This window comes from Sphingopyxis indica (assembly GCF_900188185.1).
Classification (GTDB): Bacteria; Pseudomonadota; Alphaproteobacteria; order Sphingomonadales; family Sphingomonadaceae; genus Sphingopyxis; species Sphingopyxis indica.
The window spans coordinates 567,668-624,633 of record NZ_FZPA01000001.1 but is presented as its reverse complement, the minus strand read 5'-3'; the positions used below and the strand labels follow the sequence as shown (position 1 = coordinate 624,633).

At 65.2% G+C, this 56,966-nt stretch carries 51 protein-coding genes, 1 tRNA gene and 3 pseudogenes (2 of these 55 running past the window's edge); 21 read left to right on the top strand and 34 right to left on the bottom strand.

All coding sequences use genetic code 11. The annotated features are described in order from the left end of the window. Window positions 1-231 carry the 3' portion of a hypothetical protein gene (locus CHB69_RS02865; RefSeq protein WP_089214428.1) on the top strand. It extends 309 nt beyond the left edge of the window, so only the last 231 of its 540 coding nucleotides appear in the window; its start codon lies beyond the left edge, outside the window; its stop codon occupies window positions 229-231. A gap of 54 nt (window positions 232-285) precedes the next feature. Here the strand turns inward: CHB69_RS02865 and CHB69_RS02860 are convergent, their stop codons facing one another. Then, window positions 286-891, bottom strand: coding sequence for a hypothetical protein (locus tag CHB69_RS02860; protein ID WP_089214427.1), 606 nt, complete (start codon window positions 889-891; stop codon window positions 286-288). Between the two features lie 32 nt (window positions 892-923). On the opposite strand from CHB69_RS02860, the gene CHB69_RS02855 reads away from it, so the two are divergent. Together CHB69_RS02855 and CHB69_RS02850 are read left to right on the top strand one after the other, a co-directional pair. After that, a complete protein-coding gene (locus tag CHB69_RS02855) occupies window positions 924-1,199 on the top strand; it encodes a hypothetical protein (RefSeq protein ID WP_089214426.1) in 276 nt (91 codons plus the stop codon). 100 nt (window positions 1,200-1,299) lie between these two features. After that, a complete protein-coding gene (locus CHB69_RS02850; protein ID WP_245836471.1) occupies window positions 1,300-1,578 on the top strand; it encodes an excalibur calcium-binding domain-containing protein in 279 nt (92 codons plus the stop codon). A gap of 272 nt (window positions 1,579-1,850) precedes the next feature. Here CHB69_RS02850 and CHB69_RS02845 read toward each other — a convergent pair whose 3' ends face one another. After that, complete coding sequence (locus CHB69_RS02845; protein WP_089214424.1) at window positions 1,851-3,590, bottom strand: tyrosine-type recombinase/integrase; 1,740 nt, start codon at window positions 3,588-3,590, stop codon at window positions 1,851-1,853. Between the two features lie 135 nt (window positions 3,591-3,725). Between CHB69_RS02845 and CHB69_RS02840 the strand changes: the two genes are divergently transcribed. Next, window positions 3,726-4,667: a Rossmann-like and DUF2520 domain-containing protein gene (locus CHB69_RS02840; protein ID WP_342746763.1), complete on the top strand. Its 942-nt coding sequence runs from the start codon at window positions 3,726-3,728 to the stop codon at window positions 4,665-4,667. 34 nt (window positions 4,668-4,701) lie between these two features. Here CHB69_RS02840 and CHB69_RS02835 read toward each other — a convergent pair whose 3' ends face one another. The 3 genes from CHB69_RS02835 to CHB69_RS02825 all read right to left on the bottom strand — a co-directional run bounded on the left by CHB69_RS02835 (window position 4,702) and on the right by CHB69_RS02825 (window position 7,345). Then, complete coding sequence (locus CHB69_RS02835; RefSeq protein ID WP_089214422.1) at window positions 4,702-4,941, bottom strand: hypothetical protein; 240 nt, start codon at window positions 4,939-4,941, stop codon at window positions 4,702-4,704. Window positions 4,942-5,058: 117 nt separating this feature from the next. Then, window positions 5,059-6,282 (bottom strand): alpha/beta fold hydrolase, encoded by a 1,224-nt coding sequence (locus tag CHB69_RS02830; protein WP_089214421.1) that lies wholly within the window; start codon window positions 6,280-6,282, stop codon window positions 5,059-5,061. Window positions 6,283-6,364: 82 nt separating this feature from the next. Then, window positions 6,365-7,345 (bottom strand): NAD(P)H-dependent flavin oxidoreductase, encoded by a 981-nt coding sequence (locus CHB69_RS02825; protein ID WP_089214420.1) that lies wholly within the window; start codon window positions 7,343-7,345, stop codon window positions 6,365-6,367. A 122-nt stretch (window positions 7,346-7,467) separates the two neighbouring features. Here CHB69_RS02825 and CHB69_RS02820 point away from each other — a divergent pair, with 122 nt between their 5' ends. The 8 genes from CHB69_RS02820 (at window position 7,468) to CHB69_RS02785 (ending at window position 15,859) form a co-directional block, all read left to right on the top strand. After that, window positions 7,468-8,637, top strand: coding sequence for an acyl-CoA dehydrogenase family protein (locus CHB69_RS02820; RefSeq protein ID WP_089214419.1), 1,170 nt, complete (start codon window positions 7,468-7,470; stop codon window positions 8,635-8,637). Between the two features lie 97 nt (window positions 8,638-8,734). After that, window positions 8,735-9,829: an acyl-CoA dehydrogenase family protein gene (locus CHB69_RS02815; RefSeq protein ID WP_089214418.1), complete on the top strand. Its 1,095-nt coding sequence runs from the start codon at window positions 8,735-8,737 to the stop codon at window positions 9,827-9,829. Further along, window positions 9,826-11,031 carry an acyl-CoA dehydrogenase family protein gene (locus CHB69_RS02810; RefSeq protein WP_089214417.1) on the top strand — a complete coding sequence of 402 codons (1,206 nt, stop codon included), beginning with the start codon at window positions 9,826-9,828 and terminating at the stop codon, window positions 11,029-11,031. The genes CHB69_RS02815 and CHB69_RS02810 overlap by 4 nt, the downstream gene beginning before the upstream one ends. 12 nt (window positions 11,032-11,043) lie before the next feature. Further along, the gene (locus CHB69_RS02805) at window positions 11,044-11,826 is read left to right on the top strand and encodes an SDR family NAD(P)-dependent oxidoreductase (RefSeq protein WP_089214416.1); all 783 of its coding nucleotides are present in this window, start codon (window positions 11,044-11,046) and stop codon (window positions 11,824-11,826) included. A gap of 24 nt (window positions 11,827-11,850) precedes the next feature. After that, window positions 11,851-13,101, top strand: coding sequence for an acetyl-CoA C-acetyltransferase (locus CHB69_RS02800; protein ID WP_089214415.1), 1,251 nt, complete (start codon window positions 11,851-11,853; stop codon window positions 13,099-13,101). Window positions 13,102-13,117: 16 nt separating this feature from the next. After that, entirely contained in the window at window positions 13,118-14,248 is a 1,131-nt protein-coding gene (locus CHB69_RS02795; RefSeq protein ID WP_089214414.1) for a CaiB/BaiF CoA transferase family protein, read from the top strand. 25 nt (window positions 14,249-14,273) lie between these two features. Then, entirely contained in the window at window positions 14,274-15,077 is an 804-nt protein-coding gene (locus tag CHB69_RS02790) for a crotonase/enoyl-CoA hydratase family protein (protein WP_089214413.1), read from the top strand. A gap of 2 nt (window positions 15,078-15,079) precedes the next feature. Further along, window positions 15,080-15,859 (top strand): tyrosine-protein phosphatase, encoded by a 780-nt coding sequence (locus tag CHB69_RS02785; RefSeq protein ID WP_170935407.1) that lies wholly within the window; start codon window positions 15,080-15,082, stop codon window positions 15,857-15,859. A 70-nt stretch (window positions 15,860-15,929) separates the two neighbouring features. Here CHB69_RS02785 and CHB69_RS02780 read toward each other — a convergent pair whose 3' ends face one another. The 6 genes from CHB69_RS02780 to CHB69_RS02755 form a co-directional block, all read right to left on the bottom strand. After that, window positions 15,930-17,261, bottom strand: coding sequence for a Xaa-Pro dipeptidase (locus CHB69_RS02780; protein ID WP_089214411.1), 1,332 nt, complete (start codon window positions 17,259-17,261; stop codon window positions 15,930-15,932). 95 nt (window positions 17,262-17,356) lie between these two features. After that, window positions 17,357-17,947, bottom strand: coding sequence for a phosphatase PAP2 family protein (locus CHB69_RS02775; RefSeq protein WP_170935406.1), 591 nt, complete (start codon window positions 17,945-17,947; stop codon window positions 17,357-17,359). A gap of 89 nt (window positions 17,948-18,036) precedes the next feature. Next, on the bottom strand, window positions 18,037-18,699 hold the full coding sequence (locus CHB69_RS02770; protein WP_170935405.1) for a hypothetical protein: 663 nt from the start codon (window positions 18,697-18,699) through the stop codon (window positions 18,037-18,039). A gap of 53 nt (window positions 18,700-18,752) precedes the next feature. After that, the gene (lpdA, locus tag CHB69_RS02765) at window positions 18,753-20,165 is read right to left on the bottom strand and encodes a dihydrolipoyl dehydrogenase (RefSeq protein ID WP_089214408.1); all 1,413 of its coding nucleotides are present in this window, start codon (window positions 20,163-20,165) and stop codon (window positions 18,753-18,755) included. Further along, the gene (locus CHB69_RS02760) at window positions 20,162-20,590 is read right to left on the bottom strand and encodes a hypothetical protein (RefSeq protein WP_089214407.1); all 429 of its coding nucleotides are present in this window, start codon (window positions 20,588-20,590) and stop codon (window positions 20,162-20,164) included. The genes lpdA and CHB69_RS02760 overlap by 4 nt, the downstream gene beginning before the upstream one ends. Before the next feature lie 5 nt (window positions 20,591-20,595). Beyond that, window positions 20,596-21,885, bottom strand: coding sequence for a pyruvate dehydrogenase complex dihydrolipoamide acetyltransferase (locus tag CHB69_RS02755; protein ID WP_089214406.1), 1,290 nt, complete (start codon window positions 21,883-21,885; stop codon window positions 20,596-20,598). A gap of 158 nt (window positions 21,886-22,043) precedes the next feature. Here CHB69_RS02755 and CHB69_RS02750 point away from each other — a divergent pair, with 158 nt between their 5' ends. After that, window positions 22,044-22,499 (top strand): universal stress protein, encoded by a 456-nt coding sequence (locus CHB69_RS02750; protein WP_089214405.1) that lies wholly within the window; start codon window positions 22,044-22,046, stop codon window positions 22,497-22,499. A 70-nt stretch (window positions 22,500-22,569) separates the two neighbouring features. Here CHB69_RS02750 and CHB69_RS02745 read toward each other — a convergent pair whose 3' ends face one another. Then, window positions 22,570-24,519: a CocE/NonD family hydrolase gene (locus CHB69_RS02745; protein ID WP_089214404.1), complete on the bottom strand. Its 1,950-nt coding sequence runs from the start codon at window positions 24,517-24,519 to the stop codon at window positions 22,570-22,572. A 146-nt stretch (window positions 24,520-24,665) separates the two neighbouring features. Continuing rightward, window positions 24,666-25,061: a hypothetical protein gene (locus CHB69_RS02740; protein WP_089214403.1), complete on the bottom strand. Its 396-nt coding sequence runs from the start codon at window positions 25,059-25,061 to the stop codon at window positions 24,666-24,668. A gap of 119 nt (window positions 25,062-25,180) precedes the next feature. Here CHB69_RS02740 and CHB69_RS02735 point away from each other — a divergent pair, with 119 nt between their 5' ends. Further along, the gene (locus CHB69_RS02735; RefSeq protein WP_089214402.1) at window positions 25,181-25,969 is read left to right on the top strand and encodes a helix-turn-helix domain-containing protein; all 789 of its coding nucleotides are present in this window, start codon (window positions 25,181-25,183) and stop codon (window positions 25,967-25,969) included. 302 nt (window positions 25,970-26,271) lie between these two features. On the opposite strand, the gene CHB69_RS02730 is transcribed toward CHB69_RS02735, so the two are convergent. The 7 genes from CHB69_RS02730 to CHB69_RS02700 form a co-directional block, all read right to left on the bottom strand. Further along, a complete protein-coding gene (locus CHB69_RS02730) occupies window positions 26,272-28,698 on the bottom strand; it encodes a ribonuclease R family protein (RefSeq protein WP_089214401.1) in 2,427 nt (808 codons plus the stop codon). Between the two features lie 61 nt (window positions 28,699-28,759). Next, on the bottom strand, window positions 28,760-29,245 hold the full coding sequence (locus CHB69_RS02725; RefSeq protein WP_089214400.1) for a DUF6644 family protein: 486 nt from the start codon (window positions 29,243-29,245) through the stop codon (window positions 28,760-28,762). Between the two features lie 9 nt (window positions 29,246-29,254). Further along, on the bottom strand, window positions 29,255-29,605 hold the full coding sequence (locus CHB69_RS02720) for a DUF6152 family protein (RefSeq protein ID WP_089214399.1): 351 nt from the start codon (window positions 29,603-29,605) through the stop codon (window positions 29,255-29,257). 71 nt (window positions 29,606-29,676) lie between these two features. After that, window positions 29,677-31,203 (bottom strand): proline--tRNA ligase, encoded by a 1,527-nt coding sequence (proS, locus tag CHB69_RS02715; RefSeq protein WP_089214398.1) that lies wholly within the window; start codon window positions 31,201-31,203, stop codon window positions 29,677-29,679. A 41-nt stretch (window positions 31,204-31,244) separates the two neighbouring features. Beyond that, complete coding sequence (gene phaR, locus CHB69_RS02710) at window positions 31,245-31,787, bottom strand: polyhydroxyalkanoate synthesis repressor PhaR (protein WP_089214397.1); 543 nt, start codon at window positions 31,785-31,787, stop codon at window positions 31,245-31,247. 150 nt (window positions 31,788-31,937) lie between these two features. Further along, on the bottom strand, window positions 31,938-32,981 hold the full coding sequence (alr, locus tag CHB69_RS02705; protein ID WP_089214396.1) for an alanine racemase: 1,044 nt from the start codon (window positions 32,979-32,981) through the stop codon (window positions 31,938-31,940). Between the two features lie 45 nt (window positions 32,982-33,026). Then, window positions 33,027-34,655 carry an MFS transporter gene (locus CHB69_RS02700; protein ID WP_089214395.1) on the bottom strand — a complete coding sequence of 543 codons (1,629 nt, stop codon included), beginning with the start codon at window positions 34,653-34,655 and terminating at the stop codon, window positions 33,027-33,029. Between the two features lie 97 nt (window positions 34,656-34,752). Between CHB69_RS02700 and CHB69_RS02695 the strand changes: the two genes are divergently transcribed. Continuing rightward, entirely contained in the window at window positions 34,753-35,520 is a 768-nt protein-coding gene (locus tag CHB69_RS02695; RefSeq protein ID WP_089214394.1) for a cyclase family protein, read from the top strand. A gap of 146 nt (window positions 35,521-35,666) precedes the next feature. Here the strand turns inward: CHB69_RS02695 and CHB69_RS02690 are convergent. Further along, a pseudogene (locus tag CHB69_RS02690) lies at window positions 35,667-37,118 on the bottom strand (ATP-binding protein); the annotation flags it as partial. 58 nt (window positions 37,119-37,176) lie between these two features. Here CHB69_RS02690 and CHB69_RS02685 point away from each other — a divergent pair. Further along, on the top strand, window positions 37,177-37,941 hold the full coding sequence (locus CHB69_RS02685) for an IS6-like element IS6100 family transposase (protein ID WP_013054031.1): 765 nt from the start codon (window positions 37,177-37,179) through the stop codon (window positions 37,939-37,941). A gap of 53 nt (window positions 37,942-37,994) precedes the next feature. Here CHB69_RS02685 and CHB69_RS20005 read toward each other — a convergent pair. The 7 genes and pseudogenes from CHB69_RS20005 to CHB69_RS02650 all read right to left on the bottom strand — a co-directional run. Then, window positions 37,995-38,576, bottom strand: a pseudogene (locus CHB69_RS20005) (biotin carboxylase N-terminal domain-containing protein); the annotation flags it as partial. Between the two features lie 102 nt (window positions 38,577-38,678). After that, window positions 38,679-38,939 (bottom strand): annotated as a pseudogene (locus tag CHB69_RS20000) (winged helix-turn-helix domain-containing protein); the annotation flags it as partial. After that, complete coding sequence (bioB, locus tag CHB69_RS02665) at window positions 38,939-39,958, bottom strand: biotin synthase BioB (RefSeq protein ID WP_089214773.1); 1,020 nt, start codon at window positions 39,956-39,958, stop codon at window positions 38,939-38,941. The pseudogene CHB69_RS20000 and the gene bioB, both read right to left, overlap by 1 nt. Before the next feature lie 95 nt (window positions 39,959-40,053). Next, window positions 40,054-42,201: a methylmalonyl-CoA mutase gene (scpA, locus tag CHB69_RS02660; RefSeq protein WP_089214393.1), complete on the bottom strand. Its 2,148-nt coding sequence runs from the start codon at window positions 42,199-42,201 to the stop codon at window positions 40,054-40,056. A 108-nt stretch (window positions 42,202-42,309) separates the two neighbouring features. Next, the gene (gene mce, locus CHB69_RS02655) at window positions 42,310-42,747 is read right to left on the bottom strand and encodes a methylmalonyl-CoA epimerase (protein WP_089214392.1); all 438 of its coding nucleotides are present in this window, start codon (window positions 42,745-42,747) and stop codon (window positions 42,310-42,312) included. Then, window positions 42,744-43,157: a hypothetical protein gene (locus CHB69_RS19585; RefSeq protein WP_141133899.1), complete on the bottom strand. Its 414-nt coding sequence runs from the start codon at window positions 43,155-43,157 to the stop codon at window positions 42,744-42,746. The genes mce and CHB69_RS19585 overlap by 4 nt, the downstream gene beginning before the upstream one ends. 12 nt (window positions 43,158-43,169) lie before the next feature. Further along, window positions 43,170-44,702: an acyl-CoA carboxylase subunit beta gene (locus CHB69_RS02650; protein WP_089214391.1), complete on the bottom strand. Its 1,533-nt coding sequence runs from the start codon at window positions 44,700-44,702 to the stop codon at window positions 43,170-43,172. A gap of 125 nt (window positions 44,703-44,827) precedes the next feature. On the opposite strand from CHB69_RS02650, the gene CHB69_RS02645 reads away from it, so the two are divergent. After that, window positions 44,828-46,234 (top strand): helix-turn-helix domain-containing protein, encoded by a 1,407-nt coding sequence (locus CHB69_RS02645; RefSeq protein WP_089214390.1) that lies wholly within the window; start codon window positions 44,828-44,830, stop codon window positions 46,232-46,234. 109 nt (window positions 46,235-46,343) lie between these two features. On the opposite strand, the gene gor is transcribed toward CHB69_RS02645, so the two are convergent. Together gor and pgi are read right to left on the bottom strand one after the other, a co-directional pair. Beyond that, window positions 46,344-47,690, bottom strand: a complete 1,347-nt coding sequence (gene gor, locus CHB69_RS02640; protein WP_089214389.1) for a glutathione-disulfide reductase — start codon at window positions 47,688-47,690, stop codon at window positions 46,344-46,346. A gap of 207 nt (window positions 47,691-47,897) precedes the next feature. Beyond that, window positions 47,898-49,403 (bottom strand): glucose-6-phosphate isomerase, encoded by a 1,506-nt coding sequence (gene pgi / locus CHB69_RS02635; RefSeq protein WP_089214388.1) that lies wholly within the window; start codon window positions 49,401-49,403, stop codon window positions 47,898-47,900. 124 nt (window positions 49,404-49,527) lie between these two features. Here pgi and lepB point away from each other — a divergent pair, with 124 nt between their 5' ends. From lepB to CHB69_RS19995, 4 genes are read left to right on the top strand one after another with little or no spacing between them, the layout of a single operon-like run. Further along, entirely contained in the window at window positions 49,528-50,394 is an 867-nt protein-coding gene (gene lepB / locus CHB69_RS02630) for a signal peptidase I (protein WP_089214387.1), read from the top strand. After that, window positions 50,391-51,074 (top strand): ribonuclease III, encoded by a 684-nt coding sequence (rnc, locus tag CHB69_RS02625; RefSeq protein ID WP_089214386.1) that lies wholly within the window; start codon window positions 50,391-50,393, stop codon window positions 51,072-51,074. Before lepB ends, rnc begins: the two co-directional genes overlap by 4 nt. After that, window positions 51,071-51,964: a GTPase Era gene (gene era, locus CHB69_RS02620; RefSeq protein WP_089214385.1), complete on the top strand. Its 894-nt coding sequence runs from the start codon at window positions 51,071-51,073 to the stop codon at window positions 51,962-51,964. Before rnc ends, era begins: the two co-directional genes overlap by 4 nt. 13 nt (window positions 51,965-51,977) lie before the next feature. Beyond that, complete coding sequence (locus CHB69_RS19995; protein WP_170935404.1) at window positions 51,978-52,124, top strand: hypothetical protein; 147 nt, start codon at window positions 51,978-51,980, stop codon at window positions 52,122-52,124. On the opposite strand, the gene CHB69_RS02615 is transcribed toward CHB69_RS19995, so the two are convergent. From CHB69_RS02615 to CHB69_RS02600, 4 genes are all read right to left on the bottom strand, one after another. Then, entirely contained in the window at window positions 52,121-53,245 is a 1,125-nt protein-coding gene (locus tag CHB69_RS02615) for an alpha/beta fold hydrolase (protein ID WP_089214384.1), read from the bottom strand. The two genes, CHB69_RS19995 and CHB69_RS02615, sit on opposite strands and share 4 nt — an antisense overlap. Before the next feature lie 572 nt (window positions 53,246-53,817). Beyond that, the gene (gene topA / locus CHB69_RS02610; protein WP_089214383.1) at window positions 53,818-56,358 is read right to left on the bottom strand and encodes a type I DNA topoisomerase; all 2,541 of its coding nucleotides are present in this window, start codon (window positions 56,356-56,358) and stop codon (window positions 53,818-53,820) included. 243 nt (window positions 56,359-56,601) lie between these two features. Next, window positions 56,602-56,686, bottom strand: a tRNA-Leu gene (locus tag CHB69_RS02605). Window positions 56,687-56,732: 46 nt separating this feature from the next. Further along, window positions 56,733-56,966 carry the 3' end of a coniferyl aldehyde dehydrogenase gene (locus tag CHB69_RS02600; RefSeq protein ID WP_089214382.1) on the bottom strand. Its footprint extends 1,209 nt past the window's final position, so only the last 234 of its 1,443 coding nucleotides appear in the window; the start codon falls outside the window, past its right edge — the gene reads right to left on this strand; the stop codon is at window positions 56,733-56,735.

Sequence of the window (56,966 nt, the reverse complement as noted above, 5' to 3'; positions counted from 1 at the left end):
CTCTTCGGGGTTGTGATTTTCGGCGTCGGAGTCGTGTTGACGTGCGCACTGGCCGCGATTTTCTCGGGAACGTGGGTTGTTCTAGGGAATCTAGTTTTCCTCGTTGCCCTGTTCGTGGGTGCACGTCTCTTGAGTGCATGGTTGGCGCATCTGGCCGAGCAGCGCCTCTTGCGCCGGGAAATGCGAGATTATCCGTCGAAGGCCATTATTACTCAAGATTCGAGCGACTGAGGCGGGGGCAAGAGCTCGGGGTATGTAAGCAACATAGGAGCGATGCTCGTGGGGCTAAGGGCGATACGCCCAAAAATACCATGCCGCCCCAATGGCGACGATTGCAACGATTACGCCAAGTCCAGTGAACAAAGTGCTGGCCCTGGTCCACCCGTCTGAATCATGAGGACGACCCGCAATCGAGGATTGATGCACGTCCCCGCCAACCCAGATGAAATCGCCGCCCGCGGTTACCTGAGATGGGGCTGAAGGTGTTTTGGGCGCTATGGGATCGTTCTTTTCATACGTCATCAACAGCCACCCGTCGGGAATTGCCGCAAGTAGTTCGTTCGCCAACTCCGCGTCGGCATCTGTTCCAATTCGCTGCCCCTGCCAGTTGACATCGAATGTTTTGGCATCGAGCGAATTGAGGATGTGGTTGAGGGCTGTCGCGTGAGCGTCTGTCCGCAGCCGCACGAAATATGTCGCGCGGTCTGGATATGCCTTTACCAATCCAGACCGTCTGAATTCCGTTACCAAGCTATTGAATAACGGCGTGTCCAGGCGCGTAAAATATTCGGACTCAATCTGCTCGCGGGAGAGCGAGCGCTTGTCAGGGCGATGGCTGTCCACGAAAAGAGCTATGAGCAATTTGGCTCGCGCAATCTCAACTTGGTTCATCTTGATCCTTTCGATTGCACGAATCTACTAGCGTGGCGCTCGTCCAGCAATCGGCTCGCAGCGAGGTGGATGGTATGGAATATTGGCTCAACGTAGCGGGGTTATCATCAGGGTTTATCGGTTCGGTCCTCATTTTCTTTTTTGGCGTCCCGCGACAGGTAGACAACGAAGGGGCGACCTTCATCATCACCGACGCGGTCAACCTCAATGAAAGACACAGAATTTCCCGATATCGCCTGCTTGGGAATCTGGGTTTGGGGATGCTCGCGTTTGCGTTCGCGCTCCAATTGATCGCTACGACGCTATGATCCCTCAAACCGATCGTTTACCGTTCTCGCGTAACACGATTGAATGGCGCGAAGAAGGAAACCCCGTAGGTATCGCCGGTCAAAAGCATCGGCACTCAATGTGCTGGTAGGTGCCGGCGTTGTCGGCGCTGCCGTCGGCGCCGGGTCGATCGCCACGACCTCGGAAGGGCGCGCCGCGCTCATCGTTACCGCGAAGCACGTCGCCGACGCAGCCGTCGGCAAGCGCAAACGCGAACCACGGGAAGGCGACTATTGGAGCCGGTGCGATGATGCGCGCGCAGCGGGCACGGCGCCGATCTATCGAGGGGAGCCGGGCTATCGTCGCGGATTGGATCGGGACAACGACGGCATTGCCTGCGAGCCGTATCGACGACGGTAGACGTCCGGGGAATCTTTGAGACTTGAATGTTCTCTATCGGTTCTCATGACACAATGCAATCGCCTCGCGCCGGCCTCGTCTATCTCACTCTATCGATTCTCGCTGATACTGCCGACAGCGCCAGCGCCGAGCCAATCAGGCCGAGCCTCGCGGTGCGGCTCGGTCTCGCTCACCTGTATTCGATCGCCGGCGCCTCTAGCGCACCGATTATCCCAAGCTGGCCCGAACCGTCGTCATTCAGCAGAATCTAGCACCGTTCCAGGGCGCAACTTTCAAGCGACCGTGGGTAGGCGCGGAAGCGTAAGGCCAGAGTAGGCACAAGCCTTCATGGCTGGATACGTTTCGTCAATCGGGATCACCCCTACATACCGTTCGTCTAGTGCGCTCTTTGCATGCCCGATGACCTCGTTAATGAAGTTCGACGGCAAGGCGTGCCGCTGAAGCCCCAGCATCGACTTGAACGCTCCACGAAAGCTATGAAACGTCACGTCGAGACGAGCTCGTCCGTCAGCGGCCTTCTGGAGTGTGGTGGGCACCACGTTACGGTTAAACGCTCGAATGACCGCTCCGTTCGACCAGGAAGCCTCGCCAGTCGTCGACGCTGCCTTTCTTGGCGGCAACCAATCGTCGAACAGCCTTGCACGGCCAGACCTCCGTGCGTTCTCAACCCAGTCACAAAACCCGATTTCTGCCAACGCATCCAGAATCGGAACTCGCCGCGACTTTCCGGTCTTGGTTGGGCGAAACTCGTTTGATTGCACAACGATGTGGGGATACTGGTCGTCAAAGGCGACCTCATCAACTCTTAGCCCGCCGAGCTCTCCTGCTCGCATGCCAGTCAGAGCTGCTACGACTGGAACCCAGTAGTGCATCCCATCGAGCCGGTGGGAGCCCGGCGCGTATATGTCGCGGACGCTCGCGCACCCTGTGAACCAAGGGTGGGCAAAAATCTTTTGCAGCTCGCCCAAGCTAAACGGCCGCTTGTCAGGCATCGCCGCGGTCGACGCTGTTTGTGCGAAGACAGTGACGTCGATACCGCTGGCAGGATTGGCAATCTGCAATTCGTCTCTCTCAATGGAGTAGGCGAATGCGGCACGAATAAGCGCCAGCTTCTTCTGCAAGGTCGCTCGCGACAGTGGACGCACTACGCTCTGCGGGTCTTTCCCACCGACTTGCCGGGCCGCCTGTCCTTTAAGAAAATTTCGTATGTGGCTCGACTTGACATCTGCCACGGACACATTGCCAACCAGCGCCACTAACGCGCTTCCGACTTCGCGAATCTCGGCGATCGTGCGTGGCCGATCCTTACTGGCCATGTAGACATCGATCACCTCCTGCAATTTGGGGAAGCTAGCCTGCTCTTCGGACTGCACCAATGACCCGGCACCGTTTCGTAACAGTTCATCGACCCTGCGTTCGCCCGCCAACATGCCCTTGCGAACGGCTGAACGCAGCGCCGCCATTGCGCCGGCACTATTGACGTCCAGATTATTCTCTATCGCGATACGGGCAGCGGCGTCAGCAATGTCTGGGAGCCTAGGGTCGCGCGACACCTCACCGTCGATGAGGATTGCGCGAATGCTCTCGGCCTCCTGCTCCCGAAGATCCATCTCACGCTGAAACTCCTCTCGCTCGCGCTCGCCGAGTTCGGCGACCGCATGGAGGCGCCGCCACCGCCGGAACGAGGACTCTGCCAAGTCCGCTTCGACTTGATTGAGGATGCCGGCGGTCAACTGTCTAGGCACGCCTCTTGGTCCCACCTCGCTCGAAATCACTGGTTCGCTGACGCGACTACCGATCACAAGGGCAACCTTGGCGCAAAATTTTGCGTCTTCCTGCTGGAATCGTTGAAGCGCCAGAGAGCGGTCCTTGGTCCTCAACGAAACGCGATACATCGCCTTCCCGTCGAAAATCGCGTCGTGCATTGTGGGCCGATCGAGCACCTCACTAGGAACCCGACGAGCATAATAATATACTCCCTGCCGGATCGACAGATGCTGCACTTGCGCCATGAAAGAATCTCACCTTGTATCTCAGCAATGTATCACACTATGAAGACAAAGATCACTGAATCTACAAGATTAAATGAATTCTGAGCCGGAAGATTCTGCTGGCATCGAACCCAGCAGGGCTCACCATCTCCCTATATGGTATCCGGCATGTTTCGGCTATCGCCCGTGCGATCGCGCTCCTATGCGGCTGGTATGACGTATCGACAGATCGGCATCGTCGGATCGGGACGCGTGGCACGCGCGCTCGGCCTTGCCCTCGCACGCTTTTCGGACAAGCCCTTGCTGCTCTGGGGTCGATCGGACGACCGCGCACGGGAAGCGATCGCGACCATCGGGCGGGCGACTGCCGCAAGCGACGTCGCAGAGGTTCCGGAACGATGCGATCTGATCGCGATCGCCGTTTCGGACGACGCCCTCGGAAGTCTTGTGACGAGCATGGCGCCAAGCATCGGCGCCGCATCCCCGTTCATTTTTCACGTCAGCGGGCGCAGCGGCGCCGCTATCCTCGATCCGCTCCGGGAGGCCGGTGCCACTACCGCGGCGATCCATCCGGCGATGACCTTTACCGGCGACGCTGCGCGCGAGGTCGAAAGAATGGCCGGCGCCTGGTTTGCGATTACCGGTTCGAGCGACGAGGCCGTGAAGCGGGCGGGTGAGGTCGTGGATATGCTTGGGGGGCGAACGACGCAAATAGCGGAACGACACCGCGCGCTCTATCATGCGGCCCTATGCCATGCTGCCAACCACCTCGTCACCCTGCTCGATGGGGCTTTCGATATGCTGGACATGGCGGGCGCGGACAACCCGCGTGAATTGGTCGCGCCGCTCGTGCGCGCAGCGCTCGAAAACAGCCTTGTCGAAGGATTTTCGGCGCTTTCCGGGCCGCTGCTGCGGGGCGACGCCAGGACCGTTCAAGAGCATTTGCGCGCGCTCGAACGCGAATGCCCCCGGCAGCTGGAGCCCTATCAGGATATGGCGCGCGCGACGATCGCCACCCTGCGCCGTACCGGTGTCGAACCCGACACGCGCTTGCGCGCGCTATTGGGCGCCGACGCCCACGCCAAGGGCCGCCCATAGGCGGCCCCTTCTGTTCGAAACCTCAAAAAACCCTTCAGGGGCTGACGGGTTCGTCCTCGTCATCATCGCCGAAGATGATGATCATCGCGGTGATGCCCGCCGCCAGACCCAGCGCGCCCACGATCCAGCCCGAATTTCCGTCCAGCTGGTTCGCTTCGCCCGAAACCGAGGTGGCTCGCGCTTTGGCGACAGACTGCGCGGCTGTCGCAGCCACAGGGGCAAGCACGATCGCGCCGCCGGTGAGCAGGAGCGCGGCCTTCTTGAACAGGGTCATGAAAATTCCTCCGTGGCTGCATTGCACCGCTCAACCAACGCCGATCGCATGATATTGTTCCCGCGCAGCCCCTCGGCTCAACGCTGAGAAATAACGGCCGGTCGAAATGTCCACCCCTCAGGCGAAATGCAGTTTGCGGTATTTTCCGCGGAAATAGAGCAAAGGGTCGCGGCGGGGTTCGAAGATGGCCTTGAGGACGCGGCCGACGAGGAGGAAATGGTCGCCGCCGTCGTGGACGGCGTGGCGCGCGCATTCGAAGCTCGAGAGCGAACCGGTGAGCACGGGCGTGCCGAACTCGCCTTTGATCCACGGCGTCGCGGCAAAGCGGTCCTCGCCCTTGCCCGCGAAGCGGTTCGAGGTCGGCTGCTGGCCGATCTGGAGGACGTTGACCGCGAAGCGCCCGGCCTCGCGCAAATAAGGCGCGCTGCCCGCGCTGTTCGCGATGCACACGAGCAAGAGCGGCGGGTCGAGCGAGACCGAGGTGAAGCTGTTCGCGGTCAGCCCGATCGGGGTGCCGTCGGGGCACATCGCGGTCACGACGGTGACTCCCGTCGCGAAACAGCCGAGCGCGTCGCGAAAGGTCCGCGCATCCGAACCTTCGCGATATTCGGGCGAAGCGCGCGGGGCGCGGCGTTCGAGGAAGTCGATCAGCCAGCCGCCGAGCGCGTCGCCGCGGTCGGTAACGACGAGCGACCGGTCCTCGACCTCGGCGAGTTCGCCGTCGGGAAGCCCGGCGACGAAGGCCGCGGCATCGGCGGGCGACACGAGTTCGGAAAGCGCGCCGCGGACATAGAGCGTCGGCAGCGCGATCGCTGCGGGGGCGCCGGCGAGCCGCTCGGCCGCCGCTTCGCTGTCGAAGGCATCGAGCAAGCGCGGGTCCCAGTCCGCCTGCCCCGGCGCAAGCGCCGCCGCCTCACGCAGCCGCGCACCGATTCGCTGTGCCACTTCGCGATCGAAGTCGAGCGGCACATCGACGAGCACGAGCCCGGAAGCGAGCAGCGCCGCATCGCGTTCGAGCGCCGCGCTCGCGATCCAGCCGCCGAGCGTCGAGGCGACGACGACGGGCCGCGTCCCGAGCTGCGCGAGCACCGCGCGCAGATCCTCGACCATCGCGCCGAAATCATAGCGTCCGTCGGCGGGCCATTCGCTGCCGCCATGGCCGCGCAGGTCGAGGCTGATCACGCGGCGCCCCGCCTGTTCGAGCGCTTCGGCGACGCCGGCCCACACGCCGCGCGTCTGGCCCGCGCCGTGGACGAGCAGCACGGCCGGATCGTCGGCCGACCCGATCACTTCGGCCTCGAGCCGAACCCCGGCAAATCCGCGATATTCGACGATGCTCATGCGTTTCGGCCCTTCATAGGACCTCATCCATGCCGCGCTTTGCGGGCCAGTTCTACCCCGCGTGCGGAATTTATCGCAGCGGTTACGCCCGCATCCCCGCAAGTCGCTGGTCGATGATCGCTTCGGCTTCGGCGATGATGCGGTCGATGAGCTGCTGGCAGGTCGGAATGTCGTGGATCAGGCCCTGGACCATGCCGGCCCAGAAGACGCCCCTGGAAAGGTCGCCGGTCTGGAGCAGTTCGCGTCCCGCGGCGCCCGCGACCAGTTCCTGCACGTCGCTGAACTGCGCATCGGGCTGCGACAGGCGGCGCACCACCTCCTCGCTGACCGCGCTCTTGCCGACGCGCGCGGTGTTTTTGAAGCTGCGAAAGATCAGGAAGCTGCCGCGCTCGTCATTGTCGACATAGGCCTGCTTCACATTGTCGTGAATCGGTGCTTCCTGCGTCGCGCAGAAGCGCGTGCCCATGTTGATCCCCTCGGCGCCGAGGGAGAGCGCCGCGACGAGCCCGCGCCCGTCGCCGAAACCGCCGCTCGCGAGCAGCGGAATCCTGACCTTGTCGGCGGCCGCGGGGATCAGGATCAGCCCCGGGATATCGTCCTCGCCCGGATGGCCCGCGCATTCGAAGCCGTCGATCGAGACGATGTCGCACCCTGCGCGCTCGGCCGACAGCGCGTGGCGCACCGCGGTGCATTTGTGGAGGATGGTGACGCCATGGGGCTTCAGCATCTCCCAGATCTCGCGCACCGCCTGCGTGCCCGCGGTCTCGACGATCTTGACCCCGCCGTCGATGATCGCCTGGGCATAGGCCTTGTAGTCGGGGGCGTTGATCGTCGGAAAGACGGTCATGTTCACGCCGAAGGGCTTGCCGGTCATCGCGCGGCAGCGCTCGATCTCGTCGCGCAGCGCTTCGGGGCTCGGCTGGGTCAGCGCGGTCAATATGCCGAGCCCGCCCGCGTTCGACACCGCGCTCGCCAGCTCCGCATAGCCGACGCTCTGCATCCCGCCCTGCACGATCGGATGCTCGATCCCCAGCATCTCGGTGATGCGTGTCCTGAATGCCATGCTCGGTCCCTTCCCTGCTATCCTGCCCTTACGGCGGCGTCGCCTCCGCCCATGAATTAACTTGACGCTTACGTCAACGTCGGGTTGAGTCGAGATGATAGTTAGGTAACGAAGGGAATCGCATGACCATCTCCGACCGCGCCCGCGCCATCGCCGAAAAGGTCGAAGCCTTCGTCCGCGAGCAGGTCATTCCCTATGAAGGCGATCCGCGGCGCGACCATCATGGCGCGCCCACCGACGAACTCGTCATGGAGATGCGCGAAAAGGCGCGCGCGGCGGGGGTGCTGACGCCGCATATCCTGGAGGGCGGCAGCCATCTGAACCAGCGCGAGACCGCGATCGTCCTGATCGCCAGCGGCCTCTCTCCGCTGGGCCCGCTCGCCTGCAACACGATGGCGCCCGACGAGGGCAATATGTATCTGCTCGGCAAGGTCGGGAGCACCGGCCTCAAGCAGCGCTTCCTCGAACCGCTGGTCGCGGGCCGGACGCGGTCGGCCTTTTTCATGACCGAACCCGCCGAAGACGGCGGCGCGGGATCGGACCCGTCGATGATGCAGACGACGTGCCGTATGGACGGCAATCACTGGGTCGTGAACGGCCGCAAATGCTTCATTACCGGCGCCGAGGGTGCGGGCGTCGGCATCGTGATGGCCAAGGCCGAGGAAGGGGCGTGCCTGTTCCTCGTCGACCTGCCCGACCCCGCGATCCGCATCGAGCATGTCCCGAACACGATCGATTCGTCGATGCCCGGCGGCCATGCGACGGTGATCATCGACAATCTGCGCGTCCCCGCCGACCAGATGCTGGGCGAAGCCGGCGAAGGCTTCAAATATGCGCAGATCCGCCTCTCGCCCGCGCGCCTGTCGCACTGTATGCGCTGGCTGGGCGCGTGCATCCGCGCGAACGAGATCGCCACCGACTATGCCAACCGCCGCCATGCGTTCGGCAAGCCGCTGGTCGATCACGAAGGCGTCGGCTTCATGCTCGCCGAGAATCTGATCGACATCAAGCAGGCCGAGCTGATGATCGACTGGTGCGCGGGCGTGCTCGACACCGGATCGCTCGGCACCGCCGAAAGCTCGATGGCGAAGGTCGCGGTGTCCGAAGCGTTGATGCGGGTCGCCGACCGCTGCGTGCAGGTGATGGGCGGCACAGGCGTTACCGACAAGACGATCGTCGAACAGGTGTTCCGCGAAGTCCGCGCCTTTCGCATCTACGACGGCCCGACCGAGGTTCACAAATGGAGCCTCGCCAAGAAAATCAAACGCGACTGGAAAAGCGCGCACGGCTGAGCCGTGGACCGCACGCTCGAACCGTAGCGTCAAAGCACTTGACGTTTACGTTAACGTCGGGATGATGGGTCAAAATTATCAAGGGTGAGGAATCGGCATGTCGATCTTGTACGACGAAGGCCAGGACGCGATCGCGACCGAATCGCGGCGCGTTCTCGAAGCGCGCGTGAACAAGGACGAACTGCTTCCGCTCCTCGAAACGACCGGCGAATATCATCACGGCTTCTGGACGACCGCCAAGGAACAGGGCTGGACCGCGCTCGCCCTTCCCGAAACCTACGGCGGCCTCGCGCTCGGCCTCGTCGAACTGGGCCTGATTGCGCATCAGGCGGGGCGCAGCCTCAGCGGCGCGCCCTTCCTGACGTCGAGCTTTGGCGCCGCGAAGGCAATCGAACTGTACGGCACCGACGCGCAAAAGGGCCGCTGGCTACCCGGCCTCGCCAGCGGCGAGATTATTGGTGCCGTCGCCTTCGCGCATGGCGCCGACGCCCTGCCGTTGCACCCGCCCGTCGCGTTCGACGGAGCGCGGCTCGACGGCACCGCAATCGGCGTGACCGGCGGCCTTGCAGCCGACATCGCAGTCGTCTTCGCCGAGCACGGCGGCGCGCCCGTCCTCGCACTCGCCGAACTCGGACCGGTCGAACGCGTCGCGGTGCCGAGCTTCGACAACAGCCGCTGTATCGCCGACCTGCACTTTGCCGCCGCGCCCGCCGAAGCTCTGGTCGCCGGCAACCTTGCGCGCGATGCAGCGCTGCACATCCTCGCCTTGCAGGCGGTGATCACCGCGCACGAACAGACCGGCGGCGCCGAGGCCTTGATGGAGATCGCGCGCGACTATGCCGTGACGCGCAAGGCATTCGGCCAGCCGATCGGCGCCTTTCAGTCGATCAAGCATCGCATCGCCGAACTCTATGGCCTCGTCGAGCTGGCGCGCGCCAACTGCATCCACGCGGCAGCGCGCGAGGGCCAGGACGACTTCGTCACCGCCGCCGCGGCGGCACGGCTGTCGGCGACCGACGCCTATGACAGTGCCGCGCGCGACTGCGTCCAGATCCACGGCGGCATCGGCGTGACGTGGGAGATCGGCCTGCACCTTCACATGCGCCGCGCGCGCAGCCTCGCGATCGAACAGGGCAGCAGCCTGTTCTGGGAAGATGTCCTTGTCGACCGCCTGTCAGGAGAAGCTGCATGAGCGATCTGGAAGCCTATCGGGCGAAAGCCGCCGCCTGGTGCGAAGCGATGGTGCCAGAATTCGGCAAGGCGGCGCGCAAGGGCCTCTCGGTCGAGGAGGATCTCGCGCTCGGCCGGCGGTATCAGAAGGCGAAGTTCGACGCGGGCTTTGCCGGCATCAACTGGCCGACCGACCTCGGCGGCCAGGGCCTCGGCCATCTCGAAAAAATCACCTTCGAGGGCGAGGAGATGAAGCACGGCTTCCCCAACGTCTATTTCGGCATCTCGCTCGGCATGCCCGTGCCGGTGCTGATGCAGTTCGGCAGCGACCGCGAGTTTGTGCGCGAGCGCGTGCTCAATGCGCTCAAGGGCGAGGAAATCTGGTGCCAGCTCTTTTCCGAACCCTCGGGCGGCACCGACCTCGCCGGGCTGCGCACCCGCGCCGAGACCGACGGCAACGGCTGGAAGATCAACGGGCAAAAGGTCTGGACGAGCTGGGCGCAATATTCGGACTATGGCGTCATCGTCGTGCGCACCGACCCGACCGTGCCGAAACACAAGGGGCTGACCTATTTCTGGGTCGACATGAAGGCGCCGGGGGTCACCGTCCGCCCGATCAAGCTTGCGGGCGGCGACAGCCACGTTAACGAGGTGTTCTTCGACGATGTGAAGGTCAGCGACGACCATCGCATGTCGCCCGTGGGCGGCGGCTTCGCGGTCGCGATCGCGACGTTGATGATCGAACGCTATGTCGCGACCGACAGCGCGGGCTTCGGCCCGCACCTCGACCTGTTCATCGAACTGGCCAAGGACGTGCAACTCAATGGCAAGCCCGCGATCGAGGACGGCCGCATCCGCCAGCAGATCGCGCGCAACTATGCGATGCGCGCCGGACTCGACTCGATCAACCGCCGCGCGCGGCTGATGATGCAGGCAGGCATGACGCCGGGGCCCGAAGGGTCGCTGAACAAGCTCGTCGCGGTGCGATCGCGCCAGAAACTCTCCGAACTCGCGCTCGACCTTCAGGGCAATGCCGCCTTCGCGTTCGACGAACATGCCTCGCCGAAGGACGACTGGGCGTCGAGCTGGATCAACGCACCGACCGGCCGCATCGCCGGCGGATCGGACGAAACGTTGCTCAACACCATCGCCGAACGCATCCTCGGCCTGCCGCAGGATCACCGCCCCGACAAGGGCATCCCCTTCAACCAGATTCCCGCCTGAGGAGCCTCCCCCATGAAGATCGATTCCACCACCGCCGCCGTTGTCACCGGCGGGGCTTCGGGTCTCGGCCGCGCGACCGCCGAAGCGCTCGCCGCCGCCGGGGTCAAGGTCGCCATTTTCGACATCAACGACGCGCTCGGCGAAGAGGTGGCGACGTCGATCGGCGGGCTGTTCGTCCATGTCGACATCACCGACGAGCAATCGGTCCTCGACAGTTTTGCCAAGGCACGCGCCACGTACGGGCAGGAACGCATCTGCGTCCATTGCGCGATGACCTCGCGCCGCGGCAAGACGCTCGCCTTCGACAAGGAAAGCGGCACATATCGCCGCACCCCGACCGAAGATTATGAATATGGCGTCGCGGGCATATTGACCGCGAGCTATCGCATCGGCTCGATCGCCGCCGAGGGCATGGCGACGCTTCCCGAGTTGGAGGACGGCGAGCGCGGCGCGATCATCTTTACCGCCTCGGTCGCCGCGCAGGACGCCCAGATCGGCCAGGTCATCTATGGCTCGGCAAAGGCCGGCGTGAACGGGCTCGTGCTGCCGATGGCGCGCGACCTGATGGATCTCGGCATCCGGGTCAATGCAATCATGCCGGGCGTGTTCGGAACGCCCTTGCTCGGCAATATGAACCCCAAGGTGAAGGAAAGCCTCGAGGCATCGGTCCCCTTCCCCAAGCGGCTCGGCAAGGCCGAGGAATATGCGAGCCTCGCGATGGAGATGGTCCGCAACACCTATTTCAACGGCCAGGCCGTCCGCCTCGACGGCGCGATCCGCATGGCCCCCCGTTAAGTCTCACAGCGAAGGAATATCCCCATGACCGAAGCCTATATCATCGACGCCGTCCGCACGCCGCGCGGGATCGGCAAGCCCGGCAAGGGCGCGCTGTCGCATCTCCACCCGCAGCATCTCGCCGCGACCGTGCTCGCCGCGATCCGCGACCGCAACCACCTCGACACTGCGACGGTCGACGACATCGTCTGGTCGACCTCCAGCCAGAACGGCAAGCAGGGCGGCGATCTCGGCCGCATGGCGGCGCTTTCGGCGGGCTATGACACCAAGGCTTCGGGAACGACGCTCGACCGCTTCTGCGGCGGCGGCATCAGCGCGGTCAATTTCGCCGCCGCGAGCGTGATGAGCGGCATGGAGGATTGCGTCATCGCCGGCGGCACCGAGATGATGAGCTATACCACCGCCTATGCCGCCGAACAGGCGAATGCCGGCCTGCCGCCGCGCCTGATGGGCTCGGGCCACGAAGCCCTCGACGAGCTGCATCCGCAATCGCATCAGGGCATCTGCGGCGACGCGATCGCGACGATCGAGGGGATTAGCCGCGAGGCGCTCGACGCGCTCGCGCTCGTCAGCCAGCAGCGCGCCGACCGCGCGATCAAGGAAGGCCGCTTCGACAAATCGGTCGTCCCGGTGCTCAACCCCGACGGCAGCGTGGCACTCGACCATGAGGAATTTCCCCGGCCCGAAACGACCGCCGAGGGGCTCGCCGCGCTCAAGCCCAGCTTCGCCGCCCTCGCCGATTTCGACATGGGCGGCGGCTTCACCTTCAGGAAACAGATCAACCGCCGCTATCCCGACCTCGAGATCCAGCATTTCCATCACGCCGGCAATTCCTCCGGGGTGGTCGACGGTGCCGCCGCGGTGCTGCTGACCTCGAAGGATTATGCCGACAAGCACGGCCTGAAACCCCGCGCGCGCGTCGTCGCCTATGCCAATATCGGCGACGATCCGACCCTGATGCTCAATGCCCCGGTGCCGGCGGCGAAAAAGGTGCTCGAAAAGGCCGGGCTGACCAAGGACGATATCGACGTCTGGGAAATCAACGAGGCTTTCGCCGTGGTCGCCGAAAAGTTCATCCGCGACCTCGACTTGCCCCGCGAGAAGGTGAACATCAACGGCGGCGCGATGGCGCTCGGCCATCCGATCGGCGCCACCGGCTCGATCCTGATCGGCACCGCGCTCGACGAACTCGAGCGCTCGGGCGGCCGCTACGGCCTCGTCACCATGTGCGCCGCGGGCGGCATGGCACCCGCGATCATCATCGAACGGATCTGAGGAACAGGAGAGCATCATGGCCGGGCCGCTGAAGGGCATCAGGATCATCGAGTTCGCCGGGATCGGTCCCGGCCCCTTCTGCGGCATGATGCTCGCCGATCATGGCGCCGAGGTGATCCGCATCGACCGCCCCGGCGGTTTCATGGACCCGCGCGATCCGCTCTCGCGCGGCCGCACCTCGATCGCGCTGGACATGAAGAAGCCGGATGCGGTGCAGGTTGCCCGCGACCTGTGCAGGAGCGCGGACGGGATCATCGAGGGCTATCGTCCCGGCGTGATGGAACGGCTGGGCCTCGGCCCCGTGGTGCTGCTCGCCGATAATCCGAAGCTCGTTTACGGGCGCATGACCGGCTGGGGCCAGTTCGGCCCCTATGCGCAGGCGGCGGGGCACGACATCAACTATATCGCGCTCTCGGGCGTGCTCCACGGCATCGGCCGCGCGGGCGAAAAGCCGGTGCCGCCGGTCAACTATGTCGGCGATTTCGGCGGCGGCGGGATGATGCTCGCCTTCGGCATGGCCAGCGCCTTGCTCCACGCCGCAAAGACCGGCGAGGGACAGGTGATCGACTGTGCGATGACCGATGGCTCGGCGCTGCTCGCGGGCATGACGTGGGGGTTCAAGGCGATGGGCCGGCTGAAGGACGAGGCCGGGGTCAACATGCTCGACGGCGGCGCGCATTTCTATGACACCTATGCTTGCGCCGACGGCAAGTTCATCTCGATCGGGTCGATCGAACCGCAATTCTATGCGCTGCTCCGCGAAAAGACCGGGCTCGACGCCGATCCCGATTTCGACGCGCAGCTCGATCCGGCGCAATGGGGGCCGCTCAAGGACAAGCTCGCCGCGCTGTTCGCGACCAGAACGCGCGACGAATGGTGTGCGCTCATGGAAATGACCGACATCTGCTTCGCGCCGGTGCTGTCGCTCGCCGAAGCGCCGCGGCATCCGCACAATGTCGAGCGCAAGACCTTCGTCGAAATCGGCGGCACGGTGCAACCGGCCCCGGCGCCGCGCTATTCGGCGACCGTCAACGATACGCCGCACGCCGCGCCACAGGTCGGCGCGGATGCCGATGCGGTGCTCGCCGATATCGGCTATGATGCGTCGCGGATCGCGACGTTGCGCGACGGCGGCGCCGTCCGCTAGCGGCGGTTGGAAGAGGAGAACAGGCGTGGGCGAATTTCTGCAGGTCGAGCGGCGGGACAAGATCGCGATCCTGACGATGGCGAAGCCCGAGAGCATGAATGCGATCGGCACCCACGCCGATTGCGACGACATTATCGACACGCTGCGCGCGCTCGGCGCGGATCGCAGCGTCAGCGCGATCATCCTGACCGGCAGCGGCAAGGCGTTCAGCGCCGGCGGGAACCTCAAATCGATGCAGGAGCGCAAGGGCATCGGCGTGCTCGACCAGCCCGATTCGACCCGCGCCAATTATCGCCGCGGGGTGCAGGCGGTGATCCGCGCGCTGATGGACTGCGAGATTCCGATGATCGCCGCGGTCAACGGCCATGCGATCGGGCTCGGCTGCGACCTGGCCTGCACCTGCGACATCCGCATCGCGGTGGAGAGCGCCAAATTCGCGTGCAGCTTCATCAAGGTGGGGATCGTCCCCGGCGACGGCGGCGCCTGGCTGCTCCAGCGCGTGCTCGGCTATCCGCGCGCCGCCGAGCTGTTCCTGACCGGCGACCGATTCGACGCGGCGACGGCAAAGGAATATGGTCTGGTCAGCGAAGTGGTGCCCGACGCGGCGCTCATCGACCGCGCGATCGCGATCGCCGAACGGATCACCTGCAACCCGCCGCGCGCGCTGCGCCTTACCAAGCGACTGCTGCGCGAGGCGCAGCACAGCCGGATGAGCGACATTCTCGAGCTCAGCGCGGCCTATCAGGCGATCGTCCACGAAACCGCGGACAATCGCGAGGCGATCGACGCCTTTGTGGAAAAGCGGGCGCCGGTCTTTACGGGAGAATGACGATGCTCGCCGATCGCGTCCTGCCCCTGTCGGGCGTCCATAATTTCCGCGACTATGGCGGCTATGCCGTCGAGGGCGGCGGGCGGCTGCGCGACGGGATGCTGTGGCGCTCGGCGCACCATGTCGAAGCCGTCGACGAGGATCTGGCGGCGATCGACGCGCTGGGGATCGAGACGATCATCGACCTGCGCGGCGACGACGAGCGCGAAATCCATCTGTGCCGGCGCAGCGAGAATTTCGCAGGCCGCGTCCTGTTCGCCGGCGGCATCACCGCGGGCCTCGCCCCGCACTTGCAGGCGGCAGGAGGCGCGATCGACGCCCCGACCGCGCGGGCGCGGATGATCGACACCTATGCCGGTATGCCGTACCGCTCGGCACTCGTCGCAACGTTGCGGCTCTATCTCTCCGCGCTCGTCGAATATGATACGCCCAGCCTCGTCCATTGCGTCGCGGGTAAGGATCGCACGGGTTTTGCCGTCGCGATCGTCCATCGCCTGCTCGGCGTCCATGAGGACGATCTGATGCACGACTATCTGCTCACCAACAGCGCGGGCAAGATCGAGGAACGCATCGCCCAGGGCGCCGCGCATATCCGCCAGCGCTATGGCGCCGAGATCAAGGACGATGCGATCCGCGCGCTGATGTCGGTCAACCCCGCCTATCTCGACGCCGCGCTCGCCACGGTGCGGCGCGATCATGGCGACATACCGGGCTATGCCGAAGCGGTGCTGAACTTCACGCCGGCGATGCGCGAGGCGCTGGTCGACCGGCTGGTGGTATAGGTCGAAAGCTGGGGCCGCTGGCAGTCTGCGGCGGCGATAGCGGCCCCGGCTTTCGCTGGGGCGACGCCTCTCATTCTCCCTTCACCAGCACCCCGCCCTTCAGCACCGCATCGACGCTTTCAAGTTCGCGAATATTCGCCAGCGGATCGCCATCGACCGCGACGATGTCGGCATAGCGGCCGACCGCGATCGCGCCCACATCGCCCTCGCGCCCCAGCGCCTCGGCGGCGTTCTTCGTTGCCGCCTGGATCGCCTGCATCGGGGTCATTCCATATTCGACCATCACGCGGAACTGCTTGCCGACGTCGCCATGCGGCATCACCCCCGCGTCGGATGCGAAGACCATCCGCACGCCGGCGCGGTGCGCCTTGCGAAAATTGTCGCGCTGAATCTGGGCGATCTCGCGATCCTTGCGCAGATTATCCTCGAGAACGCCGTTTTTTGCGCCCTCGGCCTGCGTATATTCGGTGTTATAGATGTCCATCCCGAACCAGACGGGCCTCTTTCGCGTCACGGCCATGCGGATGCCTTCGTCGTCGACAAGGCTGGCATGTTCGATCGTGTCGATTCCCGCGGCGATCGCGGTGCGGATGCCCGCGGCACCGTGCGCGTGCGCCGCCACGCGCAGCCCCCACTGATGCGCTTCGTCGGCGATCGCGCGCAGTTCATTCTCCGGCACCTGCAACTGCCCCGGTTCGGTGTTGCGCGAAAAGACGCCGCCCGTCGCGCATACCTTGATCACTTCGGCGCCATATTTGCGCTGGCGGCGCACCTGATAGCGCAGTTCGTCGGGCGTATCGCCGATCCCTTCCTCCTTGCCGTCCGCCTTTTCCAGGCTGGGCGGCAGGAAGGTGCTGTCGCAATGCCCGCCGGTCGCGCCGAGCGCATAGCCCGCGGGCACGATGCGCGGCCCGACCGCATAGCCCGCGTCGATCGCCTGCTTGAGCCCGATGTCGTTGCGATTGTCCGACCCGACGTTGCGCACCGTCGTGAAACCGGCGTCGAGCATGTCGCGCGCATTCTTGACCGCGGTCATGCCCCAGAAGCTGTCGGTGAACTCGAGCCCGCGATAGCCGCCGATGTCGGCCGGGCCGTCGAGGTGGACGTGCATGTCGATCAGGCCAGGCAGCAGGGTCCTGTCGCCAAGGTCGATATGCTTGACCCCCTCGCCCCAGCGCACCGTGCGCGCGTCGGCGATGTTCGTGATGCGGCCGTCGGCGCCGACGAAGATCGCCGGATAGTCGATCGTCTTGCCGCTCTGCACGTCGAGCATGTGCGCCGCGGTGATGACTGTCTGCTGCCCCGCGACGTCCTCCTGCGCCATCGCGCCGGTCGCGCCCAACGCCGCCGCGGCGAATCCGACACGCCGCAGAAAACTGCCGGACTTAACTCTGTATCGCATAGCGCCCCCTCGTTTCTCAGTGCGGAAATGGCATGGCAAAATCGCGCGGTGTAGGACAGCAAAAAAACTGCCACGCGGCCGACCGGTAGCGAGGCTCAACGAGAATCGACCGCGGTTCGAACCGACCCTTGTTTCCCACCCGACCGGCGAGGTCCAGCGATCGCCAGCGCGGCGGCTGCGCCGAGCAGCGTGCCGCCCACGACGTCGCTCGCCCAGTGAACGCCGAGCGTAACGCGCGACAGGTCGGTGAGCAGGATCGCAAGCGCCGCCCCCGCCGCCGCGCCGCGACGCCAGCGAGGTGGGAAAAGCAGCGTGAGCGCAATGGCGACCGCGGCGACGCTCGCGGCGTGGCCACTGGGATAAGACCAGCTCGAAACATGATCGAGATGCGGCACGAGCGCGGGGCGCGGCCGGTCATAGAGATTTTTGAGGAACGTTGAGGCGAGATTGGCCGTAAGCGCCGCCGCAAACAGACGCAGCGCCGTCGTCCGGCCAAGCCCGCGCCAGAGAAGTGCGCAGAGCAGCACGACGATCGCCCAACGCGCGACGCCGCCCCCCAGCCAGCTTATTCCCTGCATGACGGCAATCAGCAGCGACGACGACGTGTCTGAGCGGAGCGACAGGCCGCGCGAAATCCACTCGTCGAGTGGCTGCATCGCCGGGACTGCCAGCCCCAGCAGCAGCATCGCTGCGAGGCAAAGGGCGGCGAAGAAAAGCGAAGCGCGCACCGACATGACCGGCGCCTAAGCGACGCCGGGTGAGCGCGCAAGCCGGGTCAGGCGATCTTGCGGCCGAAACTCGGTCGGGCCGGCGGCGCCGGCGAAGCCTCCGGAGCGGGCGCCGGACGGTTCGCGAGATAGCGCGCGAGCGCGGCATCGGCGTCGAAGCCGTCGTCGCGCGGCTCGCCCTCGAGCGGATCTCGATCGGGCGGAGTCACCGCGGCCTGCAAGGATGCGAGCGTTTCGGTCGATCCGGCCTGCGCCGCGTGCATCAGCTGCAACTGGCCGACGAGCGAGTCGAGATCGCGCTTCCTGAGGTCGAGCCCAGCGGCGGCAAGACGGATGGTGCGGGTGCCGAATACGCCGCCTTGGACCTTGAAGTCGATGAAATTCCGGCGACTGATCGGGATGAAGCCCCACATGCGGGTGACGAACTGGCTGCGCGAGACGCCCTTGACCTCGGTCCAGCGGAAAGTTTCGGACGACCAGCTCGTCGCGACCCGCACCCGTATCGCGTCATATTGCAGCGCGACGCCGTCGCCGAGCAGCCGCTTGATGCTCGCCGCCGACGCCAGCGGGCCGCCGACGACGAAGATCAGGCCGACGACCTTCAGCATCACGCCGCCGAACAGCATCGGCATCCCGATGATCGGCAGCATGATGCCCATCAGCGCGCCGAGCGCCAGCTTTCCGGTTCCGAATTTGATCGTCCGCATCATCGCCCCCATGCCGTGCAGCATAGGGACGAAAGTTTAAGAAAAGACGGACGGGGTCAGATGTGCAGCGCGCGGCCGTAGGCGCCCAGCACCGCCTCGTGCATCGTCTCGCTGATCGTCGGATGCGGATAGACGCTGTGCATGAAGTCTTCCTCCACCAGCTCGGCGGTCTTGCCGACGGTATAGCCCTGGATCATTTCGGTGACTTCGGCGCCGACCATGTGCGCGCCCAGCAGTTCGCCGGTCTTGGCGTCGAACACCGTCTTCACAAAGCCTTCGACCTCGCCGAGCGCGATCGCCTTGCCGTTGCCGATGAAGGGGAAATTGCCGACCTTGACGTCATAGCCCGCTTCCTTCGCCTTCGCCTCCGTCAGGCCGACGCTCGCGATCTGGGGGTGGCAATAGGTGCAGCCGGGGATGTTCCTGGCATCCATCGGGTGCGGATGGGCGTCCTTGTTGCCGAGTTCCTTTGCGATCGCTTCGGCGGCGATCACGCCCTCGTGGCTCGCCTTGTGCGCGAGCCACGGCGGCGCGGTGACGTCGCCGATCGCCCACAGGCCAGGCACATTGGTGCGGCACCAGGGGTCGGTGTCGATATGGCCCTTGGTCGTCTTCACCTTGAGCGCTTCGAGCCCGATATTCTCGGTGTTGGGGACGATGCCGATCGCGACGATCGCGTGGCTGTAGTCGCCCGCCTCGACCTTGCCGTCCTTCGTCTTGATCTTCGCCGAAACGCCGTTCGCGCCTGCCTTCAGTTCCTCGACACCGGCGCCGGTCAGGATCGTCATGCCTTGTTTTTTCAGTGATTTTTCGAGGAAGCTCGACACGTCGGCATCCTCGACAGGAACGATGCGATCGAGCATCTCGACCACCGTAACTTCGGCGCCCATATCGTTGTAGAAGCTCGCAAATTCGATCCCGATCGCGCCCGATCCGATCACCAGCAGCTTTTTCGGCATTTCGGGCGGGGTCATCGCATGGCGATAGGTCCAGATGCGCTTGCCGTCGGCGGGCGCAAAGGGCAGGTCGCGCGCGCGCGCGCCGGTCGCGACGATGATATGCTTGGCCGAGAGCGTTTCGGTCCCCTTCTCGCTCTTGATCTCGAGCTTGCCCGCGCCGGTGAGCCTGCCCTCGCCCATATGCACCGTGATCTTGTTCTTCTTCATCAGGTGGGTGACGCCCTGATTGAGCTGTTTCGCGACGCCGCGCGAGCGCTTGACCACCGCGTCCAAATCGGCGCTGATGCTCGCCGCGGCGAGGCCGTAATCCTTGGCGTGCTGCATATAATGATAGATTTCGGCCGAGCGCAGCAGCGCCTTCGTCGGGATGCAACCCCAGTTGAGGCAGATGCCGCCCAGATTCTCGCGCTCGACGATTGCGGTCTTGAGGCCCAGCTGCGCGCCGCGGATCGCCGCGACATAGCCGCCGGGGCCCGAACCGAGGACGATGAGGTCGTAGGTGTCGCTCACGATAATCTCCTGTTGCCCGGCGCCGCGGCCAGGTCGAAATTGATCAAGATCCAGACGAGCCCGCCGACCGCACCGGCGGCAAGCCCGTATTTCATGTACCCAAGCTGCCCCTCGTCGACGATCATGCTGGCGATCGCGAGCGCGAGCAGCCCCCCGGTAACGATCCCCGCCGCCGCGAACAGCACGAGCCGTCCCGCCGCGGGCAGCGGCAGCCGCTCGGCGATCCGCAGCGCAATCCAGCCGCCGGTAAGCAGGCCGACGAGCGCGATCGCCGCCATCACCCCGGTCGATTTCCAGTCGGTCAGCGCGCCTTCGGCACCGAGCATATGATAGACCGCGAGGTTCGACAGCACGCCCGCGACGATCGCCGGCAGCAGCACGCGGCGGAGGATGCGGAGGGCAAAGGGCGCCTTTCGCGCACTCACGCCGATCAGGCCACCAGCCCCAGCGGGTTTTCGACGATCTGCTTGAACGCCTGCATCAACTGCGCGCCGTCGGCGCCGTCGATCGCGCGATGGTCGAAGCTGCCCGTGGCCGACATCACGGTTGCGATCGCGAGCGCGTCGTCGACGACCCACGGCCGTTTCTCGCCCGCGCCGATCGCCATGATCATGCCCTGCGGCGGGTTGATCACCGCGTCGAACTGGCTGATGCCGAACATCCCCATATTGCTGATGCTCGCGGTGCCGCCCTGATATTCGTGCGGCTGGAGCTTGCCGTCCTTGGCGCGCGCCGCAAGTTCCTTCATCTCCACCGAAATCTTGCTCACCGATTTTTCGTCGGCGCCGACGATGATCGGGGTGATCAGGCCTGCCGGAACACTGACCGCGACCGAAATATCGGCGCGCTGATAGCTGATGAGCTGGTCGCCCGCGAAGCTGACATTGCATTTGGGCACCTGGATCAGCGACTTGGCGAGCGCCTTGATGAGCAGGTCGTTGACGCTGAGCTTGATCCCTTGCGGTTCGAGCGCGGCATTGAGTTCGCCGCGCAGTTTCAGCAGCTTGTCGAGCTGGATATCGACCGTGAGATAGATGTGCGGGATCGTCTGCTTCGCTTCGGTCAGGCGGCGGGCGATCGTCTTGCGCATATTGCTGAGCTTGTCGGCGCTATGCGGAATCTCGGTTTCGAAGGGCTGCGCGGGAGCGGCGGCGGCAGGTGCGGGTGCCGGCGCGGCGCTCACGGCCGCGGGGGTAGCGGCGCCCGTCGGTGCGCCTTCGAGGTCGGCCTTGACGATGCGGCCACCGGGACCGCTGCCGGTCAGCGTCGCAAGGTCGATGCCCTGCTCGGCGGCGAGGCGCTTGGCGAGCGGGCTGGCCTTGATGCGCTCGCCCGAAGCGACGGGAGCGGGAGCGGGAGCCGGCGCAGGCGCAGGCGCCGGAGCGGCGGGCGCAGGAGCCGCCTTAGGCTCTTCTTTCTTCGCTTCGGCGGGTGCCGGTGCAGGCGCCGGTGCTGCCTTGGCTGCGCTCGCATCCTCGTCCTCGCCGGCGATGACCGCGATCACCGTGCCGACCTTCACATTGTCGGTGCCTTCGGGAACGACGATCTGAGCGATCGTGCCTTCGTCGACCGCTTCGAACTCCATCGTCGCCTTGTCGGTCTCGATCTCGGCGAGCAGGTCGCCCGACTGGACGCTGTCGCCTTCCTTGACCAGCCATTTGGCGAGCGTGCCCTCTTCCATCGTCGGCGAGAGGGCGGGCATCTTGAGTTCGATGGGCATCGGGCTTTTCGTTCCTGTCTCGTGGGGAGGCATTATGTGCCGCTACGGATTCCCCCTCGCCATAAGCATTCGCCGGGTCAAGGTCCAGCGGGGCACGCTTGCCTTTCATACGAATGTGACGCACTCTCGCGCGAAAATGACGAGAGGGGTCGGGGGTTATGCGGACATATCTGGTCGTGATCGACGACAGTCCGGAAGCGACGCTGGCGCTGCGCTTCGCGGCGCGGCGCGCCGCGCGCACCGGTGGCGGGGTGATGGTGCTTGCGATCGTCGAGCCGCAGGATTTCCTTGCCTTCGGCGGCGTTCAGGCGACGATCGAGGCCGAGGCACGCGAGCAGGCCGAGGCGCTCGCCGAAGCCGCGGCGAACGCCATCGCGCAGGAAGCCAATGTCTCGCCCAAAATCCTCGTCAAATCGGGAAAGCCCGCCGAAGTGGTGCGCGAAGTGATCGGCGCGAGCGACGACATCGCCGCGCTGGTGCTCGCCACCGCGCCGAGCGGCGCGCCGGGGCCGCTGGTTTCGCACTTCACCGGGAATGATGCAGGCACCCTGCCCTGCCCGGTTATGCTGGTGCCGGGCGGAATCGATATCGAACGGCTCGATGCGGTGAGTTAGCGCCATTTTCGAAGAAGCCGTGTGTCCCCGCGCCGCCTTCGGCTCCGCGGGAGCACACAGCTTTGGAAGTTTACCGCCCCGCCTTCACCGCCGACTGGTCGACCGCCACCACCGGCAGCAAAACGCCGCTCGGCGTATCGCCGCCCTGCAGGATCGTGATCTCCTCCTTCTTGTAATCCTCGGGCTTGGCGAGGAAGATGTTGGGAACGAAGGTTTGCGGATTGCGGTCATAGAGCGGGAAGAGGCTCGACTGGATCTGGATCATGATCCGGTGCCCCGGCTGGAACACATGGTTCACCGTCGGCAGGCGGAATTTGTAATTCTGCGTCACCCCCGACGGGATCGCGGTCGGCTTCGTAAAGCTGTCGCGATAGCGGCCGCGGAAGATGTCGAGACTGATCGGCAGCTGATAGCCACCCATTTCGGGATCGGTCGCATTCTCGGCAGGCAGGACGTCGATCAGTTTGACGACGAAATCGACGTCCGATCCCGTGATCTTCGCAAAGATGTTCGCGATCGGCGCACCCGACACGCGCACCGGTTCCTTGAGCACGTCAGTCTGGAAGGTCAGCACGTCGGGGCGGCCGTCGGCGTGGCGCTGGTCGCTGACCAGCCAGTCGCCCCAGCGCCCGTCGCGGAAGTTCACCGGGCGCGGCAGGTGCGGCACCGGCTTCGCGGGGTCGGAGACATAGCTGGTGCTGCTCGAAGCAGGCTTGTCAAAGCCGAGGCCGCCGTCGGGGCCCACATAGATCGGGGTCAGCGGTGCGCTGCATCCGCTCTCGCACGCGAGCGGCCAGGTGGTGAAGCGATCCCAGCGGTTCTCGCCGCTATTGTAGATCGCCGCGGCGGGCAGGTTCGCGGGCGGCCCGTCCTTCAGATATTGGTTGAACAGCGGCAGCACCATCTCCTTGCGGAACTGCGCCGCAGTGTCGCCATTCCACTCGAACGGGCCGAGCGAGCGCCCTTCGCGATTGATCTGGCTGTGCCGCCACGGACCCATGACGAGAAAGTTGTTCCCCATCTTGCCCTTGGCCTTCAGCGCTTCCCAGCTCATGATCGCGCCGTACATATCCTCCTGGTCCCAAAGCCCCTGCTCCCACAAGGTCGGGACGTTCGACGGATTGGCGGCGACGAGCTTGTCGAGCGCCTGCTGCTGCCAGAATTCATCGTAAGCGGTGTGGTCGAGCATCTTCTGCCAGAAGGGAAGCTGGGCATAGCCCTGCTTCTGCGCCCAGTCGTTCGCCGATCCGTGGCGGAAATTGTCGTAATCGTCATAGCCCCCGGTCGGCGGCGCCTTGCCTTCGCCCTTGTAGCCGGTCTGCGCGCCGATCCACGCGATATTGGCGAGGCGGAACGCGCCGTAATGGAACCAGTCGTCGCCCATCCAGCCGTCGACCATCGGGCTTTCGGGCGCCGCGACTTTCAGCGCGGGGTGCGGATGGAGCAGCGCCATCACGACGGTGAAGCCTTCATAGGACGAACCGATCATGCCGACGCGGCCGTTCGATTCGGGCAGGTTCTTCCTGTTCACCAGCCAGTCGATCGTGTCCCACGCGTCGGTGGTGTGATCGACCTTGGTCGGGTTGAGCGGGCCGACCGGCGGGCGATTGACGACATAGTCACCTTCCGACCCATATTTGCCGCGAATGTCCTGATAGACGCGGATATAGCCGTCCTTCACGAAAATCTCGTCGGAGAGCGGCAGCGTCGACAACATGCTCGGACTGTCCATGCGGTTCGCGCGGCCCTTCGCATTATAGGGGGTGCGCGTCAGCACGATCGGGGCGTTCTTCGCCCCCTTCGGCACGACGATCACCGTATAGAGCCTTGTGCCGTCGCGCATCGGGATCATTTCGACGCGCTTGTCATAGTCGGCGTCTTCGTTCGGGACCGAGAATTTGTCGGGAATATCCGCCCGCATCTGCGCCGCCTTGGGTGCCACATTTGTGGTCGCGCTGGCGATCGAGGCGCCGGTCAGCGCAACCGCGGACAAAGTGACGAACAGGAACGAGCGGACCATGCGAACCCCTTTGCGTGTCGATTTGGCAGGCGCGGACTTTGGGGCGGCGCGCGAAGCAATGCAACCGTTCGATGTAATGTTATTACGCAAGAGGAACGGAGCGGCGCGCGACCGCTCCGTCAGGTTCCGGCGAGGGCCGGGAGAGGTCAGGCGGTCGCCGCCGGGCGCGGCAGCGCCGCCGCGCCTTTCGCTTCGAGCAGCGCCATTTCAAGCACGACGAGCGCCTGAACGGCGACGATGACGATGCCGAGCCACGTCATCTGCGCGGCGAAAATGGCGATCACGGCGAAACTCGCCGCGACCCAGCCCAGATTGCCGACCGCGATCAGATTGGCGAGCCCCTTGCTCGGCTCCTTCTGAAAGGCGACGAGCAGCATCAGCGCCGCCGACGGCAGCCCGATCCATCCCGCCACGGTCACCACATCGGAGGGGAGGCCGAGCAGCGCGGCGACCGTGACGGTTGCGAAGACGCAAAGCAAGAAAAGAGCCGTGCAGGTGACGGCATCGACGATCAGCGTGGTCTTGAGGTTGAAGCTGGGCATGACGGATCTCCTTTCGAACCCGTTCCAATTGAACCCGAATCGACATGGCGTCGATTACGCGCGAGGTAATGGAAATCGGAACGCTGGCGCGCTAGCCGACAGGGTGAAGGAGACGTGGAATGCAGGTCGCACCCCTGGGCGAACAGCTGCGCGAATGGCGCACGCGGCGCCGGATGAGCCAGATGGACCTCGCGCTCGAAACCGACATCTCGACGCGTCATCTGAGCTTCATCGAAACGGGACGGTCGCGGCCGAGTCCGCAGATGATCGAGCGGATCGCCGAACGGCTTCAGGTGCCGCACCGCGCGCGCAACGCGCTGCTGCTCGCGGCGGGCTTCGCGCCCGACTATCGCGAACGCGCGCTCGACAGCGCCGAAATGGCCGGGATGCGTGCGATCGTCGAGCATGTGCTGAAAGGCCACGAGCCCTATCCGGCGCTGGCGGTAGATCGACACTGGAACATGGTCGCGGCGAATGGAGCGATCACGCTCCTCACCGCGCTCGTCGACCCTGCCCTTCTCGAACCGCCCGCCAATGTGCTGCGCATCGCGCTGCATCCGCACGGCCTCGCGCCGCATATCGAAAATCGCGCCGAATGGCGGGCGCATATATTGCACCGCCTGGGCGGCCAGATCGAGGCGACCGCCGACGCTGGCCTCGCAGCGCTGCGCGACGAGCTGGCGGCCTATGATGCGGACGATGCAGAGGATTACATTGCCGAGGCGAACGGCATCGCGGTGCCGCTGATCCTGAACACGCCCGCGGGGCCAATTCGCTTCGTATCGACGGTGACGGTATTCGGCACGCCGCTCGACATCACGCTGTCCGAGCTGGCCATCGAGGCTTTTTTCCCGGCGGACGCCGAAAGTGCGGCATTGCTGCGCGAGCTGGCGCTACAGCGAGAATAAGGCCTTCTTCCGACGAGAAGATTATACCGTTTGCAAACCAAAACGGGATGGCGGCAAGCGGGCGGGAGGGGACGCAATAATAAGCCCCTCCTCTTCAGAGGAGGGGTTGGGGTGGTGGCGCGCGACAGCGCGCAAGACGCCATGCACCACCCCGCTGCGACTAAGCCAGCAAGCTGGCAAGTCTCGCTGCCCCTCCTCTGAAGAGGAGGGGTTGGTCGGACGACCGCTAACCACCCCAAAACCGCCGTCGGCCCTCGTGCTTGCAGACGGTGCGATCGTCTTCTCATGACAGGAAGAATAGATCACCGCCGCCGCCCCTGATGGCGGATATTCTTCGGCCGTCCGCGCTTGCCGACCATAGGCTTGGCCCCGCCCTTCCCTTTGCCCTCGCGCCGCGGCGGTCGCTTTACCGATGCGCCTTCGGGCACGTCAGGGAGTTCGAAGCGCAGCGCGCCGCTGACCGGGTTGGCCTCCATCAGCCGCAATGCGAGCCGCTGGCCGACCGAATAGCTGACGCGGCCATGTTCGCTATCGAGCGTCCGTGCCGCCTCGTCATAGAAGAAGCGCTCGCTGCCCAGCGTCGAGACCGGCACCAGCCCGTCGCCGCCGAGCCCGTCGACCGTGGCGAAGAAACCGAAGGGCTGCACACCCGTGATCCGCGCAGGCACTATCTCGCCGACCTTGCCAGCGAGATAGGCGGCAACATAGCGGTCGATCGTCTCGCGCTCGGCCTCCATCGCGCGGCGTTCGAGGCCGCTGATCGTCTCGCCGATGCGCGACAGCCCCTTGGCGTCGGCCTCGCCGAGCCCGGTGCGTTCGGGAAGCCCCTTCGCCTTGCCCGGCACCTCAAGGCGCCAGGAATCGACAAGCGCGCGGTGGACGATCAGGTCGGCGTAGCGGCGGATCGGCGAAGTGAAATGCGCGTAGCTGCCGAGTGCGAGGCCGAAATGCCCCGAGTTGGCGGGGCCATAATAGGCCTGCGTCTGGCTGCGCAGGATCGCTTCCATGATCTCGGGCAAGCGGTCGTCGTCCGAGAAGCCGTCGATCAGCCGGTTGAACACCGCCGGGGTAATCACCTGACCGAGCGCGAAATTCCGGTCGAAGCTGTCGAGATACTCCTTCAGGCTGACGAGCTTCTCGCGGCTCGGCGGCTCGTGGATGCGATACATCACCGGCGATTTCTTCGCCTCGAGCGCCTTCGCCGCCGCGACGTTCGCCGCGATCATATAATCCTCGATCAGCCGATGCGCGTCGAGCCGCTCGCGGAGGCGGATTTCGGCGATATTGCCCTGATCGTCGAGGATCACCTGCCGTTCGGGCAGGTCAAGCTCAAGCGGCGCCCGCGCCGCGCGCGCCTTGGCGAGCAGTGCCCAGCAGCCCCAGAGGTTTTGCAGAGCGGGCAGCAGATCCTCCCCGGCACGGGGAGGGGGACCATCCGCAGGATGGTGGAGGGGCACATGCGGTTTGTGCGAGGTTTCGGCGGCACGCTTCCCCGAGGGTGCCCCTCCACCAGCTTCGCTGGTCCCCCTCCCCGTTCCGGGGAGGATCGGGTCGCCGTCGATCATCGCCTGCGCATCCTCATAGGCGATATTCGCCCGAAGCCGCACCAGCGCGCGCGCGAAGCGCCATGATGTCACCTTGCCATGCTTGTCGACGACGAGGTGGCACGCCATCGCCGCGCGGTCCTCGCCCGCCTTCAGCGAACAGACGCCCGCGGACAGCGTTTCGGGCAGCATCGGCACGACCTGGTCGGGGAAATAGACGCTGTTGCCGCGCCGCCGCGCCTCGCGGTCGAGCGCGCCGTCGGGGCGGACGTAGAAGCTGACGTCGGCGATCGCGACGATTGCGCGCCAGCCGCCCTTGTTCGCCGGATCGTCGTCGGGCGCCGCCCAGACGGCATCGTCATGGTCGCGTGCGTCGCGCGGGTCGATCGCGACGATCGGCAGGTCGCGCAAATCCTCGCGACCGTCGGGCGTGAGCGGCAGTTTCGCCGCCTTCTCGGCCTCGGCGAGCGTTTCGCCGTCGAAGATGTGCGGAATCTCGTGCCGCGCGATCGCGATCATGCTCAGCGACTTCGGCGCGAAGGGATCGCCGATACGGTCGATGACCTTCGCCCTGGTCGCCGGCCCACGCCCTGTCAGTTCGGCGCGGACCAGATCGCCGATCTTGGCATCGCCCTTGTCGGCAACCGCGAAATCGAAGCGCGCGCGCTTGTCGGCGGGGCGCAACCAGATCATAGTCTTGCCGCCCGGCGACTTGTCCTCGACGAGCACGCCGATCACCATTTCGGCGCTGGCCGCCAGGCGCTTCATCGGGTGCGCGACATGGCCGCTGCCGCGCTCCTCGGTGCGCGCGAGGATGCGGTCGCCGACCCCGAGCGCGCCTCCTCGGCGTCCTTTTTCCATCACCCGCAAACGCGGCGCGGGGCCAGCGCCTTCCCAGCGTTCGGGCACCGTCCAGACATTGCTGCCTTCGATCGCCGCGACGCGCAGCACCGTCACGCGCGGCAGTCCGCCATGCTTGTGAAAGGCGCGGCCCGGCGCCAGATCGACCAGCCCCTCGTCGGTCATGTCCTTGAGCAGCGCCTTCAACGCGATCTTATCATTGCCGTGGAGTGCGAAATGCTTCGCGATCTCGCGCTTTCCCACCGGCTGATCGGACGTCGTAATGAAGTCGAGAATCTGTTGGCTGGTCGGCAGGCCGGGCGATTTATTCGGACGTTTTTTCATTGCCCCAGGGCTATAAGCGCGCAAACGGGCTTTACCAAGCGATAGCGCGTCCCCGCCATGGTCAGCCATAGGCGATCCAGCGTCCCGACGCCCCCGCCGCGAGCCACAGGAGCAGCGACGCCCCGGCCATCGCCCGCGCTGCGCGCGGAGCCCGGTCCGTCCAGCGCGCCATGTGCGGGCCCCACGCCCGTCTGAAGGCGGCCGCGTTCGCTAACGCAGCGGCGATGATGACCAGCTTTCGCGCGAAGATGCCGGACCGCGCGAGCGCAACGCCATCGGCGGCAAACAGGATCGTGCCGCTTGCCGCCATCAGCACCAGTCCGGCGACGGCGACCGGCGTCAGCGCGCGCGACAGCTCCGCGATCGGCAAGCTCCGCCACAGGCCCATGATCCGCAGATCGACGATGCCGATTCCGCCGACCAGCATGACGAGGCCGAGCAGGTGCAGCGTGTTGGCGACGGGGTAGACAAGCGCCGATCCGCGCGACCATGGTCCGATGCCGACCGTATCGAGCCACGCCGCGACGGCGCTCAGAACGGACTCCACGGGGGTTCCTCAGCGCAGTTCGACCGTCTTCTCGCCGATCATCAACCGCTCGACCCGCATTTCGGCGGTGCCATCGCGCCGCAGATAGCCGGTCAGGCGAAAGCGTTTGCCGGGCTCGATCTCGGCGCGCGTCAGCCCGCGCGCTTCCATACGGCCAACCGGCGCCAGAATGACGTCCCAGACCTTGCCCTTCCAGCGCATCTTCGCGCTGCCGTGCGGATTGCCCCACGACAATTCGGTGAAAGACGCAGTCAGGGTGACCGGCTTGGTCTCGTCATAGGACGACCAGCCGTGATGGGCGGCGGCGGGAAGCGCGGCGAAGGCCAGCGTCGCGGCCGCGACCAGCAGGGGGTATCGCATCGACAGTCTCCTTCGAGCCCCTCGATGCGAAGGCTAGAACGCCGCGCCCCCCGGTGCAAGGGCGTCGCGGATCAGTAAGTCCGCCCGATCAGCACGCGCTCGACCGCTGGCTCGCCGGTGAAGAAACAAGCGCCGTCGGCGGGCGCCGCGTCGAGGGGAGTGTTGCGCATCGTCAGCTTGAGCGCCTTGAGCTGCTCGACAATCCCGTCGAGCACCGCACCCGTGGGACGCGACCATTGCACTTCGACCCAGCCGACGAACTTGTCGTCGCCGCCGAAATGCGCCGCGAGGTCGGTGACGTCGCGGCGGATGTTCGCATGCATCCGCTCCTTCGCTTCGGCATGGAGGGTCCGCTGGATGTCCTCGAGCATCGCGACGGCGCCACCGACGAACTCGTCCTTCGGTGTGAAGGAGGTGTCGAGCTTGCCGCTCTCCTGATAGAGCCGGTCGCGGCGGATCACCGCGACCTTGCCGCCGGCAACGTCGCGCGGGCCGATTTCGAGGATGATCGGCGCGCCCTTCTTGACCCAGCCCCAGCGCTTGGTCTGCGCCTTGTTCGCGCTCGCGTCGAGCAGCACGCGCACCGGCTCGCGGAAAGCGTCGAGCGCCTTCAAACGCGCTTCGAGGTCGCGGCAATAGCCGAGGATCGCGGCATCCTCCTCATTGTCGCGCAGCATCGGCACGATCACGATCTGGTGCGGCGCGATGCGCGGAGGGCAGCGCAGCCCGTCGTCGTCGCCGTGCGTCATGATGACGCCGCCGATCATGCGTGTCGAGGTGCCCCAGCTCGTCGTGTGGCAAAGGCTGTGGCCACCGTCCTTGTCCTGATAGCGGATGTTCGCCGCCTCGGCGAAGCCGGTGCCCAGATAATGCGAGGTGCCGGCCTGCAGCGCCTTGCCGTCCTGCATCATCGCTTCGATCGAATAGGTCGCAACCGCGCCGGGGAAGCGCTCATGCTCGGGCTTTTCGCCTGCGATCACGGGCATGGCGAGGACCTCCTCGGTGAAGCTGCGATACATTTCGAGCGCGCGCAGCGTCTCGTCCATCGCGTCGTCGCGCGTCGCGTGCGCGGTATGGCCTTCCTGCCACAGGAATTCGCTGGTGCGCAGGAACATGCGCGTGCGCATTTCCCAGCGCACGACGTTGGCCCATTGGTTGACCTTCAGCGGCAGGTCGCGCCAGCTCTGCACCCAGCGGCTCATCGCCGAACCGATCACGGTTTCCGACGTCGGGCGGACGATCAGCGGTTCCTCGAGCTTCGCCTCGGGATCGGGAACGAGCTTGCCCTTGCCGTCCGCGATCAGCCGGTGGTGCGTGACGACCGCCATTTCCTTCGCGAAACCATCGACATGGTCGGCTTCCTTTTCAAAGAAGCTCAAGGGGATGAACAGCGGGAAATAGGCGTTTTGCACCCCCGCGTCCTTGATCGCCGCGTCCATTACCGCCTGGATGCGTTCCCAGATGCCATAGCCCCACGGCTTGATGACCATGCAGCCGCGCACCCCCGATTCTTCGGCAAGGTCGGCTTCGGCAATGACGTCCTGATACCAGGCCGCGAAGTCGGCCTGACGGGTTACGCTGAGCGCATGCTTGATCATCGGTCCTGTTTCTGTGCTGGAGGGCGGGAGAAGGCCCCCGGTTATTTCTTCCTGGCGAGCTCGGCCTTGAGCTGCGCGATTTCGGCCTTGAGCGCGTCGATCTCGGCATCCTTGCTCTTGCTCGACATCGCGCCCGGCATGAACGCGCCCGCTGCCTGCTGGAACATCTCCATGTTGCGGCGCGTGAGTTCGGCGAGCGGGTTGCCCGATCCGAGTGCGCCTTCAAAGGCGGCGCGAACGTCCTGCTGATTCTTGTGAAAGGCAGCCATCGAGGCTTCGAGATATTGCGGCACCATCGACTGCATCTTGTCGCCATAGAGGCCGATCAGGTGGCGCAGGAAATTGACCGGCAACAGCGTCTCGCCGCGGGTTTCGGTGTCCATGATGATCTGCGTCAGCACATTGTGCGTTATGTCTTCGCCGCTCTTTGCATCGACGACGCGGAAATCGCGCCCCTCGCGCACCATCGCGCCCAGATCGTCGAGCGTGATGTAACAGCTGCGTTCGGTGTCATAGAGGCGGCGGTTGGCGTATTTCTTGATCGTGACGACATCGTCGTCCTGTGCCGTCTTCGACTTCGCCATGCTGACCTCTCGCTCCTGTAACCCATGGCAAAGCCGCCCCCGCCACGCGATATTGCATTTGGTCCCACCGCAGTAGCATCAAATTATGATGCGTCGCAACATGATGTGCTCGCGGGATAAGCCCTCATGTCCCGTCGCAATGCGAGTTCCTCAGTCCCAGATGCGTTCGAAGCGCGCGCCGAGTCCGGTAAGCAGCTCATATTGCGACAGGCCGCTGCGCGCCGCCGCTGGGGCGAGGTTGTAGTCGAGCGTCAGCCAGTCGCCTTCGCGTAGGCCGTCGACTCCGGTTGCATCGAAGGCGGTGAGGTCCATCGACACGCGCCCGACCAGCGGCAGGGCGCGACCCTGCCACGTCGCGCCGCCCGATCCGGCGTGGCAGCGCAGATAGCCGTCGGCATAGCCGAGGTTGGCGACCGCGATGCGGCTGTCGCGCGGCGCCGTCCAGGTCGCGCCATAGCCGACCGTTTCGCCCGACGGAACGCCGCGCACCTGCAATATGCGCGCTTCGGGGAAGGCGACCTGCCGGATATGCCCCGCGGCCTCGCGCCGGGGGACGCCGCCGTAGAGCGCGATGCCCGGACGCGTCAGGTCGAAGCCATAGTCGGCGCCGAGGCACACCCCCGCGCTGTTCGACAGGCTGTAGCGGCGTGCGGGCACCGCTTCGCGCACCGCCCTGAACGCCGCGAGTTGACGCGCATTGAGCGCGCTGTCTTCGTCGGCCGACGCGAGATGGCTGAGCAACGTCTCGATCGCGAGGCCGTCGAGCGCTCCGCCGAGAGCTTCCTCGACGCGCAGGCCCAGCCGGTTCATCCCGGTATCGACCATCACGTCGCACCGCCGCCCCTCGCCGCTCGCACGCCAGCGCGCGACCTGTTCGACGCTGTTCAGCACCGGGCGCGCGGGAAGGCTGCGCGCTGCAATCATATCCTCGTCGCCGACGCCGTGGAGCACCGAAAGCGATACGCCCGGCGGCAGCGGCATCAGCGCCGCCGCCTCGGCCCAGGTCGCAACGAAGAAGTAGCTGCAGCCCGCCGCCGCGAGGATGCGCATCACATCGCGCGCGCCGAGCCCATAACCGTCGGCCTTGATCGCCGCCCCCGCCTCGGCGCCGCCCACCTGTGCGAGCCAGCGCCAGTTGTGGACGAGCGCGGCGGAATCGAGGCGGAGGCGGAGCGGCGAAGCGATGTCGATCATTGCCCCGCACCTAGCGGCGAATGATCGCAGCGCCAATGGCTTCGTTCAGGCCTTCGGCACCCGGTCCCACTGCCCTTCGGCCGGCTCCCTGAGCATCAAGGCACTGACGAGGAAGGCCATGAGCACGACACCCCAGGTGTACCAGAGCCCGGCATAGGCGTTGCCGGTCTTGGCGACGATGAAACTCGCGATGAGCGGCAGGAAACCGCCGAAATAGCCGGTCCCGAGGTGATAGGGGATCGAGAGCGACGAATAGCGGACATGCGGCGGGAACATCTCGGCGAGCAGCGCCGCGACGGGGCCATAGGTTAAGCCCGAAAGCGCGCTGAGGCCGAGCAGCGCGAGCAGGATCACGGCGATCCCGGCAGCGGACGGAATCTGCTTTTCAAAGCCGTAGCCCATCGCCTCGAGCGCTGGCCGGAGGATCGCCGGGTCTTCGCTCGCGACCTCGCGGCCGCCAATGCGGATCGTCACGCTGTCGAACGCGCTGTCGCTCGCGACGACCTTGTAGGGCACGCCGAGCTTCGTCAGCTCGCCGAGCGTTTTGCCGCAGGCGGTCGCCTGCGCCTTCGCGAACGGGTCGAAGCTGCATTGCGAGCCCGTCACCACCACCGGCGCGCGCGCTGCCGCCGCCTCCAGCGCCGGATTCGCAACGCTGCCCATCCACCAGAAGAGCGGAAAGAGCAGGACGAGCGTCGCGGCATAGCCCCATATGATCGGCTTCTTGCGCCCGATCCGGTCGGAAAGGCGCCCCGCGACGATGAAAAAACCCATGCCGAGCGCCGCAGCGGTGCCGACGATGATCTCCGCGGCCGTATCGTCGACCTTCATCGGACCTTTGAGGAAGGAAAGGCCGGAGAACATCGCGGTGTACCAGATCACGGTCAGCCCCGCCGAAATGCCGAACAGCGCGATGAAGATGCGCCGCGGATTGCCGGGATAGGTGAAGCTTTCCTTCAAGGGGTTGCGCGCAATCTCTCCCTCTTCCTTCATCGCGCGGAACACCGGGCTTTCGGAGAGCTTCAGCCGCATCCACAGCGAGATTGCGAGCAGGATCAGCGACAACAGGAAGGGCACGCGCCACCCCCAGCTTTCCCAGATCGCGCCGGGCATCAACGCCTTGCACGACAGCACGACGATCAGGCTGAGCACGAAGCCGCCGACGACGCTCGCCTGGATGAAGCTAGTGTAAAATCCGCGCTTGCCGGGCGGCGAATGTTCGGCGACATAGATCGCCGCGCCGCCATACTCGCCACCGAGCGCAAGCCCCTGAAGGATGCGCAAGCCGATGACGATGATCGGCGCCGCAATGCCGATCGCCGCCGCCGGCGGGATCATGCCGACGCCCGCGGTCGCGATGCCCATCAAAGTCACGGTCACTAGGAAGGTATATTTGCGCCCCAGCCGGTCGCCGAGGAAGCCGAAGAGCACCGCGCCGAGCGGGCGGAAACCGAAGCCGACCGCGAACCCCGCCCAGACGAGCAATATTTCGAGCGTCGCATTGTCGCTGGGGAAAAAGGCCTTGCCGATGATCGCGGCGAGCGTTCCGTAGATGAAAAAATCATACCATTCGAAAATCGTCCCCGCCGACGATGCGGCGATGACGAGGCGAATATCCTTCGCGCTCGGCTGATAGGCCGCGCCATGGCCGGCGACGGCGGCTTGATCGGTCATGCGGGCTCCCCCTCCCGGTGAGCAATTCGGTTCTGCCTTCCGTCATAGCCGCTGTTGAGCCTTGCACAAGCGGGCGCGTGGGCGCAGCATCGCCGCCATGACCCGCTTCATCGACCTGTCGATCCCGATCACCAACACCGTCGTGTCCGACCCGCCGGTGATGCGCCCGCAAATCACCTATATGACCCACGAGACGACGTGGGAACAGATCGCGATGTTCTTCCCCGGTCTGACCAAGGGCGACCTGCCCAACGGCGAAGGCTGGGCGGTCGAAAGCATCACCCTGTCGACGCACAACGGTACGCATATGGACGCGCCGTGGCATTTTCACTCGACCACCGACCGCGGTGCGACGCCTGCGCCGAGCATCGACGAGGCGCCGCTCGACCTCTTCTTCCGCCCCGGCGTCAAGCTCGATTTCTCGCATCTGCCCGCGGGCCACGTCGTCGGCGCCGCGGAGGTCGAGGCCGAACTCGCGCGCATCGGCCATGAGCTCAAACCGCTCGACATCGTCCTCGTCCAGTCGGGCGCAATTTACGGCACCGACGATTTCACCGACCAGGGCTGCGGCATGGGTGCCGAAGCGACCTTGTATCTGACGCAGCGCGGCGTGCAGGTCGTCGGCACCGACGCGTGGAGCTGGGACGCGCCGTTCAGCCATACCGCCAGGCGCTGGGCCGAAACGCGCGACCCCTCGATCATCTGGGAAGGGCACAAGGCGGGGCGGATCAAGCCCTATTACCAGATCGAGAAACTGACCAATCTCGCCGCGCTGCCGCCGACGGGCTGGACGCTTTCCTGCTTCCCGGTGAAGATCGAGCGCGCGAGCGCAGGGTGGATCCGGGCGGTGGCGCTGGTGGATTGAGCGGGCGGCACGCCGAGGGCTTCACGGGGCAGCCGCCATTCGTTCTCCATCGTCATCCCGGACTTGATCCGGGATCCATTCTACCGGCGCCGCGCCAAATGGACCCCGGATCAAATACCGATCGTCAAAGAGGTTGCGGCGGGCCCCTACTCCAGCTCCAAAATCACCGCATCGACCGCCAGGCTATCGCCCTGCGCGGCGTTGACGCTTTTCACCACCCCCGCCTTTTCGGCGCGCAGGATATTTTCCATCTTCATCGCCTCGACCGTCGCGAGCGGCTGGCCGAGTTCGACCGCATCGCCCTCCCCGACGTGCAGCGCGACGAGCAGGCCGGGCATCGGGCAGATCAGGAACTTCGACAGATCGGGCGGGATCTTTTCGATCATGTGCCGGGTGAGCGGGGCGACATGCGCGGGAAGCACCCGCACCTCGTGGATGCGCCCGCGCGTCGTCATGCGCCAGCCGGTGCGCGTGCGCGCGACCTTCACCGCCAGCTCGCTGTCGTCGATCTCGGCGACGACGAGCCGGTCGCCCGGCGTATATTCGAGCGCGATGTCGATCTTTTCGCCATCGACCTTGATATGCTTCGCGCCGACCTTCACGCGATGCTCGGCCCCATCGACCGTCACCTGCCATTTCGCGGGCGGGTCGAGCCGGTCGCCGAGCTGGCCGTCGACACGGCGCGCACGGTCGGCATTGGCGCTCGCCATGAAACCCGCGATCGCCGCAAGCGCGCGCACGACCTCTTCGCTGGTGTCGGCGCCGTGGAAGCCCTCGGGATATTCCTCGGCGATGAAGCCGGTGGTCAGCTCGCCCGAGCGGAAACGAGGGTGCTGCATGATCGCCGACAGGAAGTCGATATTGTGGCCGAGTCCCTCGATTTCGAAACGGTCGAGCGCCGCGACCTGGAGGTCCGCCGCCGCATCGCGCGTCTCGCCCCAGGTGATCAGCTTGGCGATCATCGGATCGTAAAAGATCGACACTTCGCCGCCGTCATAGACGCCGTCGTCGACACGCACGCCGTCGACCCCGCGGCGGCCGTTCCCGGCGCCGTCGTCGGTCCAGCCCGCGACCGGCGGCTGATAGCGCGTCAGCCGCCCGGTCGATGGCAGGAAGCCGCGATACGGGTCTTCGGCATAGACGCGGTTCTCGATCGCCCAGCCGTCGATCCTGATGTCGTCCTGCGTCATTTCGAGCTTTTCGCCCGCAGCGACGCGGATCATCTGCTCGACGAGGTCGATGCCGGTGATCGCCTCGGTCACCGGATGCTCGACCTGAAGCCGCGTGTTCATTTCGAGAAAGTAGAAACTCTCGCCCGTCGGGTCGGCGCCCGAAACGATCAGCTCGACCGTGCCCGCGCTGTAGTATCCGACCGCCTTCGCCAGCGCGACGCACTGCTCACCCATCGCCTTGCGCATCGCCGGCGTGACGAAAGGCGACGGTGCTTCCTCGACGACTTTCTGATGCCGCCGCTGGATGCTGCATTCGCGCTCATTCAGATAAAGGATGTTGCCGTGCTGGTCGCCGAGAATCTGGATCTCGATGTGCCGCGGGTTCAGGATGAATTTCTCGATGAACACGCGGTCGTCGCCGAAGGCTCTGTTGCAAAAATCGTGAAGCTTGAGCATGCTTGGCGGAGATTGAACGGATGGAGCGATGACGGATTTCAAGTGGCGCCATTTCCAGGGTGATGTGATCCTGTGGGCGGTGCGCTGGTATTGTCGCTATCCGATCAGCTATCGCGACCTTGAGGAAATGCTGGCGGAACGCGGCATTTCGGTCGACCATACGACGATCTATCGCTGGGTCCAGCGCTACGCCCCGGAGATGGAGAAGCGGCTGCGCTGGTTCTGGCGGCGTGGCTTTGATCCGAGCTGGCGCCTGGATGAAACCTACGTCAAGGTGCGGGGCAAGTGGACCTACCTGTACCGGGCAGTCGACAAGCGGGGCGACACGATCGATTTCTACCTGTCGCCGACCCGCAGCGCCAAGGCAGCGAAGCGGTTCCTGGGCAAGGCCCTGCGAGGCCTGAAGCACTGGGAAAAGCCGGCCACGCTCAATACTGACAAAGCGCCGAGCTATGGTGCAGCGATCACCGAATTGAAGCGCGAAGGAAAGCTGGACCAGGAGACGGCCCACCGGCAGGTGAAGTATCTCAATAACGTGATCGAGGCCGATCACGGAAAGCTCAAGATGCTGATCAAGCCGGTGCGCGGTTTCAAATCGATCCCCACGGCCTATGCCACGATCAAGGGATTCGAAGTCATGCGAGCCCTGCGCAAAGGACAGGCTCGTCCCTGGTGCCTGCAGCCCGGCATCAGGGGAGAGGTGCGCCTTGTGGAGAGAGCTTTCGGCATTGGGCCCTCGGCACTGACGGAGGCCATGGACATGCTCAACCACCATTTCGCAGCAGCCGCCTGATCGGCGCAGAGCGACAGCCTACCTGTGACTGCCGCCAATCTTTGCAACAGAGCCTCGCCGAAGCTGTTCAACCCCTCGCGCTTGACGCTCTCGAACCCTTCGCGGACGTCCTGCTCGTTATAAGCGAGGCGCATCCCCTTGCCGCCGCCGCCCGCCGACGCCTTCATCATCACCGGATAACCGATCTCGTTCGCAATCTCGACCGCATGGTCGGTGTCGCTTATCTCGCCGACGAAGCCGGGGACGACGTTGACCCCCGCTTCCTTGGCGAGCTTCTTCGACTCGATCTTGTCGCCCATCGCGGCGATCGCACCCACCGGCGGGCCGATGAAGGCGATGCCTTCCTTCGCCAACGCCTCGGCAAAGCTGGTGCGTTCGGACAGGAAGCCATAGCCCGGATGCACCGCCTCGGCGCCGGTCGCCTTGCACGCGGCGATGATCTTGTCGGCGATCAGATAGGATTCGGATGCGGGCGACGGTCCGATATGCACCGCCTCGTCGGCCATCTGCACGAAGGGCGCGCGCGCATCGGCGTCGGAATAGACGGCGACGGTCGCGATCCCCATGCGCCGCGCGGTTTTGATGACGCGGCAGGCGATTTCGCCGCGGTTGGCGATCAGGATTTTCTTGAACATTTTCACCTTATCGGGTCGAATGGACGACGCTCCAGCGTTTTTCACATCCTCGCGTTCGCGCGTTGAAAATTCATGCGAAGATGCTGTTCTCGCCTGCATCCCGAGTTGAGTCAGTTTCCAGACGCCGTGCTCACTATTATCGAGGAGTTGGCGTTCGACGAGATGCTTCCGAGCGGTGCGAACTCGATTGTCCCAATGGCGCTCATTTTGATTTGGCATCGGAGCAGTTTGCTCTTCGTAGGTCAGACCAAAAAGATCACCAAGAGGACCATACACGTCGCTAGAGCGCTGCTTCCCGCCGGCGTTTTGTAGATGATGGAGGAGAGCCTCCTCAACATCTGAAGTTCTGGGAAGTCTAAGCATCACTCCGCCGCTTCCATCCGCATCGGCTCTTCGCTCTCCATCGGCTTGAGGCCGAGTTTCGCGAACAGCGCCGCGTCGGCGCTATCGCCCCGGTTACCAGTGGTCAGCAGCTTGTCGCCGGTGAAGATGCTGTTCGCGCCCGCCATGAAGCAGAGCGCCTGCGTCGCCTCCGACATGCTCTCGCGGCCCGCCGAGAGGCGGACCATCGACTTCGGCATGGTGATGCGCGCGACCGCGACGGTGCGGACGAATTCGATGTCGTCGATCTTCGCAAGCGGCGTATCGGCGAGCATGTCGCCGAGCACGGTGCCTTTCACCGGCACCAGCGCGTTGACCGGCACGCTTTCGGGATGGCGTTCGAGTGTCGCGAGCGCGTGGATGAAGCCGACGCGGTCGGCGCGCGTCTCGCCCAGCCCGACGATGCCGCCCGAGCAGACGTTGATCCCGGCGTTGCGGACTTCCTCGAGCGTGTCGAGCCGGTCCTGAAAGGTGCGCGTCGAGATGATATTCTCGTAATTTTCGGGGCTCGTGTCGATATTATGGTTGTAATAATCGAGCCCCGCGGCGCCCAGAATCTGAGCCTGCTCCTTGGTCAGCATCCCCAGCGTCATGCAGGTTTCCATGCCCATCGCGCGCACGCCCTCGATCATCTCGACGATCGCCGGCATGTCGCGGTCCTTGGGGTTGCGCCACGCGGCGCCCATGCAGAAGCGCTTCGATCCCGAATCTTTCGCCTGCGCCGCAGCTTGCAGCACCGCGCGCACGTCCATCAGCTTGGTGGCCTTGAGGCCGCTGTCGGCGCTCTTCGACTGCGAGCAATAGCCGCAATCCTCGGCGCAGCCGCCGGTCTTGATGCTCAGCAGGGTGCAAAGCTGGATTTCACCGCGCGCGTGGTGGCGGCGATGGACGCTTTGCGCCTCCCACATCAGCTCGTCGAACGGCAGGTCGAACAGTGCCGCGATTTCCTCGCGGGTCCAGTCACGCCGACATTCCTGGTCGGCGTGCCCCTGCGCAGGCAGGGGCCCATCTCCGGTGTGTGCCGCAAGCGCCGCGCCATTTTGATAGACGTGGTGATAGGCCCCTGCCTGCGCAGGGGCGCAATTTGTTTGGTTTGTCACGCAGCTTCTCCAATCGGCGGCATATTATGTCCCAGCAGGCGCAGCACATCGGCTGCACACTCGACGACGTTCGAGCCGGGGCCATAAATGCCCTGCACCCCCGCGTCGCGCAGATAATCATAATCCTGCGGCGGGATCACCCCGCCCGCGATCACCTTGATGTCGCCGCGGCCCGCCTCCTTCAGTCCCTTGATGAGTTCGGGGATCAAGGTCTTGTGTCCGGCGGCGAGGCTCGAAGCGCCGACCGCATCGACCCCGTTTTCGAGCGCCAGCACCACCGTTTCTTGCGGAGTCTGGAACAGCGGCCCCGACACGACGTCGAAGCCCATGTCGCTGAACGCCGAGGCGATGACGTTGGCGCCGCGGTCGTGGCCGTCCTGCCCCATCTTGGCGACCAGCAGCTTCGGCGCACGGCCCAGGCGGCGCTCGACCGCCTTGACTCCATCGACGACCTGCGCCCAGCGGCTGTCGTCCTTGTAGGGCGCGGCATAGACGCCCTTCACCGGGGTCGGCACGGTGGCGTAGCGGCCGAATGCCTCCTCCATCGCCGACGAAATCTCACCCAAGGTCGCGCGCGCGCGCGCCGCCTCGACCGCATGGGCGAGCAGGTTGGTCTCGACCGACTGCGGCGCCGCGGCGGCGTCGCGCAGCGCCTTCAGCGCTGCACGGCACGCCGCCTCGTCGCGGCTTGCCTTGACGCGATTGATCCGCGCGACCTGCGCCTCGCGCACCTTGCTATTGTCGACTTCGAGCGTTTCGAGCAGATCCTCGTCCTTTAGGCGATATTTGTTGACGCCGACGATCACATCGTCGCCACGGTCGACGCGCGCCTGCCGCGCCGCGGCGGCTTCCTCGATCATCGCCTTGGGCCAGCCCGCCGCGACCGCCTTCGCCATGCCGCCCTCGGCCTCGACGCGGTCGATGATCGCCTGCGCCGCATCGACCAGCTCCTGCGTCAGCGCCTCGACATAATAGCTGCCGCCCAAGGGATCGACGACATTGCACATGCCCGTCTCTTCCTGAATGATGATCTGCGTGTTGCGGGCGATGCGCGCCGAGAAGTCGGTCGGCAGCGCGATCGCCTCGTCGAGCGCATTGGTGTGGAGGCTCTGCGTCCCGCCGAGCATCGCCGCCATCGCCTCGATGGTCGTGCGGACGACATTGTTATAGGGGTCCTGCTCGGTGAGCGAAACGCCCGAGGTCTGGCAATGGGTCCGCAGCATCTTCGAGCGTTCGGACTGCGCGCCAAGCTTTGTCATCGCCCGGTGCCACAGCACGCGCGCCGCGCGCAGCTTCGCCGCCTCCATGAAGAAATTCATGCCGATCGCGAAGAAGAAGGACAGGCGCCCGGCGAACTTGTCGATGTCGAGGCCGCTGGCGACGCCATATTTCACATATTCGATGCCGTCGGCGATGGTGAAGGCCAGTTCCTGCACCTGCGTCGCGCCGGCTTCCTGCATATGATAGCCGCTGATCGAAATGCTGTTGAACTTCGGCATCTCGCGCGAGGTGTAGCCGAAAATATCGCTGATGATCCGCATCGAGGGTTCGGGCGGGTAGATATAGGTGTTGCGGACCATGAACTCCTTCAGAATGTCGTTCTGGATGGTCCCGTCGAGCAATTTTCTGTCGACACCCTGCTCCTCGCCCGCGACGATGAAGAAGGCGAGGATCGGGATCACCGCGCCGTTCATCGTCATGCTGACCGACATCTGGTCGAGCGGGATGCCGTCGAAGAGGATCTTCATATCCTCGACGCTGTCGATCGCGACCCCCGCCTTGCCGACGTCGCCGACGACGCGCACATGGTCGCTGTCATAGCCGCGGTGGGTCGCGAGGTCGAACGCGACCGACAGCCCCTTCTGCCCCGCCGCGAGGTTGCGGCGATAAAAGGCGTTCGATTCCTCGGCGGTCGAAAAGCCCGCATATTGCCGGATCGTCCACGGCCGCCCCGCATACATCGACGCGCGAACCCCGCGCGTGAAGGGCGCGAAGCCGGGCAGGCCGGGGTCGGTCCGGACGTCTTCGGCGGTGTAGAGCGGCTTGACCGCAATCCCCTCGGGCGTGTGCCAGGTCAGGTCCTTGCCCTTCACCTCCTTGCCGGCGGCGGCGGCCCATTGGTCGAGCGTGGGTTTGTCGGTCATATCCAGTCTCATTCTCTATTTTTCGTCATGCCGGACTTGATCCGGCATCCATCGCAGCAGTGAAGTCATGGACCCCGGATCAAGTCCGGGGTGACGATGAAATGAAGGTCAATGCGCCCCCTTCGGCGTCTCCATAATCTCGGTCAGCACCCCGCCCATATCCTTGGGGTGGACGAAGAAAATCGGCGTCCCATGCGCCCCGATCCGCGGCTCGCCGAGCACCCGCTTGCCCATCGCTTCGAACTCGGCTTTGGCGGCGTGAATGTCGGGCACTTCGTAGCACATATGATGCTGGCCCCCCGCAGGGTTCTTCTCGAGGAAGCCCGCGATCGAGGTGTTGCCGGGCAGCGGTTCGATCAGCTCGATCTGCGTGCCGTTCAGTCCGGTATCGGTCGGCGTATCGACGAAACACACCTTCACCCCCTGTTCGGGCAGATCGAACGGCTCGTGAATCTTCGTCGCGCCCATCACCTCGCGGTAAAAGACGATGCTGTCGGCGATCGACGGCGTCGCGACGCCGATGTGATTGAGGCGGCCGAGTTTCATTCGTCAAAATCCTTCATGATTCCAAACTCGTCGCGGAAGAAATCATCCGCCAGTTCTTCAATAGCGCTCTGCTCGAGCGGGATGGCAGGAGATCTCAGCGCTCGCTCCAGACGCGCCTTTGCCTCTTTAAGTTTCCGCTCGTTCCACAATTGATTAACGCGAGCCATCTCCTGATAGAATGCGACATAAATGGGGTCAGGACGATAAGGCCCTGGAGGGGGCAGTGCCGTCGCCGAGGCTGCAGGAACCGAACCAAATGTCTTCCGGGTGTTGATATGAGACACTGCTCTTGAATCGACGCCGAAGTATGCTGCCACATGGTGCTGGGCGTCCCCACGCTTCAGCATTCCCTTTATGAAAGAAGCATCTGTATCATTTAGTTCTCGATCATCGCCGTCGATTTTTGCCACCGCGCTTTCTCCTCACAGCGGAATATTATCATGCTTCTTCCACGGGTTCTCCAACTGCTTGTTCCGCAGCTTCCGTAGCCCCAGCGCGATCCGCCGCCGCGTCGAGTGCGGATAGATCACCTCGTCAATATACCCCCGCGACGCCGCGACGAAGGGGTTGGCGAAGCGGTCCTCATATTCCTTCGTCCGCTCGGCGATCTTTTCGGGGTCGCCGATGTCGCTGCGGAAGATGATCTCGACCGCGCCCTTGGCGCCCATCACCGCGATCTCGGCGGTCGGCCAGGCATAGTTCAGATCGCCGCGCAGATGTTTCGACGCCATCACGTCGTATGCGCCGCCATAGGCCTTGCGCGTGATGACCGTGATTTTCGGCACGGTCGCTTCGGCATAGGCGAAGAGCAGTTTCGCGCCATGCTTGATGATGCCGTTATATTCTTGGCTCGTGCCGGGCAGGAAGCCGGGGACGTCGACGAAGGTGACGATCGGAATCTCGAACGCGTCGCAGAAGCGCACGAAGCGCGCCGCCTTCTTCGACGAATTGATGTCGAGCACCCCCGCGAGCACCATCGGCTGGTTCGCGACGATGCCGATCGTGCGCCCCTCGATGCGCCCGAAACCGCAGATGATGTTCGCGGCGTGCGCGGGCTGCACCTCGAAGAAATCGCCCTCATCGACCGTCTTGCGGATCAGCTCGTGCATGTCATAGGGCTGGTTCGCATTGGGCGGGATCAGCGTGTCGAGGCTCATCTCGGCGCGGTCGAACGGGTCGCTCGTCGGCCGTGCGGGCACGCCGGCGCGATTGTTCTCGGGCAGATAGTCGAAGAAATCGCGGACGCTGAGCAGCGCCTCGATGTCATTCTCGAATGCCAGGTCGGCGACCGAGCTTTTGGTCGTGTGCGTGATCGCGCCGCCCAGTTCTTCCTGCGTCACCACTTCATTCGTCACCGTCTTGACCACATCGGGGCCGGTGACGAACATGTAGCTGCTGTCCTTCACCATGAAGATGAAGTCGGTCATCGCGGGGCTGTAAACCGCGCCGCCAGCGCACGGCCCCATGATGAGGCTGATCTGCGGCACCACGCCCGACGCCAGCACATTCTTCTGGAACACATCGGCATAGCCGCCGAGGCTCGCGACCCCTTCCTGAATGCGCGCGCCGCCGCTGTCGTTGAGGCCGATCACCGGCGCGCCGACGAGCATCGCCTTGTCCATCACCTTGCAGATTTTCTCGGCATGGCGCTTCGACAGCGATCCGCCGAACACGGTGAAATCCTGGCTGAAGACATAGACGAGGCGGCCGTTGATCGTCCCCGATCCGGTGACGACGCCGTCGCCGGGGATCCGCTGGTCCTGCATCCCGAAATCGACGCAATCATGCTCGACATAGGTGTCGAGTTCCTCGAACGAGCCTTCGTCGAGCAGCACGTCGAGCCGTTCGCGCGCGGTCAGCTTGCCCTTGGCATGTTGTGCGTCGATACGCTTTTGCCCGCCACCCAGCGCGGCGGCGGCGCGGCGGCGTTCCATTTCGGCGATATTGGCGGACACTCGGCACTCTCCTGAAATAGCGGGGGCTCGTGTGCCTTCTTGTAGCGCGTCGTGCAAATGCGAATTTGCAAAGTTGCGAAGTTGGAGTTTGCAAACTATCCTCCCCGGCACGGGGAGGATTTGCGGTGCGCCAACGAATCTTTGCGGGAAATCGTCTCAAGGCGCTGCGCCTCGATCGCGGCCTCAAACAGGCCGAGTTCGCCGCGACGCTCGGCATCTCGACCTCCTACCTCAGTCAGATCGAGCATGACGATCGCCCGCTGACCCCGGCACTGCTCGACCGGTTGCAAAAGCTCTTCCCGCTCGAATGGGAAGAGGTCGCGAGCGACGCGGGCGACCGCCGCGCTGGCGCGCTGCGCGAAGCGGCCGCCGATCCGCTGTTTGCGGCGTCGCCTCTGCCCCCCGAACAGCTCGAACGCGCCGCGCTCCAGCAGCCGCAGCTCGCCGATCAGTTCGTCGCACTTCACGCGGCCTATCGCCGCGCAGGCCAGCGGCTTCAGATCATCGACGAAGCGCTGACCGGCGGCACCGCAGAGGGCAGCCGCCTGCCGTGGGAGGAGGTGCGCGACTGGTTTCACGACGCGGGGAACTATGTCGACAGCATCGACCGCGCAGCCGAGGCGCTGGCCGGGCAGCTGCGCGGACGGGCGCCCTCCCCCGCAATCGAGACGATCGAACGGCGGCTGCGCGAAGCACTCGGCATCTCGATCGTCTATCAGCAGTCGCAAACCTTGCGCGATTTCGACGCGACGATGCGTCATCTGGTGATCGACCCGTCGCAGCCGCCCGAAAGCCGCCGCTTCCAGCTCGCGCACCAGCTCGCCGCGCTGGCATTGACAAAGGAGATTGCGGCGGTGGTCGAAGCCTCGCCGCTGCGCACCGCCGCCGCGCGCCAGCTCCTCCACGTCGGGCTCGCCAATTATGCGGCGGGCGCGGTGCTGATGCCCTACGCCCCGTTCCGCGCCAGCGCGCGCGCGGCGCGCCACGACATCGACCGGCTGCGGCTCGAATATGGGGTGAGCTTCGAGCAGGCGTGCCACCGCCTCTCGACGCTCCAGCGGCCGGGCGCGCGCGGCATCCCGATGTTCTTCTGCCGCGTCGACATGGCGGGCAATATCACCAAGCGGCACAGCGCCACGCGACTGCAATTCGCGCGCTTCGGCGGGGCGTGCCCGCTGTGGATCGTCCACGAGGCGGCGGCGATCCCCGACCGCATATTGTTCCAGCTCGCCGAAACCCCCGACGGGCTGCGCTACGTCTCGATGGCGAAGGGGCTGGTGAAGCCATCGGGCAGCTATGCCCGCGCACCGCGCCGCTACGCCGTCGCGTTGGGGTGCGAGGCGCAATATGCGGCCGATTTCGTCTATGCCGACGGGGTCGATGTCGACGCTCCGCACGCCGCGACGCGCATCGGCTCCTCGTGCCGCATCTGCCCGCGCGACGACTGCGACCAGCGCGCCTTCCCGCCGAGCGACCGGCCGATATTGGTGGACCCGGATCGGCGGGACGTGGTGCCGTACCGGATCGGGTGATCTTCTCCCCTCCCGCTTGCGGGAGGGGTCGGGGGAGGGCCTGTTCCAGAACGGAACGTGCGGAAGAGCGCCCTCCCCTACCCCTCCCGCAAGCGGGAGGGGAGTCTCTCTACTTCAGCAACACCAGTTCTTCCGCCATGCTCGGGTGCAGCGCCACCGTCGCGTCGAAATCGGCCTTGGTCAGCCCCGCTTTCACCGCGACCGCCGCCGCCTGCAATATCTCGGGCGCGTCGGGGCCGATCATGTGCAATCCGACGACCTGGTCGGTCGCGGCATTCACCACCATCTTGTAAAGCGCGCGCTCGTTGCGGCCCGCGAGGACATTCTTCATCGCGCGGAAATCGCTCGTATAGACGCGCACCGAACCGAGTTTGTTGCGCGCCTCGGCCTCGGTCATGCCGACCGCGCCGATCGGCGGGTGGCTGAACACCGCACTCGGGACATTCTTGTAATCGACAACGGTCGGCTGGCCGCCATAGACGCTATCCGCAAACGCCTGCCCCTCGCGGATCGCGACGGGGGTGAGCTGGATGCGGTCGGTGACGTCGCCGACGGCGTAGATGCTCGGCACCGACGACTGGTTGGTTTCATCGACCTTGATCGCGCCCTTGGCGTCGAGCTCGACCCCGACCTCCTCGAGCCCGAGCCCCTTGGTATTCGGCGCGCGGCCCGTGGCGACGAGCACGGCATCGGCGACGATCGGGTCGCAATTGTCCAAATGTACCGTCAGCGAGCCGTCGCCATTCTTCTCGATCGACTGAAAGGGCGCGTTGAAGCGGAATTCGATCCCCTTGGTCATCGAAATCTGGAGCAGCCGGTCGCGAATCTGCTCGTCATAGCCGCGCAGGATCGCATCGCCGCGATTGACGATCGTCACCTTGCTGCCGAATTCGTTGAAGATGCCGGCGAACTCGTTGGCAATATAGCCGCCGCCCGCGATCACGATCCGCTTGGGCAAGGTTTCGAGGTGGAAGACCTCGTTCGAGGTGATCGCATATTCGCTCCCCGGAAATTCGGGAACGAAGGGCCAGCCGCCCGTGGCGACGAGGATGCGTTCGGCGGTGAGTTCGGTGCCGTCGGCGAGCTGCACCTTCTGCGGGCCGACGATCGTCGCGCGGGTCTTGAAGACCTTGACCTTGTGGTTGTCGAGCGTCTGGCCATAGAGGCCCTCGAGCCGGTCGACCTCGCCGAGCACATTGTCGCGCAGCACATTCCAGTCGAACCGGCAGTCGGGCACGTCCCAGCCGAACTTGCGCGCATCCTTCAGATCCTCGGCGAAATGCGCGCCATAGACGAGCAATTTCTTCGGCACGCAGCCGCGGATCACGCAGGTCCCGCCGACCCGATGCTCCTCCGCCACCGCAACGCGCGCGCCGTGCGAGGCAGCGACGCGGCTCGCGCGGACGCCGCCCGATCCGGCGCCGATGACGAAGAGATCATAGTCGAAACCGCTCATGGAAAACCCCTGAAGATTGCCGCGAGCATTCGCAGCCGACGCCTATGTGGTTACGCGGTAACGGCTTGCCAATCGAATTTTGCATTCAGTGTAAACACCCCGTCATTGCGAGGAGCCGAAGGCGACGCGGCAATCCAGGGCTGCCCAAGACCGCTCTGGATTGCTTCGTCCCCCGGAGTCCGGGGTCCTCGCAATGACGAACGGAGGTTATTCGCCCAGCGCCGCCTTCATCAGCGCCTGCGTCGCCGGATCGAATTCGACCGTGCCCTCGGCCAGCCCTTTCGCCATTTCCTTGCCGAGTTCGACCCCGAACTGGTCGAACGGGTTGATGCCGAGCAGCACGGCGTTCGCGAATACGCGATGCTCGTAGAAGGCGATCAGCGCGCCCAGGCTGTGCGGGCTCACCTGGTCGAGCAGGATCGTCGCCGACGGGCGATCGCCGGGGTAGCTCCGCGCGCCGTCGTCGCTCGCGCGCCCGGCCATCAGCGCGGCGCCCTGCGCGATGCAATTGGCGACGAGCGTTTCGTGATGCGCCTCGTCGAGCAGATGATCGGGCTCGCGCGCGACGACGAATTCGACGGGCGTCAGATGCGTGCCCTGATGGAGCAGCTGGAACACCGCATGCTGCGCGTCGGTGCCGACGCCGCCCCAGGTGATCGCCGCGCTTGCCTGATCCAGCGGCTTGCCATCGAGCGTCACCGCCTTGCCGTTCGACTCCATCTCGAGCTGTTGCAGATAGTCGGGGAGCAGCCGCAGCCTTTCGTCATAGGCGAACACCGCGCGCGTCTGGCAGCCGAGGCGGTTCGCATAAAGCTGGTCGACGAAGGCCGCGAGCAGGCAGACATTGTCGGCGCCGTCGGCGAGGCGGAAGTGACGGTCCATCTCCGCCGCGCCTTCGAGCAGTTCGGCAAAGGCATCCCAGCCGAGCGCGAGCGCGGCGGGAAAGCCGATCGACGACCACAGCGAATAGCGCCCGCCGACGGTCTCGCTGAACGGCAGGATGCGCGTCTCGTCGATCCCCCACTCCATCGCCTTTTCGGGGTTGGCGGTCAGCGCGATGAAGCGTCCGGTCGGGTCCTCGACCCCCGCCTCCTCGAGCCATTGCAGCGCCGAGCCCGCGTTGAGCAGCGTCTCGGTGGTCGTGAACGTCTTCGATGCGACCGCGACCAGCGTGTGTTCGGGGCTGAATTTCGCGAAGGCCTCGCTCAGCGCCGCGCCATCGACGTTCGACACCACCGCGACGTCATAGCGGCTGTTGTGCCGCCCGAGCGCGTCGACGAGCAGGTCGGGACCGAGCGCCGAGCCGCCGATACCGATATGGAGCAGGTGGCGGATTTCGCCGAACGCGCCGGCCTCGATCGCGTCGACGAGCATCCGCATCCGCTGGTGCAGCGCCTGCGCGCGATGCACCGACTCCGGCGCGCCCTCGCCGCGTTCGGCGCTGTGTTCGGCGGCGCGCGCCTCGGTCGGGTTGGCGATGCCGCCCGAAAACAGCGTCTTGCGCCGCCCCGCGAAGTCCTGCGCCGCGGCAAGGTCCGACAGGATCGCGACCGCGGCTTCGTCGAGATGCGTCTTGGCGAAATCGAAGCGGATGTCGGCGACACTGCGCACCGTCGCCTGCAACCGCGCATCGGGATCGGCCGCGACGAGATCGGCAATCTTCTGCGGTTTCCAGTCGGCGAGCGCCTGCCAGGCTTTTGCGGCGGTGGTCATCGGACTTCCTTTTGTTATCCGTTGGAGATGTCGCGCCCTCTTTAGGACCGCCGCCGCGCCCATGCCAGCGCCGTCCGCCGATATTTGCTTGACGTGCAGACCTATTCGTCGCCAATGCCGCGCCATGACCGACGCCAGCGCTACCGCCGACAGCTCGCCCACCCCGGCCCCTGTTTCCGCCAAGGAAGAGGCGGTCGACACGGTCCGCTTCCTCGCCCTGCTGGCGATCGCGGTGCTGATCTTTCGCAGCTTCTTCCTCTCGCCCTTCAACATTCCGTCGGAATCGATGCAGCCGCGCCTCTTGATCGGCGACTATCTGCTCGTCAACAAGATGGCCTATGGCTATTCGAAGTTCAGCCTGCCGTTCAGCCTGCCGCTGATCCCGGGCCGCATCTTTCCGCGCACCCCCGAACGCGGCGACGTCGTCGTGTTCAAGGCGCCGCCGGTCAACGACAATGATTATATCAAGCGCGTGATCGGCCTGCCCGGCGATACGATCCAGGTGCGCGGCGGCATTGTCTGGCTCAACGGCAAGCCGCTGAAGCGCGAGAGGATGGCCGATTTCGTGATTCCCGTGACGCAGAATATGATCGACGCCTCGCGCACCAACGGCACCCTGCCCTGCTATGCGATGCAGTTCGAGGAGATCGGCGCGAACGGCGAGCGCCAGTGCCGCTATCCGCGCTTCAGGGAAACCTTGCCCAGCGGCAAGAGCTATGCGGTGCTCGACATCACCTCGATCCCCGAGGACAATACGCCGCTGATCACCGTGCCCGAGGGACATCTGTTCCTGATGGGCGACAACCGCGACCGCAGCGCCGACAGCCGCTTCCCGGCGATCGAGAACCAGGGCATCGGCCTCGTCCCCGAAAAGAATCTGGTCGGCCACGCGCTGGTGTCGATGTTCTCGACCGACGGCTCGGCAAGCTGGTTCAATCCCGTAAGCTGGTTCACCGCGGCGCGCTGGGAACGGCTTGGGGAAGGCTTTTGACGGGCGGCGTTTCCGCTGAAACCATCGCCGCCCTGACCGGGGCCGAACCCCGCGACCTCGCGCTCTACCACGAAGCGCTGACCCATGGCAGCAGCGGCGCGGGCGATTATCAGCGGCTCGAATTCCTCGGCGACCGCGTGCTCGGCCTCGTCATCGCGTCGGAGCTGTTCCGCCGCTTTCCCAAGGCGGCGGAAGGCGAACTTTCGTCGCGCCTTCACGCGCTCGCGTCGGGCGAAACCTGCGCGCGCATCGCGCAGGCGCTCGACCTCAGCGCGCACGTCCGCTTCGGCGCGCAGGCGATCGGCGACGGCGGGCGGCAGAGCGACAATATCGCCGCCGACGTGCTCGAGGCGCTGATCGGCGCGCTGTGGCTCGATCTTGGCGAGGAGGCCGCGCGCGCTTTCATCACCGACAAATGGGGCGACATGATCGAGGGGCAGGTCGCGGCGCCCAAGCACCCCAAGGCGGCGCTGCAGGAATGGGCGCTGGCGCGGAAGCGCAGGCCGCCCGAATATCGCCTCGTCCGCCGCGAAGGCCCCGACCATGCCCCGCGCTTCCGCGTCGCGGTGAGCATCGGAAAGCTCGCCGAGGCGGAGGGCGAAGGCGCGTCGAAACAGGCGGCCGAAAAGGCCGCCGCGGCGGCGCTGCTCGAACGATTGATACAGGACGACATAAAATGACCCAGCGCTGCGGCTTCGTCGCCGTCGTCGGCGCGCCCAATGCGGGCAAATCGACCCTCGTCAACGCGCTCGTCGGCCAGAAGGTCGCGATCGTCAGCCCCAAGGCGCAGACCACGCGCACGCGGCTGATGGGCGTCGCGATGGCGGGCGAGGCGCAGATCATCCTGATCGACACGCCGGGCATCTTCGCGCCGACCCGCCGGCTCGACCGCGCGATGGTTGCGGCCGCCTGGGGCAGCCTCGAGGAAGCCGAGGCGATCCTGGTGATGGTCGACGCCGCCGCGAAGCTGACCGGGCGCGTCGAGCGCGTGCTCGAAGGTGTCGCGGGGCGGCCCGAGAAGAAATATCTCGTCCTCAACAAGGTCGACCTGACCAGGAAGGACAAGCTGCTCGCCATCGCGACCGAACTGAACGCCAAGGTCACGTTCGACGAAACCTTCTTCATCGCGGCGAGCAGCGGCGACGGCGTGCCCGAACTGAAGGCGCATCTCGCCCAGCTGATGCCCGAGGGGCCATGGCATTTTCCCGAGGATGAGGTGAGCGACGCGCCCGAGCGGATGCTCGCCGCCGAGATCACGCGCGAACAGCTCTATCGCCAGCTCCACGAAGAGCTTCCCTATCAGTCGACGGTCGAAACCGAACTGTTCAAGACGCGCCCCGACGGCAGCGCCGAAATCCACCAGCAAATCTATGTCGCGCGCGACAACCAGCGCGCGATCGTGCTGGGCAAGGGCGGCGCGCGCATCAAGGAAATCGGCGCAAGAGCGCGCGCCGAACTCGCCGAACTGATGGGGCGCAAGGTCCACCTGTTCCTGCACGTCAAGGTCAAGGAAAATTGGGACGAGGACCGCAGCGTCTATCGCGACATGGGGCTCGACTGGGTCGATTGAGGCCAGGCTGAGCATGATCGAGTCGGATCGAGACACACCGCTTCCCCCCAATAGCGTCATTCCGGCGAAGGCCGGAATCTCGCCCTCGCATTTTTTCAGCAGCGGCGGGATTCCGGCTTTCGCCGGAATGACGATCAAGATGGATGCTGCTTTGCTCTAAATCCGCCGGCAATCGTCGGGCGGCGCCTCTCCATCGAAGCGCGCGCCGATCCACGCCAGCGTTTCGATCACGCTGTCCTTTGCACTCGCGCCATGCGCAGTACCGGGCATCTCGAACCACCGCAGCTTCGTCCGTTTGCGGCACACGGCCTTCGCGAACCTGCGCGTGACCGCGGGCGCGACGATCGTGTCCTTGTCGCCCTGCGCGATCAGCAGCGGTCCCGGCACGCGCGCCGGATCGACGCTGTTCGCGCGCGCAAAGGAGCCGAAGGGCTCGATCCTCCCGATATCCTTGCTGCGCGTCGCGCGCGCGATGGTCAGGATACCGAGGATGGTGCCGAGCTTCGGCTTCTTGTTGAAGCTGACGCAGTTATTCTCGGCAAGGCGGTGGATGATGCCCTGGTTGGTGCGGTTGGCGACGCTGTCGAGCGAGAAGCCGTAGAGCGTCGACCAGCTATGCAGCGCGAAGGAGAGCAGCAGCGCGCGCGCATTCTTGTCGCTGCCTTCGCGGAGGTTGGCGGCAAGGTCGGTCGGCGGCGCCGCCGCGGCGGTGCCGACGAGCGTCAGTTCGGGGGCATAGGAGCGCGCCGCGATCGCGGTCCACAGCGCGGCATGACCGCCCTGCGATTCGCCCCAGACGGCGAAGCTGCTTCCCGCCGCCGCGCCTGGTATTGCGCGCGCCGCGCGCACCGCGTCGAGCACCGCCTGCGCCGTGTCGGTGCCGACCAGAAACGGATGCATCGTCGGGCTGGCGAGCCCGATATAATCGGGCGCGACGACGACATAGCCCGCGCGCACCGCGTCCATCCCCGCCGAATAGGCGAAGAAGTCCGGGCTGAGCGAAGGCGCGCATTTTTCGGCGACGCCCCATGCGCCGTGCGTCCACGCGATCACGCGGCGCGGGCGCGGCGGGATCGCCTCCATCGGCGCGGCGACGATGCCGGTGACCTGGAACGGCGCGCCCTCCCCGTTCGCGGTCCAGTAACGCACGCGCCACGCCTGCACGCCGGGCGGCGCTTCCGGCATCGGGTCGGCGGAAATCAGCGTTCCGGGCTGCTGCGCGGCGGCGGGGATGGTAGACATCGCGAAGAGGGCGAGCAAAGCAGCGAGCAAGCGGCGCATCGAAATACCTCCCGATGCGGCACTCTAACATGCTCGAATATGGCGGTCATCCAGGTTTCGCCAGGATGACGGCTTTCGAGTGGGAGGCGACGTAACAAATCCTCCCCGCTTGCGGGGAGGGGGACCGCCGAAGGCGGTGGAGGGGGTCATCGTCCTCAAGCTGCATTGCGCGAGGACGCCACCCCCCTCCGTCAGCCCCTGCGGGGCTGCCACCTCCCCGCGAGCGGGGAGGATCGTAACGCTCTCCCAAGCGGGCATCGCCTTCAAAAAAGCCTTTCCTACATTATCCGGCTGTGCCAGCCTTCATCCGGCTCTTTCATCTGGTGGATAAAAGCGGTCGCTGCCTAGTTCGCGCGTGCGGCCGCGGCGAGGCGCGCGCGATGCGTTCGGCAATCCTCCCGGTCCAGATCGGGGGACGCAATGGGCTGAACTTTCCTGAACTTTGGCCTGAGCTTTGGAATGTCACGCGGCCCCTGCGCCGGCCGGATCCAACCCGCGACGACGCAAGAAGGCCATGGCGGTTCACCACCCCAAAACCGCCATCGGCCTCGGTTTGCGAACCATATAGCCGCCTATTTCTTAGACGCAGTTTTCTTCGCCGGCGCCTTCTTCGCGGCAGCCTTCTTCGGCGCCGCTTTCTTCTTCCCCTTCGCCGGTCCCTTCGCCGCCTTGGCGTCGATCAGTGCGACCGCTTCCTCGGCGGTGAGCGCGTCGGGTTCGAGCGTCTTGGGCAAGGTCGCGTTGGTGGTGCCGTCGGTGACATAAGGACCGAAGCGCCCAGCCATCAGCTTCATCTCGCCGCCGCTCACCGGATGCGCGCCAAAGGTCTTGAGCGGCTCGGCCTTGGCGCGCCCGCGTCCGCCGCCGTTCGCTGCATCGGCGATACGCGCGACCGCGGCGTTCATGCCGATCTCGAAGATTTCGGCGGTGCCGGCGAGCTTCGCATATTTGCCGTCGTGGAGCAGATAGGGGCCATAGCGCCCGAGCCCGGCGACGATCGGCTTGCCGCTTTCGGGATGCACGCCGACCTCGCGCGGCAGGCTCAAGAGCCGCAGCGCATAATCGAGGTCGAAGTCCTCGGCCGCTATGTCCTTCGGGATCGACGAGCGCTTCGCTTCCTTGCCGCCGCCGAGCTGAATATAGGGGCCGAAACGCCCGCTGCGCTTGGTGACCTCGAGCCCGCTGTCGGGATCGGTGCCGAGCGTCTCGGGGCCGTTGTCGCCGCCATTTTCGGTTCCGCCCGGCTGCGCGAACTTGCGCGTATATTTGCACTCGGGATAATTGCTGCACGCGATGAAGGGGCCGAAGCGCCCGCCGCGAAGCGCGAGCCGCCCGGTGCCGCAATTGGGGCACAGGCGCGGGTCGCTGCCGTCGCCCTTGTCGGGGAAGAGGTAGGGGCCGAGGAATTCGTCGAGCGCCGCGGTGATCTCCGACGGCTTCTGCTCCATCACCTCGCCGGTGCGCGGCTTGAAATCGCGCCAGAAGCGCTCGAGCACCGCCTGCCACTGCGCGCGGCCGCCCGACACGTCGTCGAGTTCCTCTTCGAGCCCCGCCGTAAAATCATATTCGACATAGCGCGCGAAAAAGCGTTCGAGGAACGCCGTGAGCAGGCGCCCGCTCTCTTCGGGATGAAAGCGGTTCTTCTCCACCGTCACATAGGCGCGGTCCTTGAGCACCTGCAGGATCGAGGCATAGGTCGACGGACGCCCGATGCCGAGCTCCTCCATCTTCTTGACGAGGCTCGCCTCCGAATAGCGCGGCGGCGGCTGCGTCTCGTGCCCTTCGACCTCGACCCCGTTTTTGGCGGGGGCATCGCCCTTGCCCATAGCAGGGAGCAGGCGCGCGTCGTCGTCTTCCCCATTATCGTCGCGGCCTTCGTCGTAGAGCGCGAGGAAACCGGGGAATTTCACGACCTGCCCGGTCGCGCGCAGCATCGTCTTCCCCGTGCCGTCGGTCAGGTCGACGCTCGTCCGCTCGAGCCGTGCCGACGCCATCTGGCTCGCCAGCGCGCGCTTCCAGATCAGTTCATAGAGCCGCGCATGGTCGCCGCTGCCGACCTTGTCCTTGCCAAAATCGGTCGGCCGTATCGCCTCATGCGCTTCCTGCGCATTCTTCGCCTTCGTCTGATACTGGCGCGGCTTGTCCGGGACATAGCCGCCGTCGTAGCGGTCGGCGATCGCCCTGCGCGCCGCGCTGATCGCGCTGCCGTCCATCTGGACGCCGTCGGTGCGCATATAGGTGATCGCGCCGTCCTCGTAGAGATTCTGCGCGACGCGCATCGTGTGGCTTGCCGAAAAACCGAGCTTGCGTGCGGCTTCCTGTTGCAGGGTCGAGGTGGTGAAGGGCGGCGGCGGGTTGCGGGTCAGCGGCTTGGTTTCGACCGCGTCGACGGTGAAATGCCCCGCCTTCACATCGGCTTCGGCGGCGCGCGCATCGGCTTCGGTGCCGATCGACAGCCGCTCGATCTTGTCGCCGCGCCAGCGCGCGAGCCGCGCCTTGAACGGCGTGCCCGCCATTTCGAACAGGCCGGTGACCGACCAATATTGCTGCAGCACGAAGGCCTCGATCTCGCGCTCGCGCTCGACGATCATGCGCAGCGCGACCGACTGGACGCGCCCCGCCGATTTCGCGCCGGGCAGCTTGCGCCACAGCACCGGCGAAAGGGTGAAACCGACGAGATAATCGAGCGCCCGGCGCGCGCGATAGGCATCTATCAGATCGTCGTCGAGCCCGCGCGGATGCGCCATCGCGTCGGTCACCGCCTGCTTGGTGATCGCGTTGAAGGTCACGCGCTCGACGACCTGCGGCAGCGCTTTCTTGTTGCGCAGCAATTCCTGCACATGCCAGCTGATCGCCTCGCCCTCGCGATCGGGGTCGGTCGCGAGGATCAGGCGGTCGGCCTGCTTCGCCGCGTCCTGAATCTCCTTCAGCCGCTTCGCCTTGTCGGGATAGAGCTGCCACTGCATCGCAAAGCCGTCGTCGGGATCGACCGACCCGTCCTTGGGCGGCAGATCGCGCACATGACCATAGCTTGCCAAAACCTTGAAATCGCGGCCGAGATATTTCTCGATCGTCTTCGCCTTGGCCGGCGATTCCACAATTACCAACTGCATGGAGAATGATTGTCCTTTTCGGGCCCTACCTACGCACGCGCGAGGGTGGCGCCATCGCCGCGTGCGTCAACTGAAAATTTCGATCGCGCCGACAACGGCCGGACGATCGCCGCATCGAAGGGGATGGCGGCGGCAATGCCGAACGACCAGGGGGCGCTGCACCGCCGATCGCACCAGCCCGAAAGTCGCGGCGAACCGTTCGACCAACCGAAAAGTGATGCAATAACAAATCTTGAGCGGCGATGGTGCCCCTGGCCGGACTCGAACCAGCACTCCTTGCGGAACTCGATTTTGAGTCGAGCGCGTCTACCAATTTCACCACAGGGGCCCGTGGACGGGCGCCCCGATAAGCCGGGACGCCGCCGTTTGCCAAGTTATTTCTTGAGTTCTTTCGCCAGCGTCTTCGCCGTCGCCTTGCCATAGGGCGGCTTGAAGCCCGCGAGCCCCGCAACATCGAGCTTCGGCTGGCGATAGACGGCGCGCGCGTGGCTGAAGGTGCGGAAGCCGTCGATCCCGTGATAATTGCCCATCCCCGACGGCCCGATGCCGCCGAAAGGCAGATCCTCCATCGCATTGTGGAAGAGCACGTCGTTGACCGTCACGCCGCC

Excerpts from the sequence above, each read along its gene's own strand:
- CHB69_RS02860 (WP_089214427.1), bottom strand. The coding sequence starts at position 891 with ATGAACCAAGTTGAGATTGCGCGAGCCAAATTGCTCATAGCTCTTTTC.
- CHB69_RS02845 (WP_089214424.1), bottom strand. The coding sequence starts at position 3,590 with ATGGCGCAAGTGCAGCATCTGTCGATCCGGCAGGGAGTATATTATTAT.
- CHB69_RS02840 (WP_342746763.1), top strand. The coding sequence starts at position 3,726 with ATGGTATCCGGCATGTTTCGGCTATCGCCCGTGCGATCGCGCTCCTAT.
- CHB69_RS02835 (WP_089214422.1), bottom strand. The coding sequence starts at position 4,941 with ATGACCCTGTTCAAGAAGGCCGCGCTCCTGCTCACCGGCGGCGCGATC.
- CHB69_RS02830 (WP_089214421.1), bottom strand. The coding sequence starts at position 6,282 with ATGAGCATCGTCGAATATCGCGGATTTGCCGGGGTTCGGCTCGAGGCC.
- CHB69_RS02825 (WP_089214420.1), bottom strand. The coding sequence starts at position 7,345 with ATGGCATTCAGGACACGCATCACCGAGATGCTGGGGATCGAGCATCCG.
- CHB69_RS02820 (WP_089214419.1), top strand. The coding sequence starts at position 7,468 with ATGACCATCTCCGACCGCGCCCGCGCCATCGCCGAAAAGGTCGAAGCC.
- CHB69_RS02815 (WP_089214418.1), top strand. The coding sequence starts at position 8,735 with ATGTCGATCTTGTACGACGAAGGCCAGGACGCGATCGCGACCGAATCG.
- CHB69_RS02810 (WP_089214417.1), top strand. The coding sequence starts at position 9,826 with ATGAGCGATCTGGAAGCCTATCGGGCGAAAGCCGCCGCCTGGTGCGAA.
- CHB69_RS02805 (WP_089214416.1), top strand. The coding sequence starts at position 11,044 with ATGAAGATCGATTCCACCACCGCCGCCGTTGTCACCGGCGGGGCTTCG.
- CHB69_RS02800 (WP_089214415.1), top strand. The coding sequence starts at position 11,851 with ATGACCGAAGCCTATATCATCGACGCCGTCCGCACGCCGCGCGGGATC.
- CHB69_RS02795 (WP_089214414.1), top strand. The coding sequence starts at position 13,118 with ATGGCCGGGCCGCTGAAGGGCATCAGGATCATCGAGTTCGCCGGGATC.
- CHB69_RS02785 (WP_170935407.1), top strand. The coding sequence starts at position 15,080 with ATGCTCGCCGATCGCGTCCTGCCCCTGTCGGGCGTCCATAATTTCCGC.
- CHB69_RS02780 (WP_089214411.1), bottom strand. The coding sequence starts at position 17,261 with ATGCGATACAGAGTTAAGTCCGGCAGTTTTCTGCGGCGTGTCGGATTC.
- CHB69_RS02775 (WP_170935406.1), bottom strand. The coding sequence starts at position 17,947 with ATGCTGCTGCTGGGGCTGGCAGTCCCGGCGATGCAGCCACTCGACGAG.
- CHB69_RS02770 (WP_170935405.1), bottom strand. The coding sequence starts at position 18,699 with ATGATGCGGACGATCAAATTCGGAACCGGAAAGCTGGCGCTCGGCGCG.
- CHB69_RS02755 (WP_089214406.1), bottom strand. The coding sequence starts at position 21,885 with ATGCCCATCGAACTCAAGATGCCCGCCCTCTCGCCGACGATGGAAGAG.
- CHB69_RS02750 (WP_089214405.1), top strand. The coding sequence starts at position 22,044 with ATGCGGACATATCTGGTCGTGATCGACGACAGTCCGGAAGCGACGCTG.
- CHB69_RS02745 (WP_089214404.1), bottom strand. The coding sequence starts at position 24,519 with ATGGTCCGCTCGTTCCTGTTCGTCACTTTGTCCGCGGTTGCGCTGACC.
- CHB69_RS02740 (WP_089214403.1), bottom strand. The coding sequence starts at position 25,061 with ATGCCCAGCTTCAACCTCAAGACCACGCTGATCGTCGATGCCGTCACC.
- CHB69_RS02735 (WP_089214402.1), top strand. The coding sequence starts at position 25,181 with ATGCAGGTCGCACCCCTGGGCGAACAGCTGCGCGAATGGCGCACGCGG.
- CHB69_RS02730 (WP_089214401.1), bottom strand. The coding sequence starts at position 28,698 with ATGAAAAAACGTCCGAATAAATCGCCCGGCCTGCCGACCAGCCAACAG.
- CHB69_RS02720 (WP_089214399.1), bottom strand. The coding sequence starts at position 29,605 with ATGCGATACCCCCTGCTGGTCGCGGCCGCGACGCTGGCCTTCGCCGCG.
- proS (WP_089214398.1), bottom strand. The coding sequence starts at position 31,203 with ATGATCAAGCATGCGCTCAGCGTAACCCGTCAGGCCGACTTCGCGGCC.
- phaR (WP_089214397.1), bottom strand. The coding sequence starts at position 31,787 with ATGGCGAAGTCGAAGACGGCACAGGACGACGATGTCGTCACGATCAAG.
- alr (WP_089214396.1), bottom strand. The coding sequence starts at position 32,981 with ATGATCGACATCGCTTCGCCGCTCCGCCTCCGCCTCGATTCCGCCGCG.
- CHB69_RS02700 (WP_089214395.1), bottom strand. The coding sequence starts at position 34,655 with ATGACCGATCAAGCCGCCGTCGCCGGCCATGGCGCGGCCTATCAGCCG.
- CHB69_RS02695 (WP_089214394.1), top strand. The coding sequence starts at position 34,753 with ATGACCCGCTTCATCGACCTGTCGATCCCGATCACCAACACCGTCGTG.
- CHB69_RS02685 (WP_013054031.1), top strand. The coding sequence starts at position 37,177 with ATGACGGATTTCAAGTGGCGCCATTTCCAGGGTGATGTGATCCTGTGG.
- scpA (WP_089214393.1), bottom strand. The coding sequence starts at position 42,201 with ATGACCGACAAACCCACGCTCGACCAATGGGCCGCCGCCGCCGGCAAG.
- mce (WP_089214392.1), bottom strand. The coding sequence starts at position 42,747 with ATGAAACTCGGCCGCCTCAATCACATCGGCGTCGCGACGCCGTCGATC.
- gor (WP_089214389.1), bottom strand. The coding sequence starts at position 47,690 with ATGAGCGGTTTCGACTATGATCTCTTCGTCATCGGCGCCGGATCGGGC.
- pgi (WP_089214388.1), bottom strand. The coding sequence starts at position 49,403 with ATGACCACCGCCGCAAAAGCCTGGCAGGCGCTCGCCGACTGGAAACCG.
- lepB (WP_089214387.1), top strand. The coding sequence starts at position 49,528 with ATGACCGACGCCAGCGCTACCGCCGACAGCTCGCCCACCCCGGCCCCT.
- era (WP_089214385.1), top strand. The coding sequence starts at position 51,071 with ATGACCCAGCGCTGCGGCTTCGTCGCCGTCGTCGGCGCGCCCAATGCG.
- CHB69_RS19995 (WP_170935404.1), top strand. The coding sequence starts at position 51,978 with ATGATCGAGTCGGATCGAGACACACCGCTTCCCCCCAATAGCGTCATT.
- CHB69_RS02615 (WP_089214384.1), bottom strand. The coding sequence starts at position 53,245 with ATGCGCCGCTTGCTCGCTGCTTTGCTCGCCCTCTTCGCGATGTCTACC.
- topA (WP_089214383.1), bottom strand. The coding sequence starts at position 56,358 with ATGCAGTTGGTAATTGTGGAATCGCCGGCCAAGGCGAAGACGATCGAG.